At 52.3% G+C, this 57,671-nt stretch carries 47 protein-coding genes (1 of these 47 running past the window's edge); 11 read left to right on the top strand and 36 right to left on the bottom strand.

Translation table 11 applies throughout. The annotated features are described in order from the left end of the window. The 5 genes in view from hisB to hisIE are tightly spaced (each overlapping or abutting the next) and all read left to right on the top strand, a layout consistent with a single transcriptional unit that may run on beyond the window. On the top strand, positions 1-217 hold the end of the coding sequence (gene hisB / locus LDK53_RS05325; protein ID WP_095441721.1) for a bifunctional histidinol-phosphatase/imidazoleglycerol-phosphate dehydratase HisB. It extends 851 nt beyond the left edge of the window; only the last 217 of its 1,068 coding nucleotides appear in the window; the start codon falls outside the window, past its left edge; its stop codon occupies positions 215-217. Next, positions 217-807, top strand: coding sequence for an imidazole glycerol phosphate synthase subunit HisH (gene hisH, locus LDK53_RS05320; protein WP_025759313.1), 591 nt, complete (start codon positions 217-219; stop codon positions 805-807). The genes hisB and hisH overlap by 1 nt, the downstream gene beginning before the upstream one ends. Continuing rightward, positions 807-1,544: a 1-(5-phosphoribosyl)-5-[(5-phosphoribosylamino)methylideneamino]imidazole-4-carboxamide isomerase gene (gene hisA, locus LDK53_RS05315; protein ID WP_225284832.1), complete on the top strand. Its 738-nt coding sequence runs from the start codon at positions 807-809 to the stop codon at positions 1,542-1,544. Before hisH ends, hisA begins: the two co-directional genes overlap by 1 nt. Then, positions 1,526-2,302: an imidazole glycerol phosphate synthase subunit HisF gene (hisF, locus tag LDK53_RS05310; protein WP_225284830.1), complete on the top strand. Its 777-nt coding sequence runs from the start codon at positions 1,526-1,528 to the stop codon at positions 2,300-2,302. The genes hisA and hisF overlap by 19 nt, the downstream gene beginning before the upstream one ends. Further along, the gene (gene hisIE / locus LDK53_RS05305) at positions 2,296-2,907 is read left to right on the top strand and encodes a bifunctional phosphoribosyl-AMP cyclohydrolase/phosphoribosyl-ATP diphosphatase HisIE (protein WP_225284826.1); all 612 of its coding nucleotides are present in this window, start codon (positions 2,296-2,298) and stop codon (positions 2,905-2,907) included. Before hisF ends, hisIE begins: the two co-directional genes overlap by 7 nt. A gap of 218 nt (positions 2,908-3,125) precedes the next feature. On the opposite strand, the gene LDK53_RS05300 is transcribed toward hisIE, so the two are convergent. Continuing rightward, positions 3,126-4,184: a glycosyltransferase gene (locus LDK53_RS05300; RefSeq protein WP_225284824.1), complete on the bottom strand. Its 1,059-nt coding sequence runs from the start codon at positions 4,182-4,184 to the stop codon at positions 3,126-3,128. Between the two features lie 406 nt (positions 4,185-4,590). Beyond that, positions 4,591-5,589, bottom strand: a complete 999-nt coding sequence (wzzB, locus tag LDK53_RS05295; protein ID WP_225284822.1) for an LPS O-antigen chain length determinant protein WzzB — start codon at positions 5,587-5,589, stop codon at positions 4,591-4,593. Positions 5,590-5,780: 191 nt separating this feature from the next. Between wzzB and LDK53_RS05290 the strand changes: the two genes are divergently transcribed. After that, entirely contained in the window at positions 5,781-6,785 is a 1,005-nt protein-coding gene (locus LDK53_RS05290; protein WP_225284821.1) for an NAD-dependent epimerase, read from the top strand. A gap of 53 nt (positions 6,786-6,838) precedes the next feature. On the opposite strand, the gene ugd is transcribed toward LDK53_RS05290, so the two are convergent. The 30 genes from ugd to LDK53_RS05140 all read right to left on the bottom strand — a co-directional run bounded on the left by ugd (position 6,839) and on the right by LDK53_RS05140 (position 41,733). After that, the gene (ugd, locus tag LDK53_RS05285; protein ID WP_225284820.1) at positions 6,839-8,005 is read right to left on the bottom strand and encodes a UDP-glucose 6-dehydrogenase; all 1,167 of its coding nucleotides are present in this window, start codon (positions 8,003-8,005) and stop codon (positions 6,839-6,841) included. A 227-nt stretch (positions 8,006-8,232) separates the two neighbouring features. Beyond that, complete coding sequence (gene rfbA, locus LDK53_RS05280) at positions 8,233-9,114, bottom strand: glucose-1-phosphate thymidylyltransferase RfbA (RefSeq protein ID WP_225284814.1); 882 nt, start codon at positions 9,112-9,114, stop codon at positions 8,233-8,235. Further along, positions 9,114-10,199, bottom strand: a complete 1,086-nt coding sequence (gene rfbB / locus LDK53_RS05275; RefSeq protein ID WP_225284813.1) for a dTDP-glucose 4,6-dehydratase — start codon at positions 10,197-10,199, stop codon at positions 9,114-9,116. The genes rfbA and rfbB overlap by 1 nt, the downstream gene beginning before the upstream one ends. Positions 10,200-10,293: 94 nt before the next feature. Then, positions 10,294-11,700 carry an NADP-dependent phosphogluconate dehydrogenase gene (gene gndA, locus LDK53_RS05270; RefSeq protein ID WP_225284812.1) on the bottom strand — a complete coding sequence of 469 codons (1,407 nt, stop codon included), beginning with the start codon at positions 11,698-11,700 and terminating at the stop codon, positions 10,294-10,296. Positions 11,701-12,108: 408 nt separating this feature from the next. Continuing rightward, positions 12,109-13,215, bottom strand: coding sequence for a glycosyltransferase family 4 protein (locus LDK53_RS05265; protein WP_225284811.1), 1,107 nt, complete (start codon positions 13,213-13,215; stop codon positions 12,109-12,111). Further along, entirely contained in the window at positions 13,212-14,390 is a 1,179-nt protein-coding gene (locus tag LDK53_RS05260; protein ID WP_225284810.1) for an O-antigen polymerase, read from the bottom strand. The genes LDK53_RS05265 and LDK53_RS05260 overlap by 4 nt, the downstream gene beginning before the upstream one ends. A 33-nt stretch (positions 14,391-14,423) precedes the next feature. Continuing rightward, entirely contained in the window at positions 14,424-15,416 is a 993-nt protein-coding gene (locus LDK53_RS05255; RefSeq protein WP_225284809.1) for a hypothetical protein, read from the bottom strand. Between the two features lie 21 nt (positions 15,417-15,437). Beyond that, positions 15,438-16,535, bottom strand: a complete 1,098-nt coding sequence (gene glf / locus LDK53_RS05250; RefSeq protein WP_225284808.1) for a UDP-galactopyranose mutase — start codon at positions 16,533-16,535, stop codon at positions 15,438-15,440. Between the two features lie 12 nt (positions 16,536-16,547). Further along, entirely contained in the window at positions 16,548-17,828 is a 1,281-nt protein-coding gene (locus LDK53_RS05245) for a flippase (protein WP_318527747.1), read from the bottom strand. A 281-nt stretch (positions 17,829-18,109) separates the two neighbouring features. Continuing rightward, positions 18,110-19,006: a GalU regulator GalF gene (galF, locus tag LDK53_RS05240; RefSeq protein ID WP_225284806.1), complete on the bottom strand. Its 897-nt coding sequence runs from the start codon at positions 19,004-19,006 to the stop codon at positions 18,110-18,112. A 176-nt stretch (positions 19,007-19,182) separates the two neighbouring features. Beyond that, positions 19,183-20,574: a colanic acid biosynthesis protein WcaM gene (wcaM, locus tag LDK53_RS05235; RefSeq protein ID WP_225284804.1), complete on the bottom strand. Its 1,392-nt coding sequence runs from the start codon at positions 20,572-20,574 to the stop codon at positions 19,183-19,185. A gap of 12 nt (positions 20,575-20,586) precedes the next feature. After that, positions 20,587-21,807, bottom strand: coding sequence for a colanic acid biosynthesis glycosyltransferase WcaL (gene wcaL, locus LDK53_RS05230; RefSeq protein WP_225284802.1), 1,221 nt, complete (start codon positions 21,805-21,807; stop codon positions 20,587-20,589). After that, positions 21,804-23,084, bottom strand: coding sequence for a colanic acid biosynthesis pyruvyl transferase WcaK (gene wcaK / locus LDK53_RS05225; protein ID WP_213381148.1), 1,281 nt, complete (start codon positions 23,082-23,084; stop codon positions 21,804-21,806). The genes wcaL and wcaK overlap by 4 nt, the downstream gene beginning before the upstream one ends. Positions 23,085-23,101: 17 nt before the next feature. Next, entirely contained in the window at positions 23,102-24,580 is a 1,479-nt protein-coding gene (gene wzxC, locus LDK53_RS05220) for a colanic acid undecaprenyl disphosphate flippase WzxC (RefSeq protein WP_225284801.1), read from the bottom strand. Position 24,581: 1 nt separating this feature from the next. Further along, on the bottom strand, positions 24,582-25,976 hold the full coding sequence (gene wcaJ / locus LDK53_RS05215) for an undecaprenyl-phosphate glucose phosphotransferase (RefSeq protein WP_025758738.1): 1,395 nt from the start codon (positions 25,974-25,976) through the stop codon (positions 24,582-24,584). Between the two features lie 46 nt (positions 25,977-26,022). Then, positions 26,023-27,393, bottom strand: coding sequence for a colanic acid biosynthesis phosphomannomutase CpsG (cpsG, locus tag LDK53_RS05210; RefSeq protein ID WP_045285624.1), 1,371 nt, complete (start codon positions 27,391-27,393; stop codon positions 26,023-26,025). 109 nt (positions 27,394-27,502) lie between these two features. Then, positions 27,503-28,939 carry a mannose-1-phosphate guanyltransferase gene (gene cpsB, locus LDK53_RS05205; RefSeq protein WP_025758735.1) on the bottom strand — a complete coding sequence of 479 codons (1,437 nt, stop codon included), beginning with the start codon at positions 28,937-28,939 and terminating at the stop codon, positions 27,503-27,505. A 3-nt stretch (positions 28,940-28,942) separates the two neighbouring features. Then, the gene (gene wcaI / locus LDK53_RS05200) at positions 28,943-30,166 is read right to left on the bottom strand and encodes a colanic acid biosynthesis fucosyltransferase WcaI (RefSeq protein WP_225284800.1); all 1,224 of its coding nucleotides are present in this window, start codon (positions 30,164-30,166) and stop codon (positions 28,943-28,945) included. After that, positions 30,163-30,642: a GDP-mannose mannosyl hydrolase gene (locus LDK53_RS05195; RefSeq protein WP_095441738.1), complete on the bottom strand. Its 480-nt coding sequence runs from the start codon at positions 30,640-30,642 to the stop codon at positions 30,163-30,165. Before LDK53_RS05195 ends, wcaI begins: the two co-directional genes overlap by 4 nt. Positions 30,643-30,644: 2 nt before the next feature. Then, the gene (gene fcl, locus LDK53_RS05190) at positions 30,645-31,610 is read right to left on the bottom strand and encodes a GDP-L-fucose synthase (RefSeq protein ID WP_025758731.1); all 966 of its coding nucleotides are present in this window, start codon (positions 31,608-31,610) and stop codon (positions 30,645-30,647) included. 2 nt (positions 31,611-31,612) lie between these two features. After that, entirely contained in the window at positions 31,613-32,734 is a 1,122-nt protein-coding gene (gene gmd, locus LDK53_RS05185) for a GDP-mannose 4,6-dehydratase (protein WP_025758730.1), read from the bottom strand. Positions 32,735-32,755: 21 nt separating this feature from the next. Beyond that, positions 32,756-33,310 carry a colanic acid biosynthesis acetyltransferase WcaF gene (wcaF, locus tag LDK53_RS05180; protein ID WP_025758729.1) on the bottom strand — a complete coding sequence of 185 codons (555 nt, stop codon included), beginning with the start codon at positions 33,308-33,310 and terminating at the stop codon, positions 32,756-32,758. A 15-nt stretch (positions 33,311-33,325) separates the two neighbouring features. Further along, positions 33,326-34,072: a colanic acid biosynthesis glycosyltransferase WcaE gene (wcaE, locus tag LDK53_RS05175; RefSeq protein WP_025758727.1), complete on the bottom strand. Its 747-nt coding sequence runs from the start codon at positions 34,070-34,072 to the stop codon at positions 33,326-33,328. 12 nt (positions 34,073-34,084) lie between these two features. Next, the gene (gene wcaD, locus LDK53_RS05170; RefSeq protein ID WP_025758726.1) at positions 34,085-35,305 is read right to left on the bottom strand and encodes a colanic acid polymerase WcaD; all 1,221 of its coding nucleotides are present in this window, start codon (positions 35,303-35,305) and stop codon (positions 34,085-34,087) included. Beyond that, positions 35,280-36,497: a colanic acid biosynthesis glycosyltransferase WcaC gene (gene wcaC / locus LDK53_RS05165; RefSeq protein ID WP_059386427.1), complete on the bottom strand. Its 1,218-nt coding sequence runs from the start codon at positions 36,495-36,497 to the stop codon at positions 35,280-35,282. The genes wcaD and wcaC overlap by 26 nt, the downstream gene beginning before the upstream one ends. After that, positions 36,494-36,985 (bottom strand): colanic acid biosynthesis acetyltransferase WcaB, encoded by a 492-nt coding sequence (gene wcaB, locus LDK53_RS05160; RefSeq protein ID WP_225284799.1) that lies wholly within the window; start codon positions 36,983-36,985, stop codon positions 36,494-36,496. The genes wcaC and wcaB overlap by 4 nt, the downstream gene beginning before the upstream one ends. Continuing rightward, positions 36,985-37,827 carry a colanic acid biosynthesis glycosyltransferase WcaA gene (gene wcaA, locus LDK53_RS05155; RefSeq protein WP_047959056.1) on the bottom strand — a complete coding sequence of 281 codons (843 nt, stop codon included), beginning with the start codon at positions 37,825-37,827 and terminating at the stop codon, positions 36,985-36,987. The genes wcaB and wcaA overlap by 1 nt, the downstream gene beginning before the upstream one ends. 151 nt (positions 37,828-37,978) lie before the next feature. Further along, positions 37,979-40,141 carry a tyrosine-protein kinase Wzc gene (wzc, locus tag LDK53_RS05150; protein ID WP_225284797.1) on the bottom strand — a complete coding sequence of 721 codons (2,163 nt, stop codon included), beginning with the start codon at positions 40,139-40,141 and terminating at the stop codon, positions 37,979-37,981. A 2-nt stretch (positions 40,142-40,143) separates the two neighbouring features. Continuing rightward, the gene (gene wzb, locus LDK53_RS05145) at positions 40,144-40,587 is read right to left on the bottom strand and encodes a low molecular weight protein-tyrosine-phosphatase Wzb (protein WP_025758721.1); all 444 of its coding nucleotides are present in this window, start codon (positions 40,585-40,587) and stop codon (positions 40,144-40,146) included. A 6-nt stretch (positions 40,588-40,593) separates the two neighbouring features. After that, positions 40,594-41,733: a polysaccharide export protein gene (locus LDK53_RS05140; protein ID WP_014170829.1), complete on the bottom strand. Its 1,140-nt coding sequence runs from the start codon at positions 41,731-41,733 to the stop codon at positions 40,594-40,596. A gap of 692 nt (positions 41,734-42,425) precedes the next feature. Between LDK53_RS05140 and LDK53_RS05135 the strand changes: the two genes are divergently transcribed. Then, positions 42,426-44,009, top strand: coding sequence for a TerC family protein (locus LDK53_RS05135; protein WP_225284794.1), 1,584 nt, complete (start codon positions 42,426-42,428; stop codon positions 44,007-44,009). Between the two features lie 87 nt (positions 44,010-44,096). On the opposite strand, the gene asmA is transcribed toward LDK53_RS05135, so the two are convergent. From asmA to udk, 3 genes are all read right to left on the bottom strand, one after another. Next, positions 44,097-45,947: an outer membrane assembly protein AsmA gene (gene asmA / locus LDK53_RS05130; protein WP_155031462.1), complete on the bottom strand. Its 1,851-nt coding sequence runs from the start codon at positions 45,945-45,947 to the stop codon at positions 44,097-44,099. A gap of 22 nt (positions 45,948-45,969) precedes the next feature. Next, complete coding sequence (gene dcd / locus LDK53_RS05125; RefSeq protein ID WP_020883257.1) at positions 45,970-46,551, bottom strand: dCTP deaminase; 582 nt, start codon at positions 46,549-46,551, stop codon at positions 45,970-45,972. Between the two features lie 91 nt (positions 46,552-46,642). Continuing rightward, positions 46,643-47,284: a uridine kinase gene (gene udk / locus LDK53_RS05120; RefSeq protein ID WP_008500855.1), complete on the bottom strand. Its 642-nt coding sequence runs from the start codon at positions 47,282-47,284 to the stop codon at positions 46,643-46,645. A gap of 343 nt (positions 47,285-47,627) precedes the next feature. Here udk and LDK53_RS05115 point away from each other — a divergent pair, with 343 nt between their 5' ends. Then, positions 47,628-50,957 carry a diguanylate cyclase gene (locus LDK53_RS05115; protein WP_225284792.1) on the top strand — a complete coding sequence of 1,110 codons (3,330 nt, stop codon included), beginning with the start codon at positions 47,628-47,630 and terminating at the stop codon, positions 50,955-50,957. Here LDK53_RS05115 and alkA read toward each other — a convergent pair. Then, positions 50,922-51,794: a DNA-3-methyladenine glycosylase 2 gene (alkA, locus tag LDK53_RS05110; protein WP_225284788.1), complete on the bottom strand. Its 873-nt coding sequence runs from the start codon at positions 51,792-51,794 to the stop codon at positions 50,922-50,924. The genes LDK53_RS05115 and alkA overlap by 36 nt on opposite strands. A gap of 255 nt (positions 51,795-52,049) precedes the next feature. Between alkA and yegD the strand changes: the two genes are divergently transcribed. The 3 genes from yegD to LDK53_RS05095 all read left to right on the top strand — a co-directional run. Then, complete coding sequence (gene yegD / locus LDK53_RS05105) at positions 52,050-53,402, top strand: molecular chaperone (protein WP_045285615.1); 1,353 nt, start codon at positions 52,050-52,052, stop codon at positions 53,400-53,402. A 204-nt stretch (positions 53,403-53,606) separates the two neighbouring features. Next, a complete protein-coding gene (locus LDK53_RS05100) occupies positions 53,607-54,809 on the top strand; it encodes an MdtA/MuxA family multidrug efflux RND transporter periplasmic adaptor subunit (protein WP_045285614.1) in 1,203 nt (400 codons plus the stop codon). Next, on the top strand, positions 54,809-57,671 hold a 2,863-nt coding region (locus LDK53_RS05095; protein ID WP_225284785.1), incomplete at its 3' end, for an MdtB/MuxB family multidrug efflux RND transporter permease subunit. The genes LDK53_RS05100 and LDK53_RS05095, both read left to right, overlap by 1 nt.

Raw genomic sequence — 57,671 nt, 5'->3', positions numbered from 1 at the left:
CTTCAACTACCAGCGCGTGGGCGATCTGAGCACCGAAATGGTGGAGCACTTCTTCCGCTCACTGTCCTACACCATGGGCCTGACGCTGCACCTGAAGACCAAGGGCAAGAACGACCACCACCGCGTAGAGAGTCTCTTCAAGGCCTTCGGCCGTACCCTTCGCCAGGCGATCCGCGTGGAAGGTGACGCCCTGCCTTCATCGAAAGGAGTGCTGTAATGAATGTGGTGATTCTGGATACCGGATGCGCCAACCTGAACTCCGTAAAGTCGGCCATCACCCGCCACGGCTACGAGCCGGTGGTGAGCCGTGACCCGGACGTGGTGCTGCGCGCCGATAAGTTATTCCTGCCGGGGGTTGGCACCGCGCAGGCGGCAATGGACCAGATCCACGCGCGCGAGCTGGTCGATCTGATCAAAGCCTGTACTCAGCCGGTGCTGGGGATTTGCTTAGGCATGCAGCTTCTGGGACGTCGCAGCGAAGAGAGTAACGGCGTTGACCTGCTGGGCATTATCGACGAAGACGTGCCGAAAATGGCCGACCACGGCCTGCCTCTGCCGCACATGGGCTGGAACCGCGTCTACGCCAAAGCGGGCGACCGCCTGTTCCGCGGCATTGAAGACGGGGCATATTTCTACTTCGTGCACAGCTACGCCATGCCGGTGAACGCGAATACGATCGCCCAGTGCAACTACGGCGAGGCGTTCACTGCGGCCGTGCAGAAAGACAATTTCTTCGGCGTACAGTTTCACCCGGAGCGCTCTGGCGCAGCGGGCGCGCAGCTGCTGAAAAATTTCCTGGAGATGTGATGATTATTCCCGCTTTAGATTTAATTGACGGCACGGTTGTCCGTCTCCATCAGGGTGATTATGGTCAGCAGCGTGACTACGGGAACGACCCGCTGCCGCGCCTGCAGGAGTATGCCGCCCAGGGTGCGCAGGTCCTGCATCTTGTGGATTTGACCGGCGCGAAAGATCCGGCGAAACGCCAGATCCCCCTGCTGAAAAATCTGGTTGCCGGTGTTGATGTGCCCGTCCAGGTTGGCGGCGGCGTGCGTACGGAAGACGACGTCACGGCACTGCTGGAGGCGGGCGTGGCGCGCGTGGTGGTCGGTTCAACCGCGGTGAAAGAGCCTGAGACCGTAAAAGGCTGGTTCCGTCGTTTTGGTGCCGACGCGCTGGTACTGGCGCTGGACGTGCGCATTGATGCACAGGGTAATAAACAAGTGGCGGTCAGCGGCTGGCAGGAAAACTCCGGCGTGACGCTGGAAGCGCTGGTCGAGATGTATCTGCCCGTTGGCCTGAAGCACGTGCTGTGCACGGATATCTCCCGCGACGGCACGCTGGCAGGTTCCAACGTTTCGTTATATGAGGAAGTCTGCGCCCGTTATCCGCAGGTGGCGTTCCAGTCATCTGGCGGCATCGGTGACTTAGCCGATATCGCCGCGCTGCGCGGGACCGGTGTGAAGGGCGTGATTGTTGGCCGGGCCCTGCTGGAAGGCAAATTTACTGTGACGGAGGCGATTCAATGCTGGCAAAACGGATAATCCCTTGCCTGGACGTGCGTGACGGCCAGGTGGTAAAAGGCGTGCAGTTCCGCAACCACGAGATCATCGGCGATATCGTCCCGCTGGCAAAACGCTATGCCGATGAAGGCGCAGATGAGCTGGTATTTTACGATATCACCGCCTCCAGCGATGGCCGCGTGGTGGACAAAAGCTGGGTCGCACGCGTGGCGGAAGTGATTGATATCCCCTTCTGCGTGGCGGGCGGGATTAAGTCCGCTGATGACGCCGCCAAAATTCTCTCGTTTGGTGCCGACAAGATCTCCATCAACTCTCCTGCCCTGGCCGACCCGGAGCTGATTACCCGTCTCGCCGATCGCTTCGGCGTGCAGTGTATTGTCGTGGGAATCGATACCTGGTATGACGCCGCTACGGGTAAATATCACGTCAACCAGTATACCGGCGATGAGAGCCGGACACGTGTGACGCAGTGGGAGACGCTCGACTGGGTGCAGGAAGTGCAGAGGCGCGGCGCGGGCGAAATCGTGTTGAACATGATGAACCAGGACGGTGTGCGTAACGGGTATGACCTTGAGCAGCTTAAAAAAGTCCGTGCGGTCTGCCACGTACCGCTGATTGCCTCCGGCGGCGCGGGCACCATGGAGCACTTCCTGGAAGCCTTCCGCGACGCGAACGTGGATGGCGCGCTGGCCGCCTCCGTGTTCCACAAGCAGATTATCAATATTGGTGAGTTAAAAACGTACCTGGCCGACCAGGGCGTGGAGATCAGGGTATGTTAACAGAGCAACAACAGGCACAGCTGGACTGGGAAAAAACCGACGGATTACTGCCGGTGGTTGTGCAGCATGCGGTTTCAGGCGAAGTGCTGATGCTGGGGTATATGAACCAGGACGCGCTGGCAAAAACCCTCGACAGCGGCAAAATGACCTTTTACTCCCGCACGAAACAGCGTCTGTGGACCAAGGGTGAAACCTCGGGCCATTTCCTGAATGTGGTCAGCATTACGCCTGACTGCGATAACGACACCCTGCTGGTACTGGCCAATCCGATTGGCCCGACCTGCCATAAAGGCACCAGCAGTTGCTTCGGTGAGGCAAGCCACCAGTGGTTGTTTCTGTATCAACTGGAACAGTTACTGGCTGAGCGTAAAACAGCGGATCCTGAGAGCTCCTATACCGCGAAGCTGTACGCCAGCGGCACCAAGCGTATTGCGCAAAAGGTGGGTGAAGAAGGCGTCGAAACCGCGCTGGCCGCCACGGTGCATGACCGCGAGGAGCTGACCAATGAAGCGTCGGATTTGATGTATCACCTGCTGGTGCTGCTGCAGGATCAGGAGCTGGATTTAACGGCGGTGATAGAAAATCTTCGTAAGCGGCATAAATAAATATTAATAATTTATAACAATTTGACGTCTAATAATTATGGCGTTGAGCCTGTTTATCAAACTTAGAGTTAAAAATTTTATGATAAACAGGCCATTATTAAAGTATAATATCAATATTAAATGGCAGATATTATCGCATCAATCCAGCGAGTCTTACTTAATAAAAAGAAACGAATTTGAAAATAATATCACTAGGTTTCAACTCCGTGACTCAGCAATCAACGGATGGTACGTTTTACTTTAAAATACATGTCCCTGTATGTATGCTCAATATTTAGCATTGAAAATCTTTTCTCAATAGACTTAGCAATCTTATCAACGGAAATAATCTTATTTCGAGAGTAAAACATCATCATTTTAGTTTGTAAGTCATCGATGGAATTACAAATAAGATCAGGGCAATCTAATACATAAGGCACCCCTGAATTATTCATAGAAATAACCGGCGTCCCGCATAATATTGATTCAGCAGCAACAAGTCCAAATCCTTCTTTCAATGAAGGTATAACTAACAAATCTATAGAAGAATATATTTCTGTTATGTTAGCACTACGCCCATGGAATATCACCATGCTTTCCAGATTCAATTCAGCCACATAATCTCGCAAATGTTGAGCATTTTCCCCATCTCCTACAATTAGCAATTTAGAATTAGGCGCCGTATTTTTTATATGAGAAAACGCTTCTATTAGTAATTCAACATTTTTGTCTTTATGTAGTCGTCCGACATACCCGAATAAAAAAACACCCTCATTAATTGCGTAGGCCTTCTTTATTTTCTCACAACCAAACTTGTCGAACGCAAATTTATCTAATGGTATCCCGTTTGGTATAGTGACACCACCATAGAATGCGGATGCTTCATCACAAACACAGGTATTCAAATCTTTTAAAAAATTTGTAGCCTTTAATAATAAACATCTTATTTTTGATGTTTCACAAAGATTATGGAAAGTATTGATAACGACAAATTTCTTGACTGGAATCAACCTAACAGCCATTATTGCGTGAAACATATGTCCATGCACAACATCTGGTGCGATTTTTTTTAATATCTTAGACAGCCCCAAAAGAGCTTTAAAATAACCAACTGCCGATTTATTACATTTAAGATTAATAATTTTAATTGAATTGTTTTCAGGTTTTGTTACAGTTTTTCCTGTGAGAGAAATCAAGTAAACGTCGTTATCAGTGAGGGCTTGTTGATCTGCTAAGTCGCAGACGGTTCTTTCAGCCCCCCCTAAACCAAGGGATGTAATAACATGAACAATCTTCATAATGCTCCTACAGTCTTTCAACCGAAAAAAAACATGCGTAACTTACTGAAAAACATCAGGTATGCCGGTAATATAACATTAACATGATAAAATATCAGCCATTTACATTCCATATTAACGTCAATAAATCAGAAATTATATCATTTTCAATATCAACAACCAAGAGAAATAAACCGTTTTATTCTCCTCGTCAACAGTATATTAGTAAAAAAGATGTAATGTAGTTATATCCTAACAATTTCAACCAAGGATTAATATAAGATTGTACATCAAAAACACTCTCACCTTTAAGTGGTTATTTAAGCAAAAATAAGCCACGTATTTAAACGTAGCTTAGAAATCAACATTCCCATGAAATCAAAAGATAGACATTTGATTATGAAATAGATTAAATAGTCTTCTTACGTTATCCTTCACTTAAATTGACACCTTTTATATGATAATTATTCAAAGCATTACGCACAAAAACAACACTCCCTCCGACGATCCCGCCGAGCAGAACCGCGAGAATCAGAGTGAGCAATTTTTTGGGGCTATCGATATGAACGGGCAAATCAGGTTTCATAACATAACGATAAACATGTATTGTTTCAGGTTCAATTTTTAGACCGCTAATATCGAGAAGGTTTTGCTTAGTTTGATAATATGTACTTGAGAATACTAATGGACGAGATGCTTCATTTTCAATCATAGATTTCAATGCTTCACTTCCCAAAAGGAACATTGTCTCCTGAGTTACATCTTGAGTTTGCTGTATCTGCGGCGCTACGATCTTTGCAGCTATTGAATTTTTAAGAGCCTCAGTTAATTGCTTTATACGTAGCTCTTTCTGTTCCTGAGCAACCTTCTCCTGGTTTTCAAGGGAGTCGGTTAAAGTAGCGATTTGTTGCTTAATGTTGTCTCTCAAGTCCAGAGCAAGCTCCTTAGCTGTTTGCTCGTCTATTTGCTGAATATATTGTGCCAGCTGCTTTTGAGCACCCTCGGGAGACTCGCCGGTGTAAGAGACACTAAGTGGCAGTGGTTGCCCTTTAACGGTTGGTTCAATAGTAAGCTTTTCAGGAATCTCTTGATTTTCAAGAGCTTGGGATAAAGCAGAAAATGATGAGTTAAAACGCCCAATTACTCGATTTTGAATATCCAGCATTGAAGGTGCAGCACTACCATAAAGTATGTTTAAAGCGTTAGAGTACGTTGCGATCTGCGCAGCATCAGGTTGAGCGATAATTGCAGATGATGTCCATTTCTCTTTCGCCACGATGATATAAACCCCGGCTACGACGATAAAAATGGAGATGAATGCTCCGATTATCCACTTTCCCCGCCACAACTGAAGGAAAAGATCAAGTAAATCAATTTGCTCCGTGTCGTTGCTTCTTTTGGCAAGGTGATTGTTGTTTTGTCTCATAAAATCCCTGACTGATCATAAGGGGAAAACTGTAGTGTTCGTATATTGTATCTGTTGCGGCCGATTTTTCTATCAGAATCCGATGAGTTATATCGGAAAGATGGGTTATGTAACTCGCAGCCAACGCGCTATCATATAGCAATTCTGATGCTGCAGGCATCGACGAGATAGAAAAGTTAACGAGGGAAGATATGAAATTTTTGGTTACGGGCGCGGCAGGGTTTATCGGTTCTCATGTCAGCAAACGCTTACTGGACGCCGGACACCAGGTCGTCGGGATTGATAATCTCAATGACTACTATGATGTGAACCTTAAGCTGGCACGTCTGGACTTGCTCAACTCCGCGAATTTCACCTTCCACAAGATGGAGTTAGCCGATCGTGAGGGGATGGCGGCGCTGTTTGCCAGCGAGAAGTTTGATCGCGTCATTCATCTGGCTGCACAGGCAGGGGTTCGCTACTCTCTTGAAAACCCACACGCCTATGCGGACGCCAACCTGGTGGGTCACCTCAACGTACTGGAAGGGTGTCGTCATAACAAGGTACAGCACCTGCTGTATGCTTCATCAAGCTCCGTTTATGGTCTGAACCGCAAGATGCCGTTCTCCACTGACGACTCCGTAGACCACCCGGTGTCACTGTATGCGGCGACCAAAAAAGCCAATGAGCTGATGTCGCATACCTATTCCCATCTGTATAACCTGCCGACCACTGGCCTGCGTTTCTTTACCGTATATGGCCCGTGGGGCCGTCCGGATATGGCGCTGTTTAAGTTCACCAAAGCGATGATTGAAGGCAAAAGCATCGATGTTTACAACTACGGTAAGATGAAGCGTGACTTCACTTACATCGACGACATCGCTGAAGCCATTATTCGTTTGCAGGATGTCATTCCTCAGGCCGATGCAGACTGGACAGTTGAGACCGGTTCCCCGGCAACCAGCTCCGCGCCTTATCGCGTTTACAACATTGGTAACAGCTCTCCGGTCGAGCTCATGGATTACATTACGGCGCTGGAAGAAGCACTCGGCAAAGAAGCAGAGAAAAACATGATGCCGATTCAACCGGGTGACGTGCTGGAAACCAGCGCGGATACGAAAGCGTTGTATGACGTTATTGGCTTTAAACCGCAGACTTCAGTCAAAGACGGGGTGAAAAACTTTGTCGACTGGTATCGGGCTTTCTACAAGGTCTGAAAATAAAAAAACCCGGCAACATGGCCGGGTTTTTTTATGCGCGTTAGAAGCTATCAATCGCTTCCGAACAGATCGCGGGTATAGACTTTATCCGCCACGTCCGCCAGCTCTTCCGCCATGCGGTTAGAGATGATCACGTCCGCTTCCTGCTTGAATGCATCCAGATCGCGAATCACGCGAGAGTGGAAGAACTCATCTTCCTGCATCGCTGGTTCATAAATAATAACCTGAACCCCTTTCGCCTTAATACGCTTCATGATGCCCTGAATAGAAGAGGCACGGAAGTTATCGGAACCGCTCTTCATGATCAGACGATACACGCCGACGACTTTAGGCTGACGCGCAAGGATAGAATCTGAGATGAAATCTTTACGCGTACGGTTAGCGTCAACGATCGCCGAAATCAGGTTGTTCGGTACAGCCTGATAGTTGGCCAGCAGCTGCTTGGTATCTTTTGGCAGGCAATAACCACCGTAGCCAAATGACGGGTTGTTATAGTGGTTACCAATGCGCGGATCCAGGCAGACGCCTTCAATAATCTGGCGGCTGTTCAGGCCAAGGCTTTCTGCGTAGCTGTCCAGCTCGTTAAAGTAGGCAACGCGCATGGCAAGGTAGGTGTTGGCAAAGAGCTTAATCGCTTCGGCTTCGGTGGAGTCGGTGAACAGTACCGGGATATCCTTCTTAACGGCACCTTCCTGAAGCAGTGCGGCAAAACGCTCTGCGCGGGCTGAACGCTCGCCAATAACGATACGAGAAGGATGCAGGTTATCGTACAGCGCCCTTCCCTCACGCAGGAACTCTGGCGAGAAGAAGATATTATCAATACCGAACTTCTCTTTAATAGATTTTGTAAAACCTACCGGAATAGTCGATTTAATAACCATCACCGCTTTTGGATTAATCGCGATAACGTCTTTGATCACCGCTTCCACCGTAGAGGTGTTGAAGTAGTTGGTTTTTGGATCGTAGTCCGTTGGTGTCGCGATGATAACGAAATCCGCATCACGATAGGCGTCTTCTTTATCGGTGGTTGCACGGAAATTAAGCGGCTTGTGCGCCAGATACTCCTGGATCTCTTTATCGACAATCGGGGACTTCTTCTGGTTAAGCATGTCCACTTTGGCCTGCACGATATCCAACGCAACCACTTCGTGGTTTTGAGCAATCAGTATGCCGTTTGAGAGACCGACATAGCCTGTTCCGGAGATGGTTATTTTCATTCGTTTAGCTTCTTCAGTATGAGTTTCTGGTGACATTCAAACAATCACCACAATGATTAACTGGGGTTTTTTTATCGCTAATGCTATTTAACTGTCAAGGTTATCCCCGAGCGGATGAACGTATTTCCCCCGCTAGTAGGCTGGCAGAACAGGGCTTATGGCGCCTTTTTTCCAGCAGCATTGCGATTTTTCACGATGCCGCAGACATTATCATATGCAGATTCAAATCAGACTATTCCCTTAGTCAGATTGAGAAGATATTGCCCATAGCCGGTCTTTTTCAAAGGCTCGACGAGTACACGGAGCTGTGCCGCATTGATAAAGCCTCTGCGGAATGCAATCTCTTCAGGGCAAGATACTTTCAGCCCCTGACGCTCTTCGATAGTTGCTATGAAATTACTTGCCTCAATCATGCTCTGGTGCGTCCCGGTATCCAGCCATGCATAACCGCGTCGCATCATCGCGACGGATAATCTTCCCTGCTGCATATAAAGACGGTTGATATCGGTGATTTCCAGCTCACCCCGCGCCGAGGGGCTTAAGCTCTTCGCCATCTCAATGACGTCGTTATCGTAAAAATAGAGGCCCGTTATGGCATAGTTACTTTTCGGCTGCTGAGGTTTTTCTTCAAGACCGATCGCAGTACCATCTTTGTCGAATTCAACCACACCGTAACGTTCAGGATCGCTGACATGATAGGCAAATACGGTTGCCCCATTTTCCTGACTGGCGGCACCCTCCAGCAATCGAGGAAGATCGTGTCCATAGAAAATATTATCGCCTAAAACCAGCGCACAGTTATCCTCGCCGATAAACTCTTCGCCAAGAATAAACGCCTGAGCTAAACCGTCCGGACTCGGCTGTATCTTATATTGCAAGTGTAACCCCCACTGGCTGCCATCACCCAGAAGTTGCTCAAAACGAGGGGTATCCTGCGGTGTACTAATGATAAGAATATCTTTGATACCAGCGAGCATCAGCGTTGAAAGCGGATAGTAGATCATCGGCTTGTCATAGATGGGCAACAACTGCTTACTCACTGCCATTGTGACGGGATAAAGACGAGTGCCCGAGCCACCCGCTAAGATAATACCTTTACGCTTCGCCATTACTTGCGCTCCCCATAATTCTGTTCAATCCAGCTCTTATAGGCGCCACTTTTAACATTCGAGACCCATTCCGAATTGTTTAAATACCATTCAACCGTTTTACGTATACCGCTTTCAAATGTTTCCCTGGGTGTCCAGCCCAGATCACGGCTAATTTTATGCGCATCTATAGCATAACGGCGGTCGTGGCCAGGCCGGTCTGCGACATAGGTTATCTGCTCGCGATATGATTTTTCCTTCGGAACAATTTCATCCAGCAAATCGCAAATAGTGTGTACAACCTCAATATTTTTCTTCTCGTTGTGACCACCGATATTATACGTTTCGCCAGGTTTACCTGTTGTCAGAACGGTATAAAGCGCACGGGCATGATCTTCCACATATAACCAGTCGCGAATTTGATCGCCCTTCCCGTAAATCGGTAACGATTTGTTCTCAATGGCATTAAGAATAACCAGCGGGATTAATTTTTCCGGGAAGTGGAAAGGTCCATAGTTATTTGAGCAGTTAGTGACTATTGCTGGCAAGCCGTAAGTACGGATCCACGCCCGGACTAAATGATCGCTGGATGCTTTGGAGGCGGAGTAAGGGCTACTCGGTGCGTATGACGTGATTTCTGTAAAAAGCGGTAATGGCGCAGAATCAGTTTGCTCATCAGGATGAGGTAAATCACCATACACTTCATCCGTTGAAATATGGTGAAAACGGAAGGCTGCTTTTGCCGCGTTATCCAGTGAAGACCAGTAAGCGCGGCAGGTTTCCAGCAGGACGTAGGTACCGACAATATTGGTTTCAATAAACGCCGCCGGCCCGGTTATAGAACGATCGACATGGCTTTCCGCCGCCAGATGCATTACAGCATCCGGCTGATGAGCGGCAAAAATGCGCTCCATGGCAACTTTGTCACAGATATCAGCATGTTCAAATACGTAACGTGCGTTATCGCTGACTTCTCGCAAGGATTCCAGGTTACCGGCATAGGTCAATTTATCAACGTTAACTACGCTATCCCGAGTATTGCGAATAATGTGTCGGATAACCGCGGAGCCAATAAAACCGGCCCCACCAGTAACAAGAATTTTCACGCGATCTATTCCGTTAAAAAGTGAGTGGATTGGGCGGGATAAAAAAGCCCGGTATCGCTACCGGGCTTGATAGAATGGCAACAACTAATTCAGTTTAATCCAGCCATTCGGTGTGGAACACACCTTCTTTATCAGTGCGTTTGTAGGTATGCGCACCGAAGTAGTCACGCTGAGCCTGAATCAGGTTAGCAGGCAGAACGGCAGCACGGTAGCTGTCGTAATAGGCCACTGCAGCGGAGAAGGTTGGAACCGGAATACCGTTCTGCACAGCGTAGGCAACCACGTCACGCAGCGCCTGCTGGTATTCGTCCGCAATTTTCTTGAAGTATGGTGCCAGCAGCAGGTTCGCGATACCTGCGTTTTCCGCATAGGCATCAGTGATTTTCTGCAGGAACTGCGCACGAATGATGCAGCCCGCACGGAAAATCTTCGCGATTTCACCGTAGTTCAAATCCCAGTTGTTTTCGTCTGATGCCGCACGCAGCTGAGAGAAGCCCTGTGCGTAAGAAACGATTTTGCCCAGGTACAGTGCGCGACGCACTTTCTCAACGAACTCGACTTTGTCGCCGGCTGGTTTGGCCTGCGGGCCAGACAGCACTTTGGATGCCGCCACACGCTGCTCTTTCAGAGAAGAGATGTAACGCGCGAATACGGATTCGGTAATCAGAGACAGCGGTTCACCCAGATCCAGGGAGCTCTGGCTGGTCCATTTACCGGTACCTTTGTTTGCTGCTTCATCCAGAATCACATCAACCAGGTATTTACCTTCTTCATCTTTCTTGGTGAAGATATCTTTGGTGATGTCGATCAGGTAGCTGTTCAGCTCGCCTTTGTTCCACTCGCTGAAGGTCTCGGCAAGTTCTTCGTTAGAGAGGTTCAGGCCGCCTTTCAGCAGCGAATACGCTTCAGCGATCAGCTGCATGTCGCCGTATTCGATACCGTTGTGAACCATCTTCACGTAATGGCCTGCACCGTCTGCGCCGATATAGGTCACACACGGCTCGCCATCTTCCGCGACAGCGGCGATTTTGGTCAGGATAGGTGCGACCAGCTCGTACGCTTCTTTCTGGCCACCAGGCATGATGGATGGGCCTTTCAGGGCCCCCTCTTCACCACCGGAAACACCGGTACCAATGAAGTTGAAACCTTCAGCAGAGAGTTCACGGTTACGACGGATGGTGTCCTGGAAGAAGGTGTTACCGCCATCAATGATGATGTCGCCTTTGTCCAGGTAAGGTTTCAGGGAGTCGATAGCAGCATCGGTACCTGCACCCGCTTTCACCATTAACAGGATACGACGAGGCGTTTCCAGGGACTCAACGAACTCTTTAACCGTATAGAAAGGAACCAGTTTCTTGCCTGGGTTTTCAGCGATGACTTCTTCGGTCTTATCACGGGAGCGGTTGAAAACGGAGACGGTATAACCACGGCTTTCGATGTTGAGCGCCAGGTTGCGCCCCATCACTGCCATACCGACAACGCCGATCTGTTGCTTGGACATTACATACTCCTGTCAGGTGTGGTCGCCGCGACTGTGCACGGCTTGAAAAGTAGTAAACATGTTAACCTAGAAAAGCTAAAAATGAACAGCTTTTACTGGCACCCATACAAGCTATGACTATTTTCACCACAATTATATTTTTTTTGTAAGCATAAATAAGTGCCCTTACGGCAGCTTACTATATAATAAACCAACACCGTTCTTCACTTTATTTAGCTTTGAAATATATACTCATTGAGTTTAAACACTGAGTTTATTTTAGGTCCAATCATTAGCAGTTATCATGTAAAACAGAATGGCCTTCATTTATAATGAAGTAATCATGACAGAGCCAAAAATGAAGACTTATGAAACACGCTTTTAAAATAGTCATTATTTTGGTTATACAAAAAAGCGTAAGTAGAAAAATTATTTAATTAGACATTGTAGATATTCATTTATTACAATTTTTTCATCGAAATGTTTTCGTATATACTCACGCCCTGCAATACCCATCCGAACTCGTTCATCTTGTCTCATCAAAATTACCTTTTCAAGTACGGATGCAAGTGATGCTGAGGATTTAATGTTGCAAAGATACCCCGTTTCTCTGTCAATAACCGTTTCTCTACAACCAACATTATCTGTTGTTACGATAATTTTTCCCATCGCAGCTGCTTCTAATAAACTTTTAGGAACACCTTCACGATAATATGAAGGAAGAACAACACAGTCGTTCTCCATCAGAATTTTTTCTATTTGATCGGTCTTGCCTAAAAAGTTGACAATGCTGTTTTGATGCCAAGAATTAATCTTATCTTTTGACACCGCTGATGGATTTCTTTCATCAACAAATCCCGCAAGACTAAAGAGAACTTTTTGACCGTATTTTTCTTTTAATTTAGCAGCGGCCTCAGCATATTCTAATATGCCTTTTTCTTTGATTAGCCTTGCAATTAAAACAAACTTAACAATTCCATCCTCGTCACGACAGGTATAATGAAATCGCTCCAAATCCACTCCCGATCCTGGGATTATTTTGCTTTTTTCAATTGTAGCTATTTTTCTATCCAAGAATATTTTCCGGTCTTCTCTATTTTGAAAGAAAATCACATCGGCACGTCGTTGAGAGATTTTATAAAGAAAACTAATAAACTTTTCAGACATTGATTTCCCAATAAACGCCGTACCAAGACCCGCTATATTGTTGACCACTTTTGCGGGCAAAAAGTATGCAGCCAACGTACTATAAATATTGTTTTTAGGAGTGAAGTTAAATATTAAATCAGGTCGGATTTTATAGTAAACAAAAATAAATGATAATAATGTTATTGCTTCTTTTAAAGGATTCATTCCTCTACCAGAAATTTTAAGATTGATACAAACACAGCCTAATTCTTTAAGTTTTGATGTGTAATCATCACTGGGGGCAACAATGAAAACTTTATTTCCAGTCTCAATAAATTGTCTGATAGTGTTTCTTCGAAAATTATACAAATACCAACCAGTATTGGCAGACAAAACAACTTTTTTCATTGAAGACGCTCACAACCTTGAATGTTTTTTTTCCAAAAAATTAATCTAGTAGATAAACTAACAACTAATGCCAAAATTAAAATCTGCAGCCACAAACTTAAATATGTCATAAAACTTTCATGAAAAAATGCAAAAACAATGCTATATGCAAAAAGAGAGTAAAATATTTTTGCCCATAAAGAAAAATAACTTAATTTCCACAAAACTCCACAAATAAAACCGTGTATTGAACTGACAATGATAGATACAAACCAACCATAAACAACATAATCCGAATATGCTGTATACACGTTAGTAGGAACACCGACATACACAAATGGACGATGCAAACTTGAAGGAACTTCCTCCCCACTCAACTTAGCAAAAAACCTTAAAAGGTTGCTATCTCCTAATTTGTCCCACAAAAGATAATTCTCTTGCATAGCTATTGTTGGACTAGATATATACATAGTTAGATAAGTTTTTAATGCTAAAATAAAGTTAGATGAATCATTATTGCGTACAACAAAACTGAAAAATAGGAACACACATACACCTAGCAAAGCAAATAATAATATTGATTTCAACCTCCTTTTTGTCATTATAAAGAAAGTAGAAATAAACAACATAAAAGTGGCTTGTTTGGATGTACTTGCGATTGAAACTGCCAGCAAAAGGATAAGCATTAGTATGAGTAATAATTTATTCTTTGAAGTATTTTCCCTCGCGATTAATAGCCACCCCCATAAGACATATATTACTGTTAACAAGTATTGTATTTGAGAATGACCTTCGCTCACCTCCTCTGATCTAATTTCATGAAGTGATTGTCTAATTTCAGACAATGATGTCCCATAACCATTAAATCGCAAAATAACATATGCTGAAGCAACAGTTACAAATACAATGACAAGAGTATTATAACTAATACGTGATTCTAACCTATAATTTTGATTACTCGTCCCTTTTAAGCACAAAGCCCCTGACAACGAACTAAACGAAAAAATAACCACATTAGCGAATATAAACAACTGAGTCTCTAGTTCAAATTCATAGACAAGAATATCAGAAGTCCATATTATAATTAATGAAACAAAAATAAAAGATGATGATAATAAAAAAGCTGGATTAAATACATCTCGTGAAAATCTATAGAAAAAAAGAACCAATGGTAGTAGCAATATAATTAAGTACATATCTCACCGTTAAGTACCTTTATATTTAAAAAACTATTCAACTGCTTCATGAAGAGCTTTCTTTAAATAATAACCACAAGAAATTTGACGACCAACACGTTTAGCACCTTCAAAATAAACATCATGATTGCTAGTATTTTCTAAGAAAATAGATATATCAGAAAGTTTTTCAATTAAAACGCCACATTTTTCTCTCATTACGAAATCGGCCAGAGCAGATTGTTTCCAAACAAATATCGGCAAACCCAATGATAAATATAATGAAGCTTTATGTGGGTTGTTATATTTCAGGTACTCTCCATAGACTCCTTCACATGTCAAATGAGAATTACCATCCCATACCAACCCATAGAGCTTTTTATTTAAATTTAATATAACTTCAGGTTCATTAGCCTCAAAAACGCCATGATAAACGAGATGTTCATTTACTCCATTATAATTAATACCAAACAAATCAATTGGGATCTTGCTTTCCCAGTGATAAAGATACCCAGCCTTTTGTTGAGATAAATTGCCTGCAATTAATAGCCCAATTTTTTTATCTGAATTATCAGACAATATTTTTTTTGATGTTAACAAATAGTCAAAAATGCCTAACGTGATAATCTTATTACGAGATATACCTATACTCTCTAAATAATTATTCATGGAAGGGTTGTGGCTTATAATTTTAAACGCTTTAAATAAAACCTCGTCTTCAGTAACATTACGTCTCAATGAATTTAGGTCGTGAATAATAAATATGACTTTCAGTTTACGGAAAGAAACAAAATAAGAAAGAATTATATTATATGGTTTCGCCAGCGGATAGTTAAAAACAATAATCTCTGCACTGTTAATTTTCATCAAAAACAGAATTAGTGACAAGGCACTTTTAAATCGAGAATACAAAGATCCAATGCTTAGTGGTAGCTTAACAATTCTTCCGCCAATAGCCTCAGCAATCTCTTTGGAATCAAATCTCGCTTTAAATCCTGCATGATTAGCGGTTTCAGTTAAATCGTGAACAAAAATAAATTTAGACATAAATATTCTTATACTAGACTATTATTTAGCTTGTTTAGAAACAAAATGTAAAGCTGATGCGATTACTTGATGCATATCGTAGTATTTATATTCAGCCAGTCGCCCACCAAATGACACGTTATTGTCTTTGTCAATTAATGTTTTGTACTTTTTATACAACTCCATATTTTTTACATCATTAACAGGATAATAAGGTTCATCTCCAACCGACCACTCTATCGGGTATTCCCTAGTAATGATGCTATGAGGAGTATCAACGGGATCAAAATGTTTGTGCTCAATTATTCGAGTATAAGGGACTTCAGCCTCAGTGTAATTTATTACTGCATTTCCCTGATAATTATCTACATCAACTTTTTCGGTTTCAAAACGTAATGATCGGTATTCTAATTGACCATAACAATAGTCAAAGTACTCGTCAATTGGACCAGTATATATAATTTTATCGGCAAGAGAGCTCAATTCTTTCTTGTTTTTTAAAAAATCAACGCCTAATTGAACGTCAACCCCTTCCAGCATTTTTTCAACCATTTTAGTATACCCCCCAATAGGGATACCCTGGTAACGGTCAGAAAAATAGTTATTATCATAAGTCATACGAACTGGTAAGCGACTGATAATAAACGCTGGCAATTCAGTGGTTCTTCTTCCCCACTGTTTTTCAGTATAACCTTTTATAAGCTTTTCATAGATATCGCGACCAACTAATGAAATTGCTTTTTCTTCAAGATTTTCAGGCTGTTTATCGCCTAACTCCTTTCGCTGTTCGTTAATAATCGCTAATGCTTCCGAAGGTGTTTTTGTACCCCAGAGCTGATAAAAGGTATTCATATTAAATGGGAGATTATAAAGTACACCTTGATAGTTTGCCAATGGCGAGTTTGTGAATCTATTAAACTCAACAAATGAATTTACATAATCCCAAATTTTTTTGTCATTCGTGTGGAAGATATGTGCACCATATTTATGAACATGTATTCCATTATTATTTTCTGTAAATGCATTCCCGGCAATATGATCGCGTTTTTCAACGACAAGTACTTTTTTCCCCATTTTTTTAAGTTCGAAAGCACATACTGACCCAAAGAGACCCGCACCAACTATAAGATAATCGTACATTAAACCCACCAATCATTTAATAATATATATATGTTTATAACGCAGAAATAAATACATTGAGATCGTTACAAATGATTCTGTAATCAGAAGAGATACCGCAGCTCCGACTTCGGAGTAATAATAAATAAGAGGATAAATAATTATTAGATTAATTACCCCACTGGCAAGAAGGATACGGCTAAATTGTTTTTTATAGTTATGTGTCAACATTGTCTGCACTCCAAAAATATTGCTTAAAATCACAACAAAAGGAAGGAATGCAATCAAGCGAAGAACGTCAACTGATTTTTCATAGCCAACGCCAGCCCCAAACTCAATAAGCCACGGAGATAAAATAAAAAGAAGAATTGAACCAATAAATGCCAAACCTCCAACATAACGAACACACTTTCTTATTAACGACAATGCCGCTTGATATTCATTATCAAACAAAGTGTTTATTCTTGGATATATAGCTTGGGTTATTGGGCTAAGTAAGCCTTGCGCCGCATTTCTGATTGTGTTTGCAGCATTGAAAATCCCTACAGCTACCGGACCGGCAACAAAACCTAGAATAACAGTGGTGCTAATCGTATAAAGGCTGATAGCTGATGTAGAAAGGAATACATGCCAACCGTTAATAAGACTTAGTTTTATTTGTGTAAGATTAAAGCAAAAACCGGAAACCCAGCCTCGATTAACAATTAAAAATAGACCAATACTCCCAGCGATGAAATTTACCGACCCCTGAATTAACGCTGCTAACCAAATATCCTTTTGTGAAGATACAAAAATGAATGTGAGAGGTATGACACAACACCTTGCAGAAATAGTACATAATGTTATCCATTTCATTTTTTCTATACCCTGAAAAAACCAGACTGGATAAATTATATTTCCTATAACCAAAGGTGAAAAAGCCAGAAGAATATACCAAACACTGTTATATTGCGGGATAAAAAGACACGCAATTAAAAGAATAATAAACGCGAATAATGCAAGAAAAAACTTTGCGAAAATCACACTCCAGAATATCTGGGTCAATTCATGTTTGTCATTTTTATTTTTCGCGATTTGTTGGGTGGCAGTCCAGTTAAATCCATAATCAGTCACAAGAACAAGATATTGCATTGAGGCCTGACAAAAACCAAGTAGGCCAAAAAATTCTGGTCCCAAGACTCTAACAAGATATGGAAATGTGATGAGAGGTAATATGTAAGAACTCCCCTGAACCAAAGCAAGATATAATATATTTTTATTGAGAGTTGAGTTGAATGTCACTAAACACCATATATGTCGCAATAAATTTGGCACGCTACCGCCCCTGGCTTAATAGCTACCAGTGCACTAACGAGGGATGTCTATATGTCAACACGATTCAAGCTAGAAACCACTCTAGAATCTGTTGTTAAGTCTTTGTTATTGTGTTCATAAAGCACCTATAAAACAAGTGGAAAACATGTTTTTGAGCATCAAGATTCAAGTTTTCCTGAATGATGACAAGAATTATATTAATACTAATGGCAGCATGAGAATATAGTACTTAAACCTTTACTCTCATCTGCCTTTTAGCGTGCCGAATACCATAAGCGTATTTAATATTCTGCCAGCAGCTTCTCAATCCGGCTTCTGAACTTCGCCCCTTCCTTCAGGTTACGCAGCCCATAGTTCACAAACGCCTGCATATAGCCCAGCTTCTTACCGCAGTCGTAGCTCTCACCGGTCATCAGCATCGCATCGACAGACTGCTTCTTCGCCAGCTCGGCAATCGCGTCGGTGAGCTGAATACGCTCCCAGGCACCTGGCTCGGTTTTTTCCAGCTCGGCCCAGATATCCGCGTTCAGAACATAACGGCCAACCGCCATCAGGTCTGAGTCCAGCGTCTGTGGCTGATCCGGTTTTTCGATGAATTCCACAATGCGGCTCACCTGCCCTTCCGTCTCCAGCGCTTCTTTGGTCTGGATAACAGAGTACTCGGAGAGATCGCCTTTCATGCGTTTCGCCAGCACCTGGCTACGACCCGTTTCATTGAAACGTGCCACCATGGCCGCCAGGTTGTAACGCAGCGGGTCGGCAGAAGCGGTATCAATGATGATATCCGGCAGCACCACGATGAACGGGTTATCACCCACAACCGGACGGGCACAGAGAATAGAGTGACCCAGACCCAGCGGCTGTGCCTGGCGCACGTTCATGATGGTCACGCCTGGAGGACAAATAGACTGTACTTCCGCCAGCAGCTGGCGTTTGACGCGCTGCTCAAGCAACGCTTCGAGTTCGTAAGAAGTGTCGAAATGGTTTTCTACCGCATTCTTTGAAGAATGGGTAACCAGGACGATTTCTTTGATCCCTGCAGCAACAATCTCGTCGACAATGTACTGAATCATTGGCTTGTCGACGATCGGCAGCATCTCTTTTGGAATGGCTTTTGTGGCTGGCAGCATATGCATGCCCAGGCCTGCTACCGGAATGACTGCTTTCAAATTAATCATTATATCTTCCACCTTAAAATGGTTGACGAATTATAGCTCTTAAACCTGTTTTCGCCAGCATGATTTGCCGTAATTCTCGGGTAATGTTACGCCCTGACCACACTAATTTCTGTAGTTGTAATCTGATTCGATCACAATTTCGTACCAGGAATAGTCTCAAAACTGACGCTTGTCGATTAACTGTGCGGAAGCGCAAAATTCAGCCGTTCGGTATTCACCACCTGCTGATCGACCCGGTCAATATCCACCGAACTTTGTCCTTTCTCATTCACTGCTTTAATGTTCGCCAGTGACAGCAGCGTCTCGTCTCTCGCCATGAATTTCCCCCGCACGTCCTTACGCAGGTCGAAATTGATCTTCAGGGCCGGGCCCACAGCGGCTTCCTGCATCACATTGATATTGCGCATAAAAAGATGCTGGGGCTTATTGTGCAGCTCCAGGGTGGCGCGCTGCATCTCAACGTTGGTAATCGCCACAAACGACGTCGCGTTACCGGATGAAATTTGTATTCCGCGCAGCTTATAGGCAAGCTGGCGATTATCGAGATGGATATTGTTGAGTTTGAAGTTCTGTGGAATGGACAAATAATCGCCCTTTATCACCCCATAACCGATTAACATGCCGGCGCTATTGACCATGTCGACATTATCAATAATGAAATTATCACAGCCATAAATCGCTACCGTAGCGTTATCAATTCCCGCCTTTTTACTGAAGTCAGGGGTGATATTTTTGGCCTTTATATTGCGGATAACAAAATGTTTTCCGTTTTCGACGTGCACCAACTGACGACAGTTGCTGCCAGTGATGTTGGCCACCACGAAGTTCTTAACGGTTTGCTTCTCAGGATAGTCGTTATCGTAGGTACTTCCGGCAAGACCAATGCCAATGCCCCAGTTGATCTTGCCGTTGGTGCAGTTGATGTTGTCGATCACATGGTCGGAAATCAGGATATTGCGGTCATTAATGGCGACGTTCCACTCGATCGCATCGCCCTGCAGGTGGCTAAATTTGCTGTTGGTGATGCGGGCGCCGTCCACCTGGTTATGGAAACCCTGGCGCAGAATGGCATAGTTGGCCTGGCTCACGCGGATGTTATCAATGACCAGATTGCGCATCACGCTGGGCTTCTTACCGCCGATGTAGATCTGCGTCACCGGACCAAACCCGCTCATCGCGAGTCCTTTGATAGCACAGTCAGAGCCGCGAACGTCCAGGGTAATATTTTCCGTGCGTCCCTCGCCCTCGCCAATGACCTTACTGCCCTCCTGCAGGACAAAGCGGCCCCGTCCGTTGCCGGTTAACGCCCCGCGGATTAGCAGCGTTTTCCCGTCAGGAATGAAAATGCCGGTATTGATGTTTTCGCAGGTCAGCCCTGCGGGGACCACAACCGTGTCCCCTTCGGTAAACGCCTGCTTAAAGGCGGCGATCCAGTCGTTGTTATTGTACTGATTAACAGAAACCGTTCTTCCGCCTGCCGCCCGCGCAAGGCGGGAGGAGAGCAGCGGCGTGGCCGCCAGCGCGGAGAGAGAAGAGACAAAAGTGCGTCGGGTAATCTTTTTCAGCATACAACCTCGGCGTTACAACGTTTGCAGCAGGCTCGCTAACTGACGATTGATCACCTGCTGGTTAAAATCTGCCTCGACTTTTTGTCGGGCATTGTGGAGCACGGGCTCCAGCGCCTGCTGGTCGATGTCGCTGAAAGCGGCTAAGCGGTCGGCCAGCGCCATGGCGTTATTTTCCGGCACCAGCCAGCCGGAATAGTCAGACTGGATAAGCTCCGGGATCCCGCTGTGCAGGGTCGATACCACCGGAATGCCGACGGCCATCGCCTCCATTAACGCCACCGGGATGCCTTCCATGTCGCCATCGGTGCCCGTTACGGACGGCAGCAGGAAGACGTCCGCCTCGTCGAGCATCGCCTTGACCTCGTGGCTCGGCTTAAAGCCCGGCATCTCGACAACATCTTCAAGCTGATATTGTTCGATAAGCGTGCGCAGACGACGCTCCCACGGGCCAATCCCGAGAATGCGATAGTGGAAATCCACCCCGCGCGCCTTCAGCTGGCGGCAGGCTTCAATCGCCACATGCAGCCCTTTTTTCTCGGTCAGGCGAGCAACGGAGATAATTTGCAGCGGTTTGCCCGGCACCTTCACCGGACGGCGGGTAAAGCGCGTGAGATCCACGCCCATGCGCGAAACAGCAATTTTCTCTCCCGGGCAGCCCATGTTTTTAAGGCGTCCGGCCCACAGTTCGCTGATAGGCAGCATCATGTCGCCGCGGCGGAAAAGCTGCTGATACTCCGGCGTGTAGTGGTTCAGCACTTCACGGCTGGAGATGTCAATGCCGTGGAAAATGGTCGCGATTTTCCCGTCGATCACCCCCAGTTCACGCAGTTTCGCCGCGGTGACGCCCGCCGGGCCAAAGTGGGCGATAAACACATCCGCACGATACGGCTGCGCCGTTTGCCCGCAAATGGCCGACAGGATCAGATTGCGCGACTCCGCGCCATAGCGGGAAATATTCAGCGCGCGCCAGGTCGACGGGCGATGGATCCCGCGTAAGGTCTGGCTGGCCCGGTGGCGCAGTTTGCTCAGCTTCCCGGACGGCTCATCCTGCAGCCAGCGGGTTTTCGCCTCCAGCCCGTACTGGCTATACGCCGCATGGGTGTTTTGGGTATCGCCCTTTTGCAGGGCGATGATCTCCACGTCATATCCCATATCGATAAACGCGGTGATTTGGTTCAGAACAAAGGTTTCAGACGACAGCGGAAATTTCAGTAAGAAGAAACCAACCTTCATTTCCCCTCCCGGACGCGATCGAGTACCGATTTCACCATCCCCATCCCCTTCTCGCGCTCGGCTTTCACCGCCACGGCCAGGCGTTCATTGATGGCAGGCAACTGACCCAGCGTGTCCCCGACCATCGCACCGAGCGAACCATCCAGCAGATGACGGATATCCACGGCCATTTCCGGCATACCGAGCTGCTGCATGATCCCGGCGGACTTGTGCTCATAGTTAATGGCAATCGCCGGCGTACCGAAGTTCATGGAGATAATCGCCGAGTGCAGACGAGTGCCCACCGTCAGGTCGCAGGCGGAGAGCAGCTTGCCCATCTCGAGGTCATTCAGTTCGTCCATCACCACGTGATAGCGGGACGGGTCATTGACCAGGTTGCGCAGGTTGAGCGCCACCATGCGGTCGTCTTTGTTATAGCTGTCGATACCGGTGCAGGTGGAGAGCGCCAGCACCTGATAACCGCTGTCCAGCACGCGGTTCACCACGTCAGCGAACGCTTTCTCATATGCCGCCTGCGTGGTACCTAAACGTTTATCGAAGGGGGCCAGCTCGCGCAGGGTAATCGCGACGGTTTTCTGTTTCGCCGCCACATCCAGCCAGTGCTGCACCGCGTAGCTTGCCTGGAAGCTCTCTTCCTGATGATCCACCAGCCAGGCCGTGTCCACGCCGTGCTCCACTTTCGAGGTGTCGATCTCGCTGCGCTTCATCATTTCAAGACTGACCGACTCGCGCAGGATCAGGGCATCGCAGTGGCCGAAAACGTAGTTTGCCAGCTGGTTAAACTGCGGATCCTGGAACGGCCCCACGCTGTGACCAATCATAAACAGCGGCTTTTTCGCCATGAACGTACACAGCGCATGTTCAAACTGCGGTACACCGTACAGATCGACGAAGAACGACCCGCCGACCTGAATAATCGCGTCATAGCCCGACAGCAGACGAACGAAATCGGTAAAGCCCTGGGCGATAGCGATGTTGCGCAGCTTGCCGGTATCGGTCACCCGGGAAAGCAGCACCTGGTGCTGGTAGCGACGACGCAGCACTTTCTTCACGCGCCCCATCACGCCCGCGGCGTTGTTATGCTGTTTCATCTGGCTGTAGAGCGGGTCGCCCATCACCGGGCGATTGAGTAACCAGGATGAGCTGACCGGATAACGGCTCATCACGTCCACTTCGGTCTCAGGCTTAAGGGTGTTAATCGCATCCAGTAAACCGCGCAGGATGGCGCTGTCGCCACGGTTGCCGCAGGTATGGTTGCCAAGAATTAATAATTTCATAATGGCCTCTTAAATAACTAGCCTGCGCGAAGCAGCGTTTTCATTTTTTCGTTACGGCAAAACTGGCGCTTCATCTCCACCACCAGCGCATTGCGTGACAGCACAATCATCACGACGAATGCCAGCGCGCCCGCGGCAACCTGCACCGCCAGCAGCGCCGCCAGCGGCAGATGACCGGTCAGGATCATGCCCAGGCCGTAGCTCACCGCCAGGGTCGGCAGGGAGAGATAGAACGGCAGCCACAGGCTCAGGATGTACTGACGGTAGCTGGAGCCCAGCACCGGCTTGAGCATGATGAAGTAGCTCAGCACGGTGTTGACGACCTGCACCAGCAGGAAGCCAAGCGTGACGCCGATGGCGCCCGCCATGTGTCCACCGACGATGATTGCCGGAATAAACAGGAAGGTTTTAAAGACGTTGAACTTAAAGCTGATATCCACGCGCGCTTTTGCCATCAGCAGAGAACCGATCGGATTCCCCACGGAGCGCAGCAGCCCCACCACGCAAAGCAGCTGCAGGATCGGGATAATACCGTTCCATTTTTCACCAAACACCAGCGGCACGAAATTGCTGGAAACCACCATCAGCCCCAGCAGAACCGGGAAGTTGATAATCCCCACCACGGAGAGCAGCTTGTAGAAATTGACCCGCAGCTTCTCGGTGTCGTCCTGAATCTTGGCGAACGCCGGGAACAGCACGCGGGTAATAATCGGGTTCAGCTTCATCGGCGGGACGACCGCAACGTTATAGGCCAGGTTGTAGCCCCCCGCGACGCTCGCCCCGAGAATACGGGCCAGCACCAGCGTGGAGAGATTGGTGTTCACATAGTTGATGATGCTGTCCGCCGTCAGCCATGCGCCAAAACGCAGGTTGGAGGAGACGGACGCCAGTGAGAAATGCAGCCCCGGACGGTAGATCTTGCGGCCAAAATAGCCGAACAGCAGCGTGCGCACGGCAGAGTTAACCAGATACCCCAGAATGGCGGTCATGGCCAGCGGCCAGAAATGGGCGCTCACCACGGTGAAGGTAAAGCCCGCCAGCACGGCGCTGGTCTCGATCATGCCGATCTTGTTGAACTCCAGCTCTTTCTGCATCAGCGCGCGGAACTGCTGCCCGTGGGGGATCACCACGAAAGCAAACGACAGCGTACGCATCAGCGGCGCCAGATCCGGGCTGTGCAGCACGCTGGCGATGGTATCGCTCAGCAGGAACACCAGCACAAACACGAAAATCCCCAGCCCGACGTTCAGCCAGTAGAGCGTGGTCAGCTCCAGATGGCTAATCTCTTTGCGCTGGATAATCGAGTTGGCGATACCAAAATCAGACAACGTATCGGCCAGCGCGATAATCACCAGCGAAACGGTCAGCAGGCCGAACTGGTGGTTATCGATAATGCGCGCCAGCACGGTCATCTGCACCAGGCCGAGGCCAATGATGACGATGGTCGCCATCGCTGACCACTTGGCGCCGCTGATGGTTTTTTCACGTAAGCTCATCTTAGTACGCCGCTTTGTTCACGAAACCTTTAAAGATGGTCAGAAAAACAATCTTGATATCAAACCAGAGGCTCCACTCACGGATGTACTCCAGGTCGAATTCAATGCGTTTTTCCATTTTTTCCAGCGTGTCGGTTTCACCGCGCCAGCCGTTGATCTGCGCCCAGCCGGTGATGCCTGGCTTCACTTTATGGCGCAGCATGTAGCCTTCAATCAGCGAGCGGTACTGTTCGTTGTGGGCAACCGCATGGGGACGAGGTCCGACAATCGACATGCCGCCGGTAAAGACGTTGATAAACTGCGGGAGTTCATCCAGCGAGGTACGGCGCAGGAAGTTCCCCACGCGGGTCACGCGCGGATCGTTCTGCGTGGCCTGGGTGACCACTTTGTCGTTTTCCATCACCTTCATGGAGCGGAATTTCCACACCATAATGGGCTTACCGTCCATGCCGTAGCGGGTCTGGCGGAAGATAACCGGCCCGGGAGAGCTCAGCTTCACCGCCAGGGCAATGCAGCACAGCACCGGGGAGATCAGCAGGAGGATCAGTGAAGAGAGCACGATATCTTCCAGACGCTTCAGCACGCGGTTAATCCCTGACAGCGGCGTGTCGTACAGCGGTACCACCGGCACGCCGTTCACCTCTTCAATGCGGGAGTGAAGGATGTTGAAGGTAAACACGTCCGGGATCAGGATCACCGAGCAGGTGGTATCCGCCAGCTCGCGCATCAGTTGCTTAATGCGGGATTCGTCTTTCATCTGCATAGCGATGTAAACGTTGTGAATTTTGCCCGCTTTGGCATCGTCAATCAGCTGTTCGTAGTTGCCCGCCCAGTCCGCAGGCACGCCGCCCGGCTTCGCGTCGTGATAAATCCCGACCACTTCAAACCCTAACCACGGCTCTTTGCGGAAGCTGTCGAGCAGCACCTGCCCGACCGGCAAATCCCCTGCTACGGCAACGAAGCGACGGTTATAGCCCCGGTTACGCAGCCAGCCCGCGCCGAAGCGGATCAGGGAGCGACAAACCACCATGCCGACGCTGGTCACCAGATACCAGCAGAGATAGGTCACCAGACGATTATCAAAATCATGGCTGAACGCCACCAGACCCGCACTGAAGATCAGGCTTAAGGTCCAGTTCTGCAGCAACAGCATCAGTTCGGTGGTCATTTTGACGCCACGCCACGAACGATAGAAATCCGTCATCCCGCCGATCATCTGAAACACAACCAGCGCAATCAGTGCCATCAGCAGATGCATGTATAAGAACGATTGCCCGCTGATCCGACACACCGCCCACAATCCACCGACCATGATGGTGATATCAGAAAAACGCTGCACCATAGAGATTAACGATGCATTCGTTCTCGCTCGTTCGCGTTTTTTTAGATTCGTCATCGTTGTTCCTGTATTCGGTTTCCCCTCCCACCGGGAGGGGCAAATATTACTGATTCAACAGCGCCAGAATGTCCTTCGTTCGGGCTTCCATCAGCGCGGTGTCGGCGCGGGATTCCACGTTCAGGCGCACCACCGGCTCGGTATTGGACGAGCGCAGGTTAAAGCGCCACTGCGGGAACGCCATGCTGATGCCGTCGGTGCGGTCAATTTCCAGCGCGTGAATGGCAAAGTGCTGCTCCACGCGGGCAATGGCCTCGGCAGGCTGCGCCAGCTTGCTGTTGATCTCTCCGCTCGCCGGGAACGCCGCCATACGGTCGCGTACCAGCTCGCCGAGGGTTTTCCCCTTCAGGCACAGCAGCTCGGTCACCAGCAGCCACGGGATCATCCCGCTGTCGCAGTAGGCGAAATCACGGAAGTAGTGGTGGGCGCTCATCTCGCCGCCGTAGATGGCGTCTTCTTCGCGCATGCGTTCTTTAATAAAGGCGTGACCGGTTTTGGACATCACCGGCGTGCCGCCTGCGGCAGAGACCACGTCAACGGTGTTCCAGGACAGACGCGGGTCATGAATGATCTTCGCGCCAGGGTTTTTCTCAAGGAACGCTTCCGCCAGCAGGCCGACAATGTAGTAGCCTTCGATGAACTGGCCTTTCTCGTCGAACAGGAAGCAGCGGTCGAAATCGCCGTCAAAGGCGATCCCCATATCCGCGCCATGCTCGATGACCGCGTTACGGGTGTCGTCGCGGCACTCCGGCAGCAGCGGGTTAGGAATACCGTTCGGGAAGTTGCCGTCCGGTGTGTTGTGCACTTTGACGAACGTCACCGGCACGTTAAGCGCTTTAAAGCGGGCTTCCAGGGCATCCACCACCGGGCCGGCCGCGCCGTTACCGGAGTTAATCACCAGCTTCAGCGGCTTGAGGTTTGCCACGTTGATGTAGCCCAGCAGGTGGTCGATGTACTCTTTCTGCAGGTTGATTTTTTTGTAGCTACCGCGCTTCGCCTCGTTCACCGGCGGGAAATCGTTAGCTTCTGCCAGACGCTGCACGTCGCGCAGTCCGGTGTCGCCGCTGATAGGACGCGCACCCTTGCGCACCAGTTTCATGCCGTTGTAATCCATCGGGTTATGGCTGGCGGTGACTTCGATCCCGCCGTCCACGCCGAGGTGGAAAGTGGCAAAATAGATCTCTTCGGTCCCGGACAGGCCGATGTCCAGCACGTCCACCCCCGCGTCCTGCAGCCCTTTCGCCAGGGCCAGCTTCAGGGATTCACTGGTCAGACGCACGTCGCCGCCCAGCACGATGGTTTTTGGCTTCAGATATTCGCCGTACGCGCGGCCAATGCGCCACGCAATGTCTTCATTCAGCTCTTCGCCCAGCTTGCCGCGAATATCGTAGGCTTTAAAACAGGTTAACTTTTCCATGATGACCCCTTTTTCAGGCAACAGTTGGCCCGCCCGATTAACAGGCAAAATTGTTTTTATTCATTCGTAGGCCGGATAAGCGAAGCGCCATCCGGCGTTTAAGACGGTGCTAGACCCGGCCGTAGCGGTCCTGGAAGCGCACGATATCGTCCTCTTCCAGATACGAGCCGGAGCGCACCTCAATTAAGTCGAGAGGAATTTTCCCCGGGTTCTCCAGACAGTGCGTCGCCCCCAGCGGAATATAGATGGACTCATTTTCGCCCAGCAGTTTCACTTCACCGTCGATGGTGACCTTCGCCGTACCTGCTACCACCACCCAGTGCTCCGCGCGGTGGTGGTGCATCTGCACCGACAGCCCCTCGCCCGGTTTCACGGTGATGCGCTTCACCTGATAACGTTCGCCCGCATCGATGGAGTCGTATTTGCCCCACGGACGGTACACTTCGCGGTGGATGTGGTGCTCGTGTCGGCCATCCGCCTTGATCTTCTCAACCACTTTTTTAACGTCCTGCACGGCGTTACGGTCGGCAATCAGCACGGCGTCTTTCGTCTGAACCACCACCAGATCTTTCACCCCGACCGTAGTCACCAGGCCGGATTCGGCGTAGACGTAGCTGTTCTCGGTTTTGTGGCTAATCACATCACCGTGATGGACGTTACCCTCCGGGGTATGGGCGCTGATCTCCCACAGAGAGGACCAGGAGCCCACATCGCTCCAGCCCGCATCCATCGGCACCACCACGGCGTCTGCCGTGCGCTCCATGACCGCGTAGTCAATAGACTCTTCCGGACAGGCGAGGAAAGCTGCTTCGTCGACGCGGATAAAATCGAGATCCGGATCCACCACGTTCATGGCTTTTTCGCAGGCGCTCAGGATATCCGGACGGTATTTCTGCAACTCTTCCAGATAGCGACCGGCGCGGAACAGGAACATGCCGCTGTTCCAGTAATATTCCCCGCTGGCGACGTAGGCCTGCGCGGTTTCCAGATTCGGTTTCTCAACGAACTGCGCCACGTCGAACGCCACGCTGTCGCCTTCGCCCGGCGTTACGTTGCCGCGACGAATATAGCCATAGCCGGTTTCCGGCAGATCCGGCACGATGCCGAAGGTCACCAGCTTGCCACTTTCCGCGTAAGGAATGGCCGCGCGAACCGCGTCGCGGAAGGCCTCTTCCTGCTGGATAACATGGTCTGCCGCCAGCACCAGCATCAGCGGATCACAATCCGGGCTGCTGCGTTTTGCCGCCAGCGCCGCCAGAGCGATCGCGGGTGCGGTGTTGCGTCCGGCAGGCTCCAGAATGATATTTTCTGTGAGTTTGTTCAGCTGGCGCAGCTGCTCGGCAACAATAAAACGGTGCTGTTCGTTACAAATCACCACCGGGCTTTCACACTCCACGCCCTGCAGACGGTTTACCGTCGTCTGCAGCATGGTGAGATCCCCTTTCAGGCAGAGGAACTGTTTTGGATAGAGCACGCGGGACAGCGGCCACAACCGGCTACCAGAGCCACCAGCCATCACAACCGGATACAAAGTGGTTTGACTCATGATTTATCCCCGTATATCTGCAATAAATTGGCTCAGCACGTTCTCTTTATCGAGCGTGCGTTCGGCATATTCACGTGCCACCGTGTTTACTTTTGGCATGGCAAGTGCCTGTTCAATGCCGGAGACCAGCGCCGGGACCGATTCCGGCTCCACGCACACCGCAATCCCCGGGTAGCTGTCACACAGCTGGCCTAATTCGGTTTCGGCTTCGGCCGTAATCACCGCGTTACCGCCCACTGCCAGAATGTTGGTCAGCTTGGACGGCAGCACCGCATCCGCCGCGCCGCGTTTTTGCACCACCAGATGGCAGTCGCCCATCTTCAGCAGCGCAGGCAGTGCCTCGTAGGACTGAAGCGGGAAGAACTTCACGTTGGACAGGCCGCGCTCGCTCGCCATCTTCTCCAGCCGCGCTTTCCCACCGCCCTGCCCGACAATCACAAACATCCATGGATGCTGGCTCAGCTGCTGAGCCGCTTCAATCACGTTCTCCAGCCCCTGCTTTTCGCCGATGTTGCCTGAGTAAAGAATGATTTTTTGATCATCAGGCAGACCGAGCTCTGCACGTAACGTCTGGGCGTCTTGCTCAGTCACTTCGCGAAAACGCGCCACTTCGGACCAGTTCGGGAAGAAGATCACCTTCTGGGCCGGGACGCCCTTCTCCTGCGCCTTGTTCATCATTGAGCGCGAAATGGTCGAGACATAATCGACGTTATGCAGACCACTACGCTCAAACGCGCTGGCGAGCTTCGCCACCTTGCCGCCTTTGCTTTTGCCTGCCATCCCCAGGCCCAGCATGGCGTCAACTTCATAATCCTGAATGTGCAGCAGGGTGCGTGCGCCGGAGAGTTTGCCCAGCAGGCGCATGCCCGGCGTGCAAAACAGCGTCGGCACCACGCCGATGATGCGATCCGGCTTCCAGCGACGCTGCGCCATCAGCGGGAAGAAGCTGCTCAGCGCAAAGCTGCCGAGATGAATCAGCCGTTTCAGCGTCGAGGGCTGCTTCGGCACATACAGCGGACAGCGCCAGACGGTCGCCGCGCCCTCTTCGCGACGGTAGCGCCAGCTGGAGTAGCGCTCCCCCACTTTCCATTCCGGGTAGTACGGCGGCGCGGTAATGACCCGCACGTCATGTCCCTGGCTCGCCATCCACTCGACCATCTCGCCGGTATATTTCCCGATACCGGTCAGCTCCGGCGAGTAGTTGATTCCGTATACAAGGATCTTCATAGGCCCGGCACCTCAGACTGACGATCGGCAAGGAAATAGGCACGGCTGTTGTCGTGCACATTGTCGCTCGCCAGCAGCGCCTCTGGCGTCTGCCAGCGGTAGTCGTCATGCTGAGAATCAGGCAGACGCAGGTCTGCCTCACTCACCTTCAGGCGGAACCCCAGCACGATGTAGTGCGTGGAGAACCCGGTACCTGAAAAGTTATCGTCATAGAAGTGCTGCCAGACCCCGTAAAACTGGCCCGCTGCCATCGGCAGCTGCAGGCCCAGTTCCGCCAGAGTGAGACGCTCAAACGCATCGCTCAACGTCTCATCCTTCTGCACGCGCCCGCCGGGCACGAACCAGAAGCCCTGTGCAGGACGGTTGGTTCGTTTCCCCAGCAAGAACTCGCCGCGTTCGTTCTCCACGATCAAATCAATTGAGATGAGCGGAGTGGAACGCACCACCGTGGCAAAATCTTCCTGACTTAAAAACATCATTACCCCCGGAAGCGATGCTGGTTTTCCAGGAACCACTGGTAGGTACTGGCCAGCCCCTGCTCCAGTGACACCTCGTGATACCAGCCCAGCTGATGCAGTCGCGTCACGTCCAGCAGTTTGCGCGGCGTGCCGTCCGGCTTGGTGGCGTCAAACACCACTCGGCCTTTGTAGCCCACCACCTGCGCGATGGTTTGCGCCAGCTCGCGAATGGTGCAGTCCACGCCGGTGCCCACGTTGATGTGCGACAGCATCGGCTCGGTGTTCTCCTGCCACACTTCGCGATCCAGCTCCATCACGTGAATGCTGGCGGCAGCCATGTCGTCCACGTGCAGGAATTCACGCATCGGCGTGCCGCTGCCCCACACCACCACGTCCGGTGCGTTCTCGGCGGTCGCCTCGTGGAAACGACGCAGCAGCGCCGGGATCACGTGCGAGTTGCTCGGGTGGAAGTTGTCGTGCGGTCCGTACAGGTTGGTCGGCATCACCGAACGATAGTCACGGTTGTACTGGCGGTTGTAGGACTCGCACAGCTTGATCCCGGCAATCTTGGCAATCGCGTACGGCTCGTTGGTCGCTTCCAGGGTTCCCTGCAGCAGCTCGCTTTCGGCGATCGGCTGCTTCGCCATTTTTGGGTAAATACAGGATGAGCCGAGGAACAGCAGCTTGTTCACGTTGTGCAGATGCGCCGCGTGAATGATGTTGCTCTCGATCATCATGTTTTCGTAGATGAAATCCGCCGGGTAGGTGTTGTTGGCAACAATACCGCCCACCTTCGCCGCCGCCAGATACACCTGGTCAATGCGTTCGCTGGCAAAGAAGTCCTGTACCGCACGGCTGTCGAGCAGGTTCAGCTCGTCACGCGTGCGGACAATCACCTCGACGTCACCGCGCTGCTCCAGCTGTCGAACAATCGCGGAACCCACCATTCCGCGATGACCGGCGACAAAAATACGTTGTTTTGTCATTCTCAGGACTCCAGCGCGATGGCAACCTCGTAGCCATGAGACTTGAGCAGAGAGTGTTTTTTCGCTGCTTCAAGATCTTTGGCCACCATCTCAGAGACCATCTCCTGCAGAGTGGTTTCTGGTTTCCAGCCCAGTTTCTCGTGCGCTTTGGTTGGGTCGCCCAGCAGGGTTTCCACTTCAGCAGGACGGAAGTAGCGCGGGTCAACCTGGACAATCACGTCGCCTGGCTTCACGCCCGGCGCGTCGTGACCGGTCACGGACACCACGATGCCCTTCTCTTCCACGCCGGTACCTTCAAAGCGCAGTTTGATACCCAGCTGCGCGGCAGCCATTTCCACGAACTGACGTACGGAGTACTGCACGCCGGTGGCGATCACGAAGTCTTCCGGTTTGTCCTGCTGCAGCATCATCCACTGCATTTTCACGTAGTCTTTGGCATGGCCCCAGTCACGCAGGGAGTCCATGTTGCCGAGGTGCAGGCATGATTCCAGACCCTGCGCGATGTTGGCGATAGCGCGGGTGATTTTGCGGGTCACGAAGGTTTCGCCGCGGCGCGGTGATTCGTGGTTGAACAGAATGCCGTTACAGGCGTACATGCCGTAGGATTCACGGTAGTTCACGGTGATCCAGTAGGCGTACAGTTTTGCTACCGCGTACGGAGAACGTGGGTAGAACGGTGTGGTCTCTTTCTGCGGGATTTCCTGCACCAGGCCATACAGCTCAGAGGTGGATGCCTGGTAGAAACGGGTTTTCTTCTCCAGACCCAGGAAGCGAATGGCTTCCAGCAGACGCAGGGTACCCATGGCGTCCACGTCAGCGGTGTATTCCGGGGATTCGAAGGAGACCGCAACGTGGCTCATCGCGCCCAGGTTGTAGACTTCATCCGGCTGCACTTCCTGCAGGATACGGGTCAGGTTGGAGGTATCGGTCAGGTCGCCGTAGTGCAGGTGGAATTTCGGGTTCGCCGCGTGCGGATCCTGGTAAATATGATCGACACGTTCGGTGTTGAAAGAAGACGCACGACGTTTAATACCGTGTACTTCATAACCTTTTTCCAGCAGTAACTCTGCCAGGTAAGAACCATCCTGCCCGGTAACGCCGGTGATGAGAGCGACTTTAGACATGTTTATATTCCTCTGTACTTATCAAAGTTTTTCAGTTTCAACGCGTTCGCGTATCACCACTGCGGGGTTGCCACGGCAAACTGTATTTGCCGGTAGCGATTTAAAAACGCTGCTGCGGGCACCGACTACCGTGCCATCACCAACAGAAACACCCGGTGCAACAAAAACATCCGTTGCCAGCCAGCATTTTTCGCCAATCACAACAGGCGAAGCGGTAATATCAAAATGCTGACTCATAAAGTCATGGCTGCCGGTGCACAAATAACATTTCTGTGACACCACCGAATTCGCGCCAATCGTAATCTCACCCAGGGTATATAACACCGCGTCATCCCCTACCCATGCGTAATCCCCGAGCGTTAATTTCCAGGGGTAGGTAATTTTCACCGAAGGCCGAATGACTACGTTTTTTCCGATTTTTGCGCCAAACAGGCGCAATAAAAATGCTCGCCAGCGGTACAATATTTGCGGTGACCAGGCAAATAACGTTGCCTGAACGGCCCACCACAGTTGCACTTTAATACCGCTCCCGCCCCGAAAACCTTTCGGCACGGAGAAACCGCTCAGATCCTGCATTGCGTTTCCTTATATTCAGGCTTTGTTATATAAGGTTTTCGTTTTACCTGTCGTACGCAGGCGTAATAAATAAGATAATTCCGCCCAGAACCCCGGCACGCGTAATATTTTACGCTGCACATTTTTGGCATCCTGGCACAACTCCAGATTATTAGACGTTGACACGCCGCCCATTGAAAATTCCGACACCAGGCCTTTCAGGCGACGGAACGGGTAGCCGGATTTATACAGACTGGCGGCCAGCGCATAATCCGAAGAGACTTTATATTGCAAATCGTAAGGCTGTTTCTTCAGACCCTTAACCGGGAAGAAAATGGCCTGATGGCTGGCCGGCAAGCTGTGGTAGATATACCAGCCTGGCTTCGCGCTCCGGCATATTTTATGTCCGTCGCCAAAATCGAGCAGCGCGTCACCAATATACATGGCGTCCTCTTTCTGGCGCGCCAGCTGACGGGCAAACAGCGCCACGTCATCGTGGAAAACATCACCGGAATTAAGGAAGATGGCGTAGCGCCCTTGCGCCATGTTGATGCCTTTGTTCATTGCATCGTAGATGCCTTTATCTTTCTCGCTGACGTAGCGTAAGTTGAACTCACCGTTGAGTTTTTCGAGAAACTCCGCCGTGCCATCGTTCGAGCCACCGTCGACCACAATCCACTCAAAGGTGAGGCTTGGGTCGCGCGCCAGGTTACGCAGCGAGCGCCAGGTTTTTACCACCCCTTCGTAATTACGAAAAGCGACAGTAATGACGCTAAGAAACATAAGACCACCTCGTCATGAATTCGTAATATTAAGCGCTTTACGCAAAATAAACGGACAAACAATTAAGAACGCATATTCCGGGCTAAATATTGACCCGGTAAAAAACAGCGACACCGGTGTGAACAGATAAAGCTGCACGCGAAAGTTCTGGTTATCACCAAACGCGTTAATCATCATTTTGAAAACTTTAAACAGATACCACAGCGTCAACAGTACGGCGAACCACGAAAAATAAATAATTAACAGATACAGACCATTGTCTATGGTTTTACCGACATCCGCACCGTTAAAGATTCCGAATGATGCAACATATTCGTAAAGTGAGCCGAATCTTACTACGCCATCAATATGGGTTAAGGAATAACCCACCATCACCAGTGGACCAATAATGCGATAATAGGACGACGACCCTTCCGTTCCCAAATCACCCAGACGTTCTGAGATGTACGGGAATGCAAATATCACGCCTACCAGAAATACCGTCAGGGAGATAATCGCCAGCGGCAGTTTTTTCTTAATCGCCTCTTTGTTCAGGTACTGGAACGCCCACTCCAGCAGGTAAAACAGGATAAATGTCATTACCCCTGAGAACGATCCAGACAGAACAATTCCTGCAAGAATCATAGCATCGGTCTTAGGCGTTTTGATACCAAACTGTTTGATGCTGAGCCAAATTGAGATTAATGCCAGAGCAAAAAACGCCGGTTCAAAATAGAGTGCGGTGGTACGTTTCCCGCCAAACTTAATGAAGTTCAATACATAGCTGTTGCTGTAAATGAGATATTTCGAAATTATCTCCATCAGGCTGCTGCCACCGGTGAGAATAATTTGCGCCATCTCCATGGCGGCAAGCATAACAATTAACGCAACGGCAATATAAAAGAACCTAAGGATTTTCCGATAATTGTGCGGAGAAATAGTTTTAAACCGAATACTCCAGACCATACCGATAATAATGACAATATAAACAAACAGCATGGTCGAGGTGACGTATTTACTGGCATCCAGCGACTGGCCAAAGATGTAGTTAAACAGCGTCAGGCCCGTGCCCAACCCTAAGGCAATCATCAGCTTCTTCAGGTTGATTTTATCGACATACAGCAGAAGCAGAACGGGCAAGAAGGTGACGATGGTTATCGGGAAGCTTTCGCCGAGCTGGGCAATCTTGACGTTGACCAGCAGGTAGATCAGCGGCAGCAGCAGATAACTACAGATTCTGATAGAACGAGACATACTCCTCCAGCATCTGTTGTCCGCTGTATGCCTTGCGGCTGCGGTTGCGGAACGATTCCAGGTCAGTGCCAAAAACAGTCCGGGCAATCTGCGCCTTCGGCAACTGAACCAGCGGCAAAATTTCCTGTTCCGCGAAGGTTTTCCCGCCAGATTTCTCCAGCACTTCTCGCGCCGCGTCGCTGTGGGTGGCAAGTACCGGTACACCAATGGAGAGCGCTTCACAGAGGATCAGCGGATAGTTATCCACGCGGGAGCTGAACACCAGCGCATCCATTTCATTCAGCGCGCTCATCAGTTTGCGTTTGTCGGTTTCAAACCCGTGATTCACCACGTTGGCCCCTTCGAATGGCGAGAATTTGCCGAAGGTGTGCAGTTCAATTTTGTCACCCAGCGCCATCATGTCGCGCACCAGCTGCTGGTTAGTTTTGCCGTCATAGCGCAGGTCATGGGCAACGATGGCGATTTTAGGTTTGCCTGTGGTTTCCGCCACCGGCGTCAGTTCGGCAAGAATGGCTTCCGTCGCCACGTCGATGCCGTTGTTGATAATCTGGCAGCGCCCTGCCCCGTACAGGCTGTTGAAAGCATCGGCCACGTGCTGGCTCGGGGAGATAAACGTACAGCCGAGCGAGAGCATGTCGCGAAACAGCTGACGCTTTCCTTCCACCAGCTGGTGGGCGCGGTCCACTTTCACTGGCGGGTAGTTGCTCAGGGTCGGGCATTTCTGACAGTTATTTTTCCAGCCTTCGCAGCCGTCGGTAAACGCGCAGCGGCCGGTCACGCTCCAGTGATCGTGCAGCGTCCAGACAAAGCGGGTATCGGGCTTGTGGGCCTTCACCTTCTGGCAAAACGCCACCACCTCTTCCAGATTCAGCCAGTAGCTGTGCAGCACATGAAAATGGAGCACAACCGGGCCGGTGGTGCGCGTCACCGTGCGATAAAGTGAATTCAGGTTGCCAAACAGATCGCGGTTAAACAGACGGAACAGCGCAATGTTGGCAATCGACGTCAGACGCGGCGTGTGCTTCTGCACCTGCGGGAAGTTATCGTGGCTGACGCTTTTCTTGCCACCTTTGCCATAGCCGTAAATAAACCGGGACTGAAGTCCTTTTTGCAGGGCGCGCTGATGCAGATCCAGCGCCACGCCTGCTGCTCCGCCTTCTGCGAGGCGTACGTTAAATTGCAGAATGTTCATTTAATCACCTTCACGCGGGCTTTTTCTCCCACCACCAGCGCGTTATCCGGAATGCTGTCCAGCACCACGCTGCCAGCACCAATCGTGACGTTGTTACCAATCGTGATGTCACCAATGATCACCACGTTCGCGCCCAGCTCAACGTTATTGCCGATGACCGGGCAGGCCAGGCTGTCTGGCCCGCGGTTGCCAATGGTAACCGCATGACGAATGGTGAAATCATCCCCGGCGACCACAAACTTGTTGATCACCACCGCATAGCCGTGGTGGATGGTGAAGCGGCGGCCAATGGTGGCAGCGGCCTGAATTTCATAGCCAAAAAAGCATTCCGTGATGATGCGGTACAGGATCAGCACCGGTGCCGCCCAGAGATTGTTCAGCACGTTTTTCTTGCGCCACACCGAGCAGAAATGGGCGATGCGGTACGCCAGAACCATGCAGCACGGGCGCAGGCTCCAGCTGTTTGCGCGGCAATCTTCCAGAAACATTATTTCCCCCGAAGTCCATCAGCCAGGCGCTTGCCGTTACGTACGGAAAGCAGCGTCAGCAGCGTGCGCCAGTTCATGCGCTTATTGCGGATCTGATAGAGGGTAAAGAGCTGATATTTACGGCTGGCACGGTCGAACTTGTCCTTGTGCTTGCGGTAAAAATGGAAGTAGCCCGAGAATTTCTTCGGCGAGGAGGTGATTTGCATCTCCCCGTGGTTAATGTGCAGGATCTGCGTGGCCTCTTCCACTTTCCACGGCTCGCCATACTCCACCACCATGCGCAGGAAGATGTCGTAATCCTGCGCGGCCTTCAGTTCGGTATCGAACAGGCACTCTTTAAAGCGCCACGCCCAGGTAAAGACCTGATTACCGATAATGTTGCGCTTGTAGAACAGGCGACGGGAATACGGTGATTTCGGGTACAGCGGCAGACTGGCCGGCTGCGAGTACACCTCGCCCTGGCAGACATAGTCGTTAGCATACAGGAATGCGTGCGTGACCAGCTGTTCTTTGTGCGAGAGGAAGACAGACAGGCGGTTTGGCGTCCATTCGTCATCGTCGTCGATCCCGGTCAGATACTGCCCTTTGGCCTGCATAATCGCCTGATTACGCACCGCGCAGGCACCGGAGTTAATCGCGTTGTGCGTATAGACCACCCGCGGATCGTTGAGGTCAGTCACAAATTTTTGCAGCTGTTCATACGAGGAGGAACAGTCATCCACGATGATCAGTTCCCAGTTTTCATAATCCTGACGTAGTACCGACTTAATTGCGCGGATCGCCAGCTGCTGACGATTCCATGTCGGCATATAGATTGAAACTAACGGGCGTTGTGTGGTCATTTTTTCCCCTCACCCCGGCCCTCTCCCCAAAGGGGAGAGGGTGAAAGGCAGCCAGTGGTTATCATTACATTCGTCCCCCAAACCCAGCACCGAACAGTCCCCTCTCCCCTTTGGGGAGAGGGTTAGGGTGAGGGGTTTGGGGTGTGTTTTATTATTTACTGTCAGACTTATATTCGTACTCGTAATACCCGTAATCCTGATACCCGCTCGCGCGGCGGAAGATGGAGTTCAGGATCACCCCTTTCACCTCAATACCGTTTTGCTCGAAGCGGCTCAGGCTGGTTTCCACCTCTTTCAGGGTGTTCACCGCATAGCGCGCTACCATCAGGGTGGTCCCCGCCAGGCGCCCTACTACGGCGGCATCGGTTACGGCCAGAATTGGCGGCGTATCGATCAGCACCAGGTCATAGTTTTTGCTCGCCCACTCCACCAGCTCGGTGAACCGTTCGCTCATCAGCAGTTCAGAGGGGTTTGGCGGCACCTGACCACGCGGGATGAGATCGAATTTCGGGATGCTGGTCGGTTTCGCGCTCTGGCTGATTTCACCTTTGCCAAGCAGGATCTCCGACAGACCGTTGACGTTATTGGTACCCAGCAGTTCGTGGGTATAGCCCTTACGCATATCACAGTCGATCAGCAGCACACGCTTGTTGGTCTGGCTGACCACCGCCGCCAGGTTGGCGCAGACAAAGGTTTTGCCGATTGACGGGCTGACGCCGGTCAGCATCAGAACGTTGTTTTTGGCCTGCATCATGGCGAAGTGCAGGCTGGTACGCAGGCTACGTATCGCTTCGATGGCGAGGTCGGTTGGGTTACCCACCGCCAGCAGCTGGCTCTGTTTGTAACGCTTGACGCCTTTGATGGTTTTGACGCTGTCGCGGGATTTTTGCCACTCCGACAGCGGAATGCTGGCATAGACGTTGATACCGCTCTCTTCCAGCACCTGCGTGCTTTCGATGCCGCGGTTGAACAGCGAGCGCAGCAGCACGCCCACGATGGAGAGCATCAGGCCGAGAATAATGCTGCCGAGAATGATCAGCGCTTTTTTCGGCTTCAGCACGCCAGGCTGGGTGATCGCCGGGTCGACGATGCGCACGTCACCGACGGTACTGGCTTCGGTGATTTTCAGCTCCTGCTGTTTATTCAGCAGCTGCATGTAAACCTGCTGGCCGGACTCCACGTCACGGGTCAGACGTACAATTTCCTGCTGGGTTTTCGGCATCGCGGTAACGCGGTCATTGAGCTTCGCCTTCTCCTCTTCCAGGGTGCGGCGTTTCTCCAGCAGCGTGCGGTAGGCCGGGTGGCGCTTGGTATACAGCTTGGAAATCTCCGCCTCTTTGAAGGTCAGCTCGTTGAGCTGGGCATCGATGTTGACCATCGAATCGAGGACCGATTTCGCCTCCAGCGGCAGGTCGACAGAGTCTTTATCCTGACGATAGGCATTCAGCTTGTTCTCGGCTTCATCCAGGCGGGCGCGCACTTCCGGCAGCTGTTTTGACAGGAACGCCAGGCTTTTCGCCGCTTCAGCCGACTTACGCTCAACGTTCTGCTCAAGATAGTTGCGGGTAATGCTGTTCAGGATGTCGCGGATTTGATCCTTATCTTCACCGGTAAAGGTCATGCTCAGCACGCCGGTGTCCTTACCGTTTTCGGTCACAGTAAGGTTGTTTTGCAGGTTATTAATCATCCCCAGCGTGGAGAATTTGGTGACGGTAAACTCCCCGCCTGCCTGGGCGTTGATCGCGCTGACCATCATGCTGACGCCGTCTTTGGTCAGCATCTGCCCCACTTCTCCGCGTGCGCTAAAGCCCGCATCGCTGGTTAACTGGTACTGTTTCGGACCGAGCACCGTCAGGGTAAAGGTCTGATCGGCGGCCCCTTTCGGCAGCACGAAGTCCGTCACTTTCACCGTGTCGTTGTTTCTGCCCATCAGCCGATCCCAGCCGGCACCAAAGATCGGGAAAGTGTTTTTGGTGACGGAGATATCAAGCCCGAGGTCGTGAACCGTTTTGCCCAGTACCAGACGTGACTGGATAAGCTGAATTTCAGCCTCGGACGCCGGTGGCTTGTTCGCCAGCGCAGAGCCAATGTCCTGCACCAGCGAGTTACCGGTGTTCTGCTCGATCTGCACCAGCGCGTCGGCACTGTAGATAGGGGTGGCGAACAGCGTGTAGACGACGGCCGCAGCGGCAAACACGGCGGTAATGCCCAGCACCCACCACTTTGCCTCGACAACCGTGCCGACCAGGCGCCCAATATCAATTTCATCACTGCCCGAAGTCGGGGCGGCAGAAGATCGTGTTTTTTCTGTCATTGTTATCCCTGCTGAGCTTTCAGTGCCTGCGCCCACTGCTGGGCAGACTGATCAAGTAAGGTGTAAACCGCCTCGAAGGCCTCAAGGCTTTTGCGATACGGATCGGGGATTTCGCGTTCATTGTCCCAGTGACCAAACAGCATCACTTTGCCGCGCATCTCCGGCGCGATATCGCACAGCGCATGGATATGGCGTTTCTCCATCGCCAGGATCAGGTCGTACTCCCGGCACATGCGGCTGGTGACCTGACGGGCAACGTGACCGTCAAGGGAAAGGTTATGATCCCGTGCGACGCTCGTTGCCCGCTCATCGGCACCTTTACCGACCAGCGCGCCCAGCCCTGCTGAATCAACGGTCAGTTCGGGCTGGTAGTGTTTCAACAACCGTTCAGCCGTGGGGGAACGGCAAATGTTCCCCACGCATACCACCAGAATTTTGTTAAACATCGCGAATTACCAGGTATGAATGTCGCGCGCCGTATCCGTCATGTAGCGAACGCCACTGATGGTTGGCAGCAACTGGTTGATCAGACGGTTCCAGCGGGCAACCGGCGCGGTGGTGACATACACCACATCGTATGGCTGGAGACGGAACTCCGTCGCCATCACCAGAGAGGTCGCATCGGACATATCCAGCTGGTAGATGTTGGCAATCTTGCCTTTCGCACTGCCTTCACCCTTCAGCGGACGGATGACGAAGATACCGGTCGCGTTAGAGGTCGTCAGATCGATACCTTCAGCATTGCCCAGCGCTTCGGTCAGGGTCATACCGCTGAAGTCCATTTTGAGGGTGCTCTGTTTCTTCACTTCACCCATCACGAAGACTTTCAGATCGTCGTTGCGTGGTACGTAGAGAATGTCGCCCGGATAGAGCAGGCGGTTCTGGGTCAGATCGCCGTTTTGCATCAGCGCCTGCAGCGAAATGCGCTGCTCTTTCCCGTTATGGGTCAGCACCACATTGCGCCAGTCGGCACCGTCGGTTAAGCCGCCCGCGGCGTTAATGGCATCCAGCACGGTCAGCGGCACGTTGGTAATAGCCTGCTGGCCGGATTTATTCACCTGGCCGGAGATATAGGCTTTTTGCGAGCGGAATGCGGCGATATTAACGTCCACCTGCGGATCGGCGATGTACTGCGCTAAGCGGCCGGTAATATCACTACGGATCTCGGCAAGCGTTTTGCCGGCGACATGGACCTTACCAATATAGGGATAGAACATGGTGCCATCTGACTGCACCCAGTTACCGGTGTCGCTTGAGCTGCGGTACTGGCCCGCGGGTGTGGTCAGTTCAGGGTGGTCCCAGACGGTCACGTTAATCACGTCACCTGGCCCCACGCGGTACTGATAAGAGGCAATTTCCTGGTCCAGCGACATATTCGGCTGGGCAACATTTGGACGTGGACGTAATTGTTCGACCAGTCGAGGCGTAAGTGGATAAACATTCACCATTTTGTCGAGATCAAAATCGGCATCCTGTTGCTTGATCACATCCTTACCCATTGTTGACATATTGCTGCCGGGAAAGACCGTGCAACCACTCATCAAGGTCACAGACACCAATAATGGCATCAATTTCATTTTGGATTTCATCATTGATTATTTATCACTTTGGCAGAGTAATTATCCTGTGCAATTAAAATAAGCTCGGGTCGTATTGGGTTTCAGCATGCAGTTAATCAAATAGAAATATAACTGGCATCAGTCCTAAAAAAAGCTTATTCATCCATTGGCTATTGACAGAATAATCGAGGCTGATTCACACGCTTTCAGGCACGCTACCGCCCTTGGCTTTCAGTTACCAATCCACTGACTAAACAATGTGTTATGGATAGACACCCTCTTGAGCAAGGTCTTCTGGAAATATATCAGCCGCTGGCGATGCCCGACGGATAATGAATAACCATCCCTGAAGACCGAACAATAATAGCAACACTGAGATTTAACATTTGATGCTGGGAGAATTGTTGCAGCTAACCTAATAGCAGGCAAGGAGACAACTGTCCTAATATCGGTTTTTAAGATTAATATTAAGAGCAAACTTTTGACCTTTTAGGATTTTCTTTATATTGACAAAAAGAAAGCTAAAACCATTACCTGCGATATATCCTAAAATGATATTCCGGTAATAAAAGAGACGTATTTTCCTTATTTACAGGGTCAGCAGAACAGGCTCTTTTTAGCGAGACGTATTAAGAGAAATCTCAACCCGGCATTGCAATTTCCCCCGGCTTTATCCATGATCGAAGTGTGACATTCGTCATATAACAGAAGGTATTGCTATTACTATGGAATGGATTGCCGATCCCTCAATCTGGGCCGGGCTGGTTACGCTGGTCGTCATCGAGCTTGTGCTCGGGATTGATAATCTGGTCTTTATCGCCATCCTCGCTGAAAAACTGCCCCCTTCCCAGCGCGACCACGCACGCGTGACGGGTCTGCTGCTGGCGATGGTGATGCGCTTACTGCTGCTGGCCTCTATCTCCTGGCTGGTGACCCTGACTCAGCCGCTGTTCGCCATCCACGGCCTGAGCTTTAGCGCCCGCGATCTGATCATGCTCTTCGGCGGGTTGTTCCTGTTGTTTAAAGCCACCGTAGAACTCAACGAGCGGCTCGAAGGCAAAGACAGTGAGAACCCGACCCAGCGCCGCGGGGCAAAATTCTGGCCGGTGGTGGCACAAATCGTGGTGCTGGATGCGGTCTTCTCCCTCGACTCGGTGATCACCGCCGTCGGGATGGTGGACCATCTTGCGGTGATGATGGCGGCGGTGATTATCGCCATTACGCTGATGGTGATGGCCAGCAAGGCGCTGACCCGGTTTGTGAACAGTCACCCGACCATCGTTATCCTCTGTCTGAGCTTCCTGCTGATGATTGGCTTTAGCCTGGTGGCCGACGGTTTTGGGTTCCATATTCCGAAAGGCTATCTCTACGCCGCCATTGGCTTCTCCGTGATGATTGAGGCGCTTAACCAGCTGGCGATATTTAACCGCCGCCGCTTCCTTTCCGCCAATCAGACCCTGCGCCAGCGCACGGCCGACACGGTCATGCGCCTGCTGAGCGGTAAGAAAGAGGATGCGGAGCTGGACGCCGAATCCTCCGCCATGCTGGCCGATCACAGCGAAGGGCAAATCTTTAACCCGCAGGAGCGGCTGATGATTGAGCGGGTGCTCAATCTCAACCAGCGCACGGTCAGCAGCATCATGACCTCGCGCCATGACATTGAGCATATCGACCTGACGGCCCCGGAAGCGCAAATCCGCGCCCTGCTGGATAAAAACCAGCACACCCGCGTGGTGGTGACCGGCGGTGAAGAGGAAGAGGAGCTGCTGGGGGTGGTGCACGTCATCGACCTGCTGCAACAGCAGCTGCATGGCGAGGCGCTTAATCTCCGCGCTCTGGTACGCCAGCCGCTGGTGTTCCCGGAGGGGCTACCGCTGCTCTCCGCCCTGGAGCAGTTCCGCAACGCGCGCACGCATTTTGCCTTTGTGGTGGATGAGTTTGGATCGGTTGAAGGGCTGGTCACGCTCAGCGACGTGATGGAAACCATTGCCGGTAATTTGCCTAACGAGGTGGATGAGATTGATGCCCGCCATGACATCCAGAAAAACGCCGACGGCTCCTGGACGGCCAACGGCCATATGCCCCTTGAAGACCTGGTGCAATATGTACCCTTGCCGCTGGATGAAAAACGGGAATATCACACCATTGCCGGCCTGCTGATGGAGTATTTGCAGCGTATCCCGCAGCCGGGGGAAGAGGTTCAGGTGGGGGACTATCTGCTGAAAACGCTGCAGATTGAAAACCATCGCGTACAGAAGGTTCAGCTCATCCCGTTGCGGGACGAGGAAGAACTCGATTTTGAGGTGTAAAAAAGCCGGGTGGCGCTTCGCTTACCCGGCCTACGGTGTCCAGTTTTCGTAGGCCGGGTAAGCGAAGCGCCACCCGGCACAACGGTATCACAGCTTATCGAGCAGCTTTTTCACATCCTTCCCGGTCTGCGAATCTTTATTCCGATCCGCCCAGCTGTTCAGTCGACGTTTGGCTTCATCCTGCAGATGCTTACGCAGGATCTGATCCACCTGCAGGCTGTAATTCAGTGCCTGCCATTTGCCATAAACGTTCAGCGGGATCGGCGTCTCTTTCAGGAAGTCGATGAGCTTACCCTGGCCCTGCCAGCCGGAGAGCACCCGGACGTTAAAGTGCGTATCCGCCGTCTCTTTTACCAGATCCAGCGAGCCCTCTCCCGTCAGCGACAGCATGGAAGAGGTTCCCTGCATGTCGGCCAGCGTCAGCTGTCCGTTATCCAGCGTCAGGTCCGTGGAGAAGCTGTCGAGGCGCGTGGCGCTGTCGTAGTTCTCCTGCGCTTTCACATCGCTGCTGCGCTCCACCGCCTGCTGGACCAGCTGCTGGAAGTTAAGCCCTTCCATACGGGAGTCTTTTAAATCAATGTGCGCTTGTCCCTGCCAGTCGCGGCGGAAAGCATCGGCATCAATTTTGGTGCCCGAGAAGTCACCGGCCAGCGTCAACTGCCCTGTCAGAGCGATCGGATAGTTAAACGCTTTCAGGATGGTGCCGATCTCAACGTTGTCGAGACGCGGCTGAAACTCGGCGCTGCCGACGTCTTTGCGGACATCCAGCGTACCGGGCAGTGAGAGGTGCCCAGCGCCCATCTTGCCGCTCAGTTCGGAGATCACCAGCAAGCCATTATGGTTGAACATCTGGCTGCTCACGTCGGTAAAATCCATGCCACGCCAGCGCAGGCTATTGGCTTTCAGCAGAATATCCGCCGTGAATCCGCGCAGGGCGTTGTAGTCAGGTTGATCAAGATTCGACGAGATAACCGGACGAGAGACCGGCATCTGGCTTTGCCCCGTTTGCGCGGCATCGCTGTCCGTTGCGCTTGCGGGCGGCGGTGGCAGTAAGTTTTCCAGATTGAGCTTGTCGAACTGCAGATTGAGCACCCACTTCGGTTTCTCTTCGAGCGTAACGCTCGCCTGCCCTTTCAGGCTACTGTCATTCGCCTGCAGGCTGAGATTATCCAGCTCAATCTGTTTTTGTTCTTCGCGCCACACGGCCTGCAACGTCCCCTGCCCGGTAATTCCCTGAGCAGGAAGATCGGCCCCCGTGAGCTGCCAGTTCAGCTGCTGGATGTCGGCCGTGAGCTGATGCGGATAGTCAGACGCATTGACGCTGGCATTCAGCGACAGGGTGAGATCGCGCTGATCGCGGTTCACGCGCCCGCTAAATTCCACGGCGGCAAGATGATTATCATCCTGTTCCATCTGCAGATTAATGTTGCGAACGGTAACCTGCTCTTCGTCCTCATGCTGGAAAACCAGCACGCTGTCGGCGACTTTCAGTTTGCCAATATCAAAAGACCAGCCGGTATCAGACGGCTCATCAGGCAGGGTATTTTCATGCGGTGCCACCGGCGCATTCGCATCACGCACGGCTTCGGTTTGCGGGGTGAGCTGAATCACCGCGCCTTTCAGCATCACCTGTTTAACCTGCAGCTGATGGGAAATAAGCGGGATCAGCGACACATCAAGGCGCATGTTGTCTGCGGAAACCAGCGGCTGGGAGGCCCCCGGCGCCGTGAGCGACATGCGGCCAGAGAGAATGCTGAGCTGCGGCCAGACGTGCCAGCGCAGCGGTCCATCAAGTTTCAGTTGATAACCACTGCGAGCCTCGACCTGCCGCACCATGTACGCGCGGAAATCATTAGGGTTAACCAGCAGAACCAACGCCGAAAGGCCAGCAACCAGCACCACCAGCAAAATCATCAGCGTTGTCAGAACTCTTCTCATGGCATCCTCAATGGACTCGCGTTCAGTCTTTATCAATACGGCTGGCGACCGCGCCCTGCTGGTCGCGGTACTTTGCGTCCTGACGACGGTTATAAGGACGATCGGCCGGGCCCGTCAGCGGTTCAAAGCTTAACGCACCGATCATCATGCCGGGACGCAGCGCCAGAGGCAGTTTACCGGCATTGAAGAACTCCAGCACGATACGCCCTGACCAGCCGGGATCGATACGGTGCGCGGTCACGTGCACCATCAGCCCCAGTCGCGCCAGGGAAGAACGGCCATCAAGCCAGCCGACCAGGTCCGCAGGCAGGGTAACGGATTCATACGTCACCGCCAGCGCCAGTTCACCCGGATGCAGATAAAAGGCCTCACCTTCGTCAATAACGATTTCGTCACTCATCACGCGATCGAGCGCGGCGCTCACTTCGTCCTTCGGCCCGCTAAGGTCAATGAACGGCGCGGTATGGCCGCTAAAGGTGCGGAATTTATTCCCCAACCGTACATCAACGGTCACCCCATTGATACGCTCCACGGGTGGACGTGGGGTAATAGACAAACGGCCTTCATCCAGCCAGGCTTCAATATCGCGATCACAAAGACGCATGGCACTCTCTCCTTTCATGCATCGTACCCTGAGGCAATAAGCACTCAGGGTAAAACCAGGTTATCTCTGAACGGTACACAATTCGCGCGGCTTATTCAAAAAACTGGCTGATTTTCGCTTTTAAGATATCAATCGCTATGCGGTTTTTGCCCCCGCGCGGCACGATGATATCGGCGTATTGTTTGGAGGGTTCAATAAATTGCAGGAACATCGGGCGGACCGTTTTCTGGTATTGCGCCATCACGGAATCCATCGAACGGCCACGTTCATTGACGTCACGCTTGATGCGGCGCATCAGGCAGATATCCAGGGGGGTATCAACGAAAATGGAGAAGTTCATGGATTCCCGCAGGCGGGCGTCGGTCAGCAGCAGGATGCCTTCCAGGATAATGACCTTTTTCGGTTCAATGCGGATCGTTTCCTGAGTGCGGGTGTGTTCGACATAACTGTAAACGGGCAGCTCGATCGCCTGGCCGCTCTTAAGCGCTTCTAAATGCTGGAACAGCAAGCTGTGGTCCATGGCATTGGGGTGGTCATAGTTGGTTTTGACGCGCTCTTCCATCGACAGATGGGATTGATCTTTGTAATAGCTGTCTTCGGGAATGACGCCGATATGCTCATCACCTACTTGTTCACGCAGTTCGCGGTAAAGCGTACTGGCAATAAGACTTTTACCTGAAGCCGATGCGCCGGCGATACCTATAATGACGCACTGATGAGACTTATCAGTCATAAATTTAGCGACCTGATTAACCTGGATGTTAAGGAAGGACGACGCCGGAGCGTCAAACGCGGCAATTATAGGGATTTCGCCGGCGTGATACCAGTCGAATGCACAGGTTCTGCGAGACTGCCCGAAAAGTGACGCATTACGCCCTGAGTGAAATTTAAATGAACGTTTTTTCAGCGTTTAACCGTTTTTTTTCACAGAGCTTCTATTTAATAAGTCTGTGGTGTCAAATTCTGAACAGTCACCATATGAATTGTAAATTGTTTGTACTAGCATAAACCAAATTATCAAATTCACGCATTCGGACATCTTCCCTGACGGCATGGCGTCTCTGGATAAAGCGGTAATGAATAAACAATACCAGCGGGTTTTGGTTACCACCCCACATCCTTTATTACGACTTGTCTGTCTGGGCCTGGTCACCTTTATCTTTACCTTGTTTTCGCTGGAGCTCACCCGCTTCGGTACCCTGCTGGCCCCACTCTGGTTTCCCACTGCCATCATGATGGTGGCGTTTTACCGTCATGCCGGAAAAATGTGGCCAGGAATTGCGCTGGCCTGTTCGTTTGGCAATATTCTGGCCTCATGGATGCTGTTTTCCTGGGGATCGGTAAGCCTGATCTACCCCACCGTCAACGTGATTGAGGCCGTTATCGGCGCGTTGTTCCTGCGCAAATGGCTCCCATGGTACAACCCGCTGCAGAATCTGAATGACTGGATCCGCGTAGCCATTGGCAGCGCGCTGGTGCCGCCGCTGGTGGGCGGCGTTCTGGTGACTCTGCTGGCACCCGGTGCTGAGCCCGTGCGCAATTTCTTTGTGTGGGTGTTGTCCGAAGCCATCGGCGCGCTGGCGCTGGTGCCGCTGGGCCTGTTATTTAAACCCCATTATCTGCTGCGCCACCGTGACCCGCGACTGCTGCTGGAGACGCTGACCACGCTGGCCATAACATTAGCCCTCAGTTGGGCGGCCATCACCTGGCTTCCGTGGCCCTTTACCTGTGTGATCGTTCTGCTGATGTGGAGCGCCGTGCGCCTGCCGCGGATGGAGGCGTTCATGGTGTTTCTGGTCACCGTGATGGTCGTGTCGCTGATGATTGCCCGTAACCCTCTGGCGCTCACCACCCAGCATGCCGGGCCGATGCTGAACGCGCCGTGGCTGCCGTTCCTGATGCTGCTCCTGCCTGCCAACGTGATGACCATGGTGATGTATGCCTTCCGCGCCGAACGCAAGCACATCACCGAAAGCGAAGCGCGTTTTCGTAATGCGATGGAGTATTCCGCCATCGGTATGGCGCTGGTCAGCATTGAGGGCAAATGGTTGCAGGCCAACAAAGCGCTGTGCAACTTCCTCGGTTACAGCCAGACGGAGCTGCAGTCGCTGACCTTTCAGCAGCTGACCTGGCCGGAAGATCTCGATACCGACCTGGAGCAGCTGGAACAGCTGGTCAACGGCGAGATCAATACCTACACCCTCGAGAAGCGTTACTACACCCGTAACGGAGAGGTGGTCTGGGCGCTTCTTGCCGTCTCCGTCGTGCGTCATACCGACGGTTCACCGCTCTATTTTATCGCCCAGATTGAAGATATTAACGACCTGAAGCAGACCGAATGGGTCAATAAACGTCTGATGGAGCGCATTACGCTGGCTAACGAAGCGGGCGGAATTGGCATCTGGGAGTGGGATCTGGAGCCAGACATTATTAGCTGGGATAAGCGGATGTTTGAGCTGTATGAAATTCCGCCGCACATCAAACCCACCTGGCAGCTCTGGCACGACACAATGCTGCCGGAAGATCGCGCCCATGCAGAGAAGGTTCTGCGAGACTCCCTTATCTCCCGTCTGCCGTTTAAGCTGGAATTTCGCATTCGCGTGAAGGAAGGCGTGCGCCATATTCGCTCTCTGGCGAACCGGGTGCTGAATAAACAGGGCGAAGTCGAACGACTGCTCGGCATCAACATGGACATGACCGAGGTGAAGCAGCTTAACGAGGCCCTCTTCCAGGAAAAAGAGCGCCTGCATATTACCCTCGACTCCATCGGTGAAGCGGTGCTGTGTACCGATATCAACATGAACGTCACCTTTATGAACCCGGTCGCCGAGAAAATGAGCGGCTGGCTGCAAACCGAGGCGATAGGCCAGCCGATCCTGAAGGTGTTGCACATCACCTTTGGGGAACAAGGGCCGCCGATGGAGAATATTCACAGCGGCGATATGTCCCGTTCCGATATCGATCAGGATGTGGTGCTGAACTGCCGTACCGGCGGAAGCTTCGATATTCATTACAGTATTACGCCGCTCAGCACGCTGGACGGACAGAGTATTGGCTCCGTGATCGTCATTCAGGACGTGACCGAGTCGCGCAAAATGCTGCGTCAGCTGAGCTACAGCGCTTCCCACGATGCCCTGACCCACCTGGCAAACCGGGTCAGCTTCGAAAACCATCTCAAACGCCTCCTGCAGACCGTGCGCGAGACGCGCCAGCGGCATGCGCTGGTGTTTATCGATCTCGATCGCTTTAAAGCGGTCAACGATACGGCTGGCCATGCCGCCGGCGATGCCCTGCTGCGGGAACTCTCTTCCTTAATGCTGACCATGCTCCGCTCCACTGACGTACTGGCCCGTCTGGGCGGGGATGAGTTCGGGTTACTGTTACCCGACTGCAACATTGAAAGCGCACGCTATATTGCCGGTCGCCTGATTCAGACGATCAATGACTATCACTTTATGTGGGAAGGACGCCTGCACCGGATCGGCGCCAGCGCGGGTATCACGCTGATTGATGAAAATAACCATCAGGCGTCAGAGGTCATGTCGCAGGCGGATATTGCCTGCTATGCCTCGAAAAACGGCGGGCGTGGCAGGGTGACGGTTTACGAACCCCAGCAGGAGCGGGACCACAGCACGCGCAGCATGATGTCGCTTGATGAGCAGTGGCACATGATTAAAGACAACCATCTGATGATGATTGCCCGCAGCGTCGCCTCCCCGCGCATCCCGGAAAGCAGCAACTTCTGGCTGATTTCGTTACGCCTGTGGACCAGCCAGGGTGAAGTTCAGGAAGAGCATGCCTTCCGATCGGGCCTGGCGGAGCCAGAGCTGTTGCACGCCCTCGACAGACGGATTTTTAGCGAGTTCTTCCGCACCTCCGCCGCTCAGATCGCCAGTAAAGGGATGGGTGTCGCACTGCCGCTGTCTGAGGCCGGTTTAGCCAGCGTGACGCTGGTTGATGAACTGCTCGACCTGCTGGATAAAAGCCCTATGCCGGGTCGCCTGCTGCATCTGGTCATCTCTGCCGATGTGGTCTGTAACCCGAATAAAAACCTGGAGCAGGGTCTGCAGAAGCTTCGCGAGGCAGGCTGTCGCGTGATCTTCAGCCAGGTGGGACGCGACATGAACGTCTTCACGCACCTGAGCGCAAATATGGCCGACTATCTGCTGCTGGACGCCGAAGTGGTGAGCAACGTATATGGCAATCTGATGGATGAAATGATGGTCACCATCATCCAGGGTCATGCCCAGCGTCTGGGCATGAAGACCATCGCGGGTCCCTGCAATCAGCCGATTATGATGGATACGCTCTCCGGCATCGGCATTGATTTTATCTATGGTGACACCATCGCCGAGCCGCAGCCGCTGGATCTACTTCTCAATACCAGCTACTTCGCCATCAACTGACGGTGCCCAGCCGTCGGTATACCAGATGTGCAGCAGCGCGTACGAGCGCCACGGCTGCCAGCGCTCGGCATAACGCCGAATTTGCGCGGGCGTCATCCCGGCAAAGCGTTGCTTAATCAAATAATCATCCGGCAGAAACACATCTTTTGCCTGCCAGCCGCGCAGGGCCAGATAATTTGCCGTCCAGCGGCCAATTCCCGGCCGCTGCTGTAACGCTTTCATCCCCGCCTCAATGTTCGCGGGCGGGAACAGCGGAAACGTCCCGTCAATGACCGACTGCGCCAGATGAATCAGCGACTCCGCGCGCTTTACCGGCATGCCCAGCGCTTTCAGTGCCAGCGGGTCCGTGGACGCCAGCGCCTGCGGCGTGGGGAAGCAGAGATAGCCGGGGCAATCCGCCACGGGTTCCCCGCACAGCGCCACCACGCGTGATGCCAGCTTCGCCGCCATCGCCACACTCACCAGCTGCCCGAGGATAGCCCGGACGCCCTGCTCATACGCATCCATCGCCCCCGGCAAACGCAGGCCCGGCCGCGCGGCACCGAGATCGCCCAGCGTGTCTGCAATTTGCTGCGGGTTACAACTGAGATCGAACAGGCGGGCGATACGTTCAAGACAGGTCTGCGCCACCGGAATGAGACCCGGGCTCAACGTTACGGTCAGCGTAGAGGTGGCGAGGTCCGGCGTAACGCGAAAGACTCCCTGATGTCCTTCGCAGGCAAAACTGCGTTCATAGTAGTCGCAAGTGACGGTTTCAATGCCCGTCACCGCACGGGCGCCAAGAAAGCCAAACATCCATTGCCAGTCGTAAGGGGGAAGCCAGGTCAGGGTATACATCGTTGCTCCTTTTTTTATCTTATACCCTAAATAATTCAAGCTGCATGAAGGCGGCAAGAGAGTGAATCCCCAAGAGCATAGATAACTATGTGATTGGGGTGAACGAGCGCAGCCAACGCGCATGCAGCTTGAAGTATGACGGGTATATCAGCATAAACGGAAAGACCCTGTTTTGCCTTGCTTTCATATTCCTGTTGTCGCCGGACGGGCATTCCGCTAAAGTCTCGCCCCTTCTCACTGGCATGGGGATTTATCGTGTTTATTGGATTTGACTACGGTACGGCAAACTGCTCGGTTGCGATTATGCAAAACGGGCAACCACAGCTCCTGAAAATGGAAAAAGAGAGCACGCTGCTGCCGTCAATGCTCTGCGCACCCACCCGCGAAGCGGTCAGCGAATGGCTGTTCCGCCACCATCAGGTTCCGGCCACGGCGGCGGAAAGCCAGGCCTTGCTGCGCCGGGCGGTCAGTTTCAACCGTGAGGAAGATATTGACGTCACGCCATCCAGCGTGCAGTTTGGCCTTGCCTCGCTCGGGCACTACATTGAAGACCCGGAAGAGGTCTACTTCGTAAAATCACCGAAATCCTTCCTCGGCGCCAGCGGATTAAAGCCGCAGCAGGTGGCGATGTTTGAAGATCTGGTCTGCGCGATGATGCTGCACATCCGCAATCAGGCGCAGATGCAGGTTCCTGATGCGATTACCCAGGCGGTGATTGGCCGTCCGATCAACTTCCAGGGGCTGGGCGGTGATGAGGCCAACCAGCAGGCACAGGGGATCCTGGAGCGCGCCGCGCACCGCGCCGGCTTCCGCGACGTGGTGTTCCAGTACGAGCCGGTTGCGGCGGGGCTGGATTTTGAAGCCACGCTGTCGGAAGAGAAGCGTGTGCTGGTGGTCGATATCGGCGGCGGAACGACGGACTGCTCGCTGCTGCTGATGGGGCCGCAGTGGCATCATCGCCGTGACCGGGAAAACAGCCTGCTCGGGCACAGCGGCTGTCGCGTGGGCGGTAACGACCTCGATATCGCGCTGGCCTTTAAGAGCCTGATGCCGCTGCTGGGCATGGGCGGGCAAACGGAGAAAGGGATCGCCCTGCCGATCCTGCCCTGGTGGAACGCTATCGCCATCAACGACGTGCCTGCGCAGAGCGATTTTTACAGCACCGCGAATGGCCGCTTCCTGAACGACCTGGTGCGCGATGCCCAGGACGCCGAAAAAGTCGCCCTGCTGTATAAAGTGTGGCGTCAACGCCTCAGCTACCGCGTGGTACGTACCGCGGAAGAGAGCAAAATCGCCCTCTCCGATCGCCCGGAACATGCGGTCTCTCTGCCGTTTATCAGTGACGATCTGGCAACCGCCATCTCTCAGGAGGGGCTGGAGACGGCGCTCGCTCAACCGCTGCAGCGCATTCTGGAACAGGTGCAGCTGGCGCTGGATAACGGCAAAGAGAAGCCGGACGTGATCTACCTGACCGGAGGAAGCGCCCGTTCACCGCTGATTAAAAAAGCGCTGGCAGAGCAACTGCCAGGGATCCCGATTGCCGGTGGAGATGACTTTGGATCCGTCACGGCGGGTCTTGCGCGCTGGGCGCAGGTGATGTTTAGGTAGTGCCGTTGTGCCGGGTGGCGCTTCGCTTACCCGGCCTACACAACCCTCGAATGTAGGCCGGGTAAGCGAAGCGCCACCCGGCAACACAGACCACCACACTCAGACAATTCCCGACAGTCTTCCATATTTCCTCCATTTTTCCGCTGTGTTGCCTGACTAAACTAGTATCATTCCCCGAAGTATTCAGGATGAGAACGTATAACGATGAAAGGCAGTAACAAATCCCGCTGGGCAATCGCCGCTGGCATCATTGTGGTGGTCCTTGCCGCCGCCTGGTACTGGCACAGTCAATCCGCGAACTCCGCCGCACCCGCCGGTGCCACCAGCCAGCCACAGCGCCCGGCTGGCGGAGGACGTCACGGTATGCGTGGCGGCGCGCTGGCACCGGTCCAGGCGGCCACGGCGGTGAATAAAGCCGTTCCTCGCTATCTTACGGGACTCGGGACCATTACCGCCGCCAACACCGTGACGGTGCGCAGCCGCGTCGACGGCCAGCTGATGGCCATTCACTTCCAGGAAGGCCAGCAGGTCAAAGCTGGCGATCTGCTGGCGGAAATCGACCCGAGCCAGTTTAAGGTCGCCCTCGCCCAGGCGCAGGGGCAGCTCGCGAGAGACAAAGCCACCCTCGCCAACGCCCGGCGCGATTTAGCGCGCTACCAGCAGCTGGTGAAAACCAATCTGGTCTCCCGTCAGGAGCTGGACACGCAGCAGTCGCTGGTCAGCGAAACGCAGGGCACCATCAAGGCTGACGAAGCCGCGGTAGCCAGCGCGCAGCTGCAGCTGGACTGGAGCCGCATCACCGCGCCGATTGACGGCCGCGTCGGCCTGAAGCAGGTGGATATCGGCAATCAGATCTCAAGCGGGGATACCACCGGCATCGTGGTGATCACCCAAACCCACCCGATTGATTTAGTCTTTACCCTGCCGGAAAGCGATATTGCCACGGTAGTGCAGGCGCAAAAAGCCGGCAAAGGCCTGGTGGTTGAAGCCTGGGACCGCACCAATAAGCAGAAACTAAGCGAAGGGTCCCTGCTCAGTCTTGATAATCAGATCGACACCACCACCGGCACCATCAAGCTGAAGGCGCGCTTTAATAACCAGGACGATGCCCTCTTCCCGAACCAGTTCGTCAATGCGCGCATGCTGGTGGCGACCGAAGAGAACGCGGTGGTGATCCCCACCGCTGCGCTGCAGATGGGTAACGAAGGCAACTTCGTCTGGGTGCTCAACAGCGACAATAAAGTCAGCAAGCATCTGGTGAAAACCGGGATTCAGGACAGCCAGACGGTGGTGATTAGCGCGGGCCTTTCCGCAGGCGACCGCGTGGTCACCGACGGCATTGACCGTCTGACCGAAGGGGCCAAAGTGGAAGTGGTGGAACCGGCGAAACAGGGAGCGACCTCCTGATGCAGGTGATGCCGCCAGGCTCCACAGGTGGGCCGTCACGCCTGTTTATCCTCCGCCCTGTCGCCACCACGCTGCTGATGGTGGCGATCCTGCTCGCCGGGATTATCGGCTATCGCTTTCTGCCCGTCTCGGCGCTGCCCGAGGTGGACTATCCCACCATTCAGGTGGTGACACTTTATCCCGGCGCCAGCCCGGACGTGGTGACCTCCGCCATCACCGCCCCGCTGGAGCGCCAGTTCGGCCAAATGTCGGGATTAAAGCAGATGTCCTCCCAGAGTTCCGGGGGCGCATCCGTCGTGACGCTGCAGTTCCAGCTTACGCTGTCGCTGGACGTTGCCGAGCAGGAGGTTCAGGCCGCGATTAACGCCGCCACCAACCTGCTGCCGTCGGACCTGCCTAACCCGCCGGTCTACAGCAAAGTGAACCCGGCTGATCCGCCGATCATGACCCGTGCCGTCACCTCCTCCGCCCTGCCGATGACCCAGGTCGAAGACATGGTCGAAACCCGCGTGGCGCAGAAAATTTCTCAGGTCTCCGGCGTCGGGCTCGTCACACTGGCGGGGGGACAGCGCCCGGCGGTGCGCGTTAAGCTGAACGCGCAGGCGATTGCCGCGCTGGGGCTGACCAGCGAAACCATCCGCAGCGCCATCAGCAATGCCAACGTCAACTCGGCGAAAGGCTCGCTGGACGGCCCAACCCGCGCCGTGACGCTCTCTGCCAACGACCAGATGCAGTCCGCCGATGAATACCGTCAGCTGATCATCGCGTACCAGAACGGTGCCCCGGTGCGTCTGGGCGATGTGGCGACCGTGGAACAAGGCGCGGAGAACAGCTGGCTGGGGGCGTGGGCCAACAAACAGCAGGCGATTGTGATGAACGTGCAGCGCCAGCCTGGGGCGAACATCATCGAAACTGCCGACAGCATCCGCGCGATGCTGCCGCAGCTGATTGAAAGCCTGCCGAAATCGGTCAGTGTGAAGGTGCTTTCCGACCGCACCACAAACATTCGCGCCTCGGTCACCGACACCCAGTTTGAGCTGATGCTGGCGATTGCGCTGGTGGTGATGATTATCTATCTGTTCCTGCGTAACGTTCCGGCAACCATTATTCCCGCCGTCGCCGTCCCCCTCTCGCTGGTGGGCACATTTGCCGTCATGGTGTTCCTTGATTTTTCGATCAATAACCTGACGCTAATGGCGCTAACCATCGCCACCGGGTTCGTGGTGGACGATGCCATCGTCGTTATCGAGAACATCTCGCGCTATATCGAGAAAGGTGAAAAACCGCTGGCCGCCGCGCTGAAAGGCGCAGGCGAAATCGGCTTTACCATTATCTCGCTCACCTTCTCGCTGATTGCGGTGCTGATCCCGCTGCTGTTTATGGGCGATATCGTCGGGCGTCTGTTCCGCGAGTTTGCCGTGACGCTGGCGGTCGCCATTCTGATCTCGGCCGTGGTGTCACTGACCCTGACGCCGATGATGTGCGCCCGCATGCTGAGCCACGAATCACTGCGCAAGCAAAACCGTTTCTCCCGCGCCTCCGAGCGCATGTTCGAGCGGATTATTGCCGCCTACGGTCGCGTGCTGGCGAAAGTCCTCAACCATCCATGGGCCACCCTCGGCGTGGCACTGGGAACCCTGGCGCTCAGCGTGATGCTGTGGATTTTCATTCCGAAAGGCTTCTTCCCGATCCAGGACAACGGCATTATTCAGGGCACGCTGCAGGCCCCGCAGTCGATCTCCTTCGCCAACATGGCCCAGCGCCAGCAGCAAGTGTCTGACATCATCATGAAGGATCCGGCCGTGGAAAGCCTGACCGCCTACGTGGGGGTGGATGGCACTAATCCGTCGTTGAACAGCGCGCGTCTGCAGATCAACCTCAAGCCGCTGGATGAGCGTGACGATCGCGTCAACGCCGTGATTGAACGGCTGCAAAGCGCCGTCGCCCGCGTGCCGGGCGTGGAGCTTTACCTGCAGCCGATTCAGGATTTGACCATCGATACCCAGGTCAGCCGCACGCAGTACCAGTTCACGCTGCAGGCCACCTCACTGGACGCGCTCAGCACCTGGGTGCCGCAGCTGGTGGATAAGCTTAACACCCTGCCGCAGCTCTCCGACGTCAGCAGCGACTGGCAGGACAAAGGGCTGGCGGCGTATGTAAACGTCAACCGCGACGCCGCCAGCCGTCTGGGCATCACCATGGCGGATGTGGATAACGCCCTGTATAACGCGTTCGGGCAGCGTCTGATCTCCACCATCTACACCCAGGCAAACCAGTATCGCGTGGTGCTGGAGCACAACACGGATAACACCCCGGGCCTGGCGGGGCTGGACTCGGTGCGCCTGACCAGCAAAGACGGCGGGATTGTGCCGCTGAGCGCGATTGCGACGGTGGAAGAACGCTACACCCCGCTGTCGGTTAACCATCTGGATCAGTTCCCGTCCACCACCCTCTCCTTCAACGTGCCGGACAATTATTCACTCGGCGAAGCGGTGGAGGCCATTCAGGCGGCGGAAAAAGCGGTAAGCTTCCCGGCTGAAATACAGACCCAGTTCCAGGGCAGCACGCTGGCGTTCCAGGCCGCGCTGGGCAACACCATCTGGCTGATCGTCGCCGCCGTGGTGGCGATGTATATCGTGCTCGGCGTGCTGTACGAAAGCTTTATTCACCCAATCACCATCCTCTCCACCCTGCCGACGGCGGGCGTGGGGGCGCTGCTGGCCTTAATGCTGGCGGGGAGCGAGCTGGACGTGATTGCCATCATCGGCATCATCCTGCTTATCGGGATCGTAAAGAAAAACGCCATCATGATGATCGACTTCGCTCTGGCCGCCGAGCGCGAGCAGGGCATGTCGCCGCGTG

Origin of the sequence: Enterobacter sp. K16B, assembly GCF_020216105.1 — a bacterium.
Taxonomy (GTDB): Bacteria; Pseudomonadota; Gammaproteobacteria; order Enterobacterales; family Enterobacteriaceae; genus Enterobacter; species Enterobacter sichuanensis.
The sequence above is the reverse complement of the archived record's forward strand: the minus strand, read 5'-3'. Positions and strand labels throughout refer to the sequence as shown.

Excerpts from the sequence above, each read along its gene's own strand:
- wcaI (WP_225284800.1), bottom strand. The coding sequence starts at position 30,166 with ATGAAGATCCTTGTATACGGAATCAACTACTCGCCGGAGCTGACCGGT.
- dcd (WP_020883257.1), bottom strand. The coding sequence starts at position 46,551 with ATGCGTCTTTGTGATCGCGATATTGAAGCCTGGCTGGATGAAGGCCGT.
- gmd (WP_025758730.1), bottom strand. The coding sequence starts at position 32,734 with ATGTCTAAAGTCGCTCTCATCACCGGCGTTACCGGGCAGGATGGTTCT.
- galF (WP_225284806.1), bottom strand. The coding sequence starts at position 19,006 with ATGATTAATTTGAAAGCAGTCATTCCGGTAGCAGGCCTGGGCATGCAT.
- LDK53_RS05260 (WP_225284810.1), bottom strand. The coding sequence starts at position 14,390 with ATGTACTTAATTATATTGCTACTACCATTGGTTCTTTTTTTCTATAGA.
- wcaJ (WP_025758738.1), bottom strand. The coding sequence starts at position 25,976 with ATGACGAATCTAAAAAAACGCGAACGAGCGAGAACGAATGCATCGTTA.
- LDK53_RS05300 (WP_225284824.1), bottom strand. The coding sequence starts at position 4,184 with ATGAAGATTGTTCATGTTATTACATCCCTTGGTTTAGGGGGGGCTGAA.
- asmA (WP_155031462.1), bottom strand. The coding sequence starts at position 45,947 with ATGAGAAGAGTTCTGACAACGCTGATGATTTTGCTGGTGGTGCTGGTT.
- LDK53_RS05115 (WP_225284792.1), top strand. The coding sequence starts at position 47,628 with ATGAATAAACAATACCAGCGGGTTTTGGTTACCACCCCACATCCTTTA.
- wzb (WP_025758721.1), bottom strand. The coding sequence starts at position 40,587 with ATGTTTAACAAAATTCTGGTGGTATGCGTGGGGAACATTTGCCGTTCC.
- rfbA (WP_225284814.1), bottom strand. The coding sequence starts at position 9,114 with ATGGCGAAGCGTAAAGGTATTATCTTAGCGGGTGGCTCGGGCACTCGT.
- wcaE (WP_025758727.1), bottom strand. The coding sequence starts at position 34,072 with ATGTTTCTTAGCGTCATTACTGTCGCTTTTCGTAATTACGAAGGGGTG.
- wzc (WP_225284797.1), bottom strand. The coding sequence starts at position 40,141 with ATGACAGAAAAAACACGATCTTCTGCCGCCCCGACTTCGGGCAGTGAT.
- LDK53_RS05140 (WP_014170829.1), bottom strand. The coding sequence starts at position 41,733 with ATGATGAAATCCAAAATGAAATTGATGCCATTATTGGTGTCTGTGACC.
- LDK53_RS05135 (WP_225284794.1), top strand. The coding sequence starts at position 42,426 with ATGGAATGGATTGCCGATCCCTCAATCTGGGCCGGGCTGGTTACGCTG.
- wcaB (WP_225284799.1), bottom strand. The coding sequence starts at position 36,985 with ATGTTTCTGGAAGATTGCCGCGCAAACAGCTGGAGCCTGCGCCCGTGC.
- hisH (WP_025759313.1), top strand. The coding sequence starts at position 217 with ATGAATGTGGTGATTCTGGATACCGGATGCGCCAACCTGAACTCCGTA.
- gndA (WP_225284812.1), bottom strand. The coding sequence starts at position 11,700 with ATGTCCAAGCAACAGATCGGCGTTGTCGGTATGGCAGTGATGGGGCGC.
- cpsG (WP_045285624.1), bottom strand. The coding sequence starts at position 27,393 with ATGGAAAAGTTAACCTGTTTTAAAGCCTACGATATTCGCGGCAAGCTG.
- wcaC (WP_059386427.1), bottom strand. The coding sequence starts at position 36,497 with ATGAACATTCTGCAATTTAACGTACGCCTCGCAGAAGGCGGAGCAGCA.
- LDK53_RS05100 (WP_045285614.1), top strand. The coding sequence starts at position 53,607 with ATGAAAGGCAGTAACAAATCCCGCTGGGCAATCGCCGCTGGCATCATT.
- fcl (WP_025758731.1), bottom strand. The coding sequence starts at position 31,610 with ATGACAAAACAACGTATTTTTGTCGCCGGTCATCGCGGAATGGTGGGT.
- wzzB (WP_225284822.1), bottom strand. The coding sequence starts at position 5,589 with ATGAGACAAAACAACAATCACCTTGCCAAAAGAAGCAACGACACGGAG.
- udk (WP_008500855.1), bottom strand. The coding sequence starts at position 47,284 with ATGACTGATAAGTCTCATCAGTGCGTCATTATAGGTATCGCCGGCGCA.
- hisIE (WP_225284826.1), top strand. The coding sequence starts at position 2,296 with ATGTTAACAGAGCAACAACAGGCACAGCTGGACTGGGAAAAAACCGAC.
- LDK53_RS05290 (WP_225284821.1), top strand. The coding sequence starts at position 5,781 with ATGAAATTTTTGGTTACGGGCGCGGCAGGGTTTATCGGTTCTCATGTC.
- wzxC (WP_225284801.1), bottom strand. The coding sequence starts at position 24,580 with ATGAGCTTACGTGAAAAAACCATCAGCGGCGCCAAGTGGTCAGCGATG.
- LDK53_RS05255 (WP_225284809.1), bottom strand. The coding sequence starts at position 15,416 with ATGTCTAAATTTATTTTTGTTCACGATTTAACTGAAACCGCTAATCAT.
- wcaM (WP_225284804.1), bottom strand. The coding sequence starts at position 20,574 with ATGCTGAAAAAGATTACCCGACGCACTTTTGTCTCTTCTCTCTCCGCG.
- wcaF (WP_025758729.1), bottom strand. The coding sequence starts at position 33,310 with ATGCAGGATCTGAGCGGTTTCTCCGTGCCGAAAGGTTTTCGGGGCGGG.
- wcaL (WP_225284802.1), bottom strand. The coding sequence starts at position 21,807 with ATGAAGGTTGGTTTCTTCTTACTGAAATTTCCGCTGTCGTCTGAAACC.
- hisA (WP_225284832.1), top strand. The coding sequence starts at position 807 with ATGATTATTCCCGCTTTAGATTTAATTGACGGCACGGTTGTCCGTCTC.
- wcaD (WP_025758726.1), bottom strand. The coding sequence starts at position 35,305 with ATGTCTCGTTCTATCAGAATCTGTAGTTATCTGCTGCTGCCGCTGATC.
- alkA (WP_225284788.1), bottom strand. The coding sequence starts at position 51,794 with ATGTATACCCTGACCTGGCTTCCCCCTTACGACTGGCAATGGATGTTT.
- ugd (WP_225284820.1), bottom strand. The coding sequence starts at position 8,005 with ATGAAAATAACCATCTCCGGAACAGGCTATGTCGGTCTCTCAAACGGC.
- cpsB (WP_025758735.1), bottom strand. The coding sequence starts at position 28,939 with ATGAGTCAAACCACTTTGTATCCGGTTGTGATGGCTGGTGGCTCTGGT.
- LDK53_RS05265 (WP_225284811.1), bottom strand. The coding sequence starts at position 13,215 with ATGAAAAAAGTTGTTTTGTCTGCCAATACTGGTTGGTATTTGTATAAT.
- glf (WP_225284808.1), bottom strand. The coding sequence starts at position 16,535 with ATGTACGATTATCTTATAGTTGGTGCGGGTCTCTTTGGGTCAGTATGT.
- LDK53_RS05195 (WP_095441738.1), bottom strand. The coding sequence starts at position 30,642 with ATGTTTTTAAGTCAGGAAGATTTTGCCACGGTGGTGCGTTCCACTCCG.
- hisF (WP_225284830.1), top strand. The coding sequence starts at position 1,526 with ATGCTGGCAAAACGGATAATCCCTTGCCTGGACGTGCGTGACGGCCAG.
- wcaA (WP_047959056.1), bottom strand. The coding sequence starts at position 37,827 with ATGACCACACAACGCCCGTTAGTTTCAATCTATATGCCGACATGGAAT.
- wcaK (WP_213381148.1), bottom strand. The coding sequence starts at position 23,084 with ATGAAATTATTAATTCTTGGCAACCATACCTGCGGCAACCGTGGCGAC.